Origin of the sequence: Flavobacterium adhaerens (assembly GCF_040045115.1) — a bacterium.
Taxonomy (GTDB): Bacteria; Bacteroidota; Bacteroidia; order Flavobacteriales; family Flavobacteriaceae; genus Flavobacterium; species Flavobacterium adhaerens.
In genome coordinates, this window is the sequence record NZ_JBDLZX010000008.1 from 173,015 (window position 1) to 230,685 (window position 57,671).

The 57,671-nt window shown below is 34.2% G+C and carries 33 protein-coding genes and 3 tRNA genes (1 of these 36 cut by a window edge); 20 read left to right on the plus strand and 16 right to left on the minus strand.

Annotated features, from left to right (window positions below):
• Positions 1-34: 34 nt before the first annotated feature.
• The 3 genes from ABEB18_RS12770 to rocD all read right to left on the minus strand — a co-directional run bounded on the left by ABEB18_RS12770 (position 35) and on the right by rocD (position 2,684).
• Positions 35-271 (minus strand): MoaD/ThiS family protein, encoded by a 237-nt coding sequence (locus ABEB18_RS12770; RefSeq protein ID WP_348799692.1) that lies wholly within the window; start codon positions 269-271, stop codon positions 35-37.
• Positions 268-1,080 (minus strand): uroporphyrinogen-III C-methyltransferase, encoded by an 813-nt coding sequence (cobA, locus tag ABEB18_RS12775; protein WP_348799693.1) that lies wholly within the window; start codon positions 1,078-1,080, stop codon positions 268-270. The genes ABEB18_RS12770 and cobA overlap by 4 nt, the downstream gene beginning before the upstream one ends.
• 353 nt (positions 1,081-1,433) lie before the next feature.
• Positions 1,434-2,684, minus strand: coding sequence for an ornithine--oxo-acid transaminase (rocD, locus tag ABEB18_RS12780; protein WP_348799694.1), 1,251 nt, complete (start codon positions 2,682-2,684; stop codon positions 1,434-1,436).
• A gap of 232 nt (positions 2,685-2,916) precedes the next feature.
• Between rocD and ABEB18_RS12785 the strand changes: the two genes are divergently transcribed.
• Both ABEB18_RS12785 and ABEB18_RS12790 read left to right on the plus strand, forming a co-directional pair.
• Positions 2,917-3,369, plus strand: coding sequence for an Lrp/AsnC family transcriptional regulator (locus ABEB18_RS12785; protein ID WP_348799695.1), 453 nt, complete (start codon positions 2,917-2,919; stop codon positions 3,367-3,369).
• A gap of 225 nt (positions 3,370-3,594) precedes the next feature.
• Positions 3,595-4,614: a M28 family peptidase gene (locus ABEB18_RS12790; RefSeq protein ID WP_348799696.1), complete on the plus strand. Its 1,020-nt coding sequence runs from the start codon at positions 3,595-3,597 to the stop codon at positions 4,612-4,614.
• A gap of 78 nt (positions 4,615-4,692) precedes the next feature.
• On the opposite strand, the gene ABEB18_RS12795 is transcribed toward ABEB18_RS12790, so the two are convergent.
• Together ABEB18_RS12795 and ABEB18_RS12800 are read right to left on the minus strand one after the other, a co-directional pair.
• Positions 4,693-6,120 (minus strand): rubredoxin, encoded by a 1,428-nt coding sequence (locus ABEB18_RS12795; RefSeq protein WP_348799697.1) that lies wholly within the window; start codon positions 6,118-6,120, stop codon positions 4,693-4,695.
• A gap of 31 nt (positions 6,121-6,151) precedes the next feature.
• Positions 6,152-9,667 (minus strand): molybdopterin-dependent oxidoreductase, encoded by a 3,516-nt coding sequence (locus ABEB18_RS12800; protein ID WP_348799698.1) that lies wholly within the window; start codon positions 9,665-9,667, stop codon positions 6,152-6,154.
• Positions 9,668-10,131: 464 nt separating this feature from the next.
• On the opposite strand from ABEB18_RS12800, the gene ABEB18_RS12805 reads away from it, so the two are divergent.
• Positions 10,132-10,371, plus strand: a complete 240-nt coding sequence (locus tag ABEB18_RS12805; RefSeq protein WP_348799699.1) for a hypothetical protein — start codon at positions 10,132-10,134, stop codon at positions 10,369-10,371.
• Positions 10,372-10,452: 81 nt separating this feature from the next.
• Here the strand turns inward: ABEB18_RS12805 and ABEB18_RS12810 are convergent, their stop codons facing one another.
• The 7 genes from ABEB18_RS12810 to ABEB18_RS17515 form a co-directional block, all read right to left on the minus strand.
• Positions 10,453-11,931 (minus strand): MFS transporter, encoded by a 1,479-nt coding sequence (locus ABEB18_RS12810; RefSeq protein ID WP_348799700.1) that lies wholly within the window; start codon positions 11,929-11,931, stop codon positions 10,453-10,455.
• A gap of 141 nt (positions 11,932-12,072) precedes the next feature.
• Positions 12,073-12,732 carry a response regulator gene (locus ABEB18_RS12815; RefSeq protein WP_348799701.1) on the minus strand — a complete coding sequence of 220 codons (660 nt, stop codon included), beginning with the start codon at positions 12,730-12,732 and terminating at the stop codon, positions 12,073-12,075.
• A gap of 276 nt (positions 12,733-13,008) precedes the next feature.
• Positions 13,009-14,760: a sensor histidine kinase gene (locus ABEB18_RS12820; RefSeq protein ID WP_348799702.1), complete on the minus strand. Its 1,752-nt coding sequence runs from the start codon at positions 14,758-14,760 to the stop codon at positions 13,009-13,011.
• Positions 14,761-14,926: 166 nt separating this feature from the next.
• A complete protein-coding gene (locus ABEB18_RS12825) occupies positions 14,927-15,514 on the minus strand; it encodes a DUF4202 domain-containing protein (RefSeq protein WP_348799703.1) in 588 nt (195 codons plus the stop codon).
• A gap of 116 nt (positions 15,515-15,630) precedes the next feature.
• On the minus strand, positions 15,631-16,011 hold the full coding sequence (gene nirD / locus ABEB18_RS12830) for a nitrite reductase small subunit NirD (RefSeq protein ID WP_348799704.1): 381 nt from the start codon (positions 16,009-16,011) through the stop codon (positions 15,631-15,633).
• A gap of 104 nt (positions 16,012-16,115) precedes the next feature.
• The gene (gene nirB, locus ABEB18_RS12835) at positions 16,116-18,623 is read right to left on the minus strand and encodes a nitrite reductase large subunit NirB (protein ID WP_348799705.1); all 2,508 of its coding nucleotides are present in this window, start codon (positions 18,621-18,623) and stop codon (positions 16,116-16,118) included.
• Positions 18,624-18,932: 309 nt separating this feature from the next.
• A complete protein-coding gene (locus ABEB18_RS17515; protein ID WP_498371373.1) occupies positions 18,933-19,187 on the minus strand; it encodes a T9SS type A sorting domain-containing protein in 255 nt (84 codons plus the stop codon).
• Between the two features lie 214 nt (positions 19,188-19,401).
• Here ABEB18_RS17515 and katG point away from each other — a divergent pair, with 214 nt between their 5' ends.
• The gene (katG, locus tag ABEB18_RS12845) at positions 19,402-21,621 is read left to right on the plus strand and encodes a catalase/peroxidase HPI (protein WP_348799707.1); all 2,220 of its coding nucleotides are present in this window, start codon (positions 19,402-19,404) and stop codon (positions 21,619-21,621) included.
• Positions 21,622-21,681: 60 nt separating this feature from the next.
• Here the strand turns inward: katG and ABEB18_RS12850 are convergent, their stop codons facing one another.
• Complete coding sequence (locus tag ABEB18_RS12850) at positions 21,682-22,071, minus strand: DUF1398 domain-containing protein (protein WP_348799708.1); 390 nt, start codon at positions 22,069-22,071, stop codon at positions 21,682-21,684.
• 21 nt (positions 22,072-22,092) lie between these two features.
• On the minus strand, positions 22,093-22,527 hold the full coding sequence (locus tag ABEB18_RS12855) for an acyl-CoA thioesterase (RefSeq protein WP_348799709.1): 435 nt from the start codon (positions 22,525-22,527) through the stop codon (positions 22,093-22,095).
• A 608-nt stretch (positions 22,528-23,135) separates the two neighbouring features.
• Between ABEB18_RS12855 and ABEB18_RS12860 the strand changes: the two genes are divergently transcribed.
• From ABEB18_RS12860 to ABEB18_RS12875, 4 genes are read left to right on the plus strand one after another with little or no spacing between them, the layout of a single operon-like run.
• On the plus strand, positions 23,136-41,513 hold the full coding sequence (locus ABEB18_RS12860; RefSeq protein ID WP_348799710.1) for a PKD domain-containing protein: 18,378 nt from the start codon (positions 23,136-23,138) through the stop codon (positions 41,511-41,513).
• Between the two features lie 46 nt (positions 41,514-41,559).
• Positions 41,560-42,477 carry a PorP/SprF family type IX secretion system membrane protein gene (locus tag ABEB18_RS12865; protein WP_348799711.1) on the plus strand — a complete coding sequence of 306 codons (918 nt, stop codon included), beginning with the start codon at positions 41,560-41,562 and terminating at the stop codon, positions 42,475-42,477.
• Between the two features lie 11 nt (positions 42,478-42,488).
• Positions 42,489-44,420, plus strand: a complete 1,932-nt coding sequence (locus ABEB18_RS12870) for an OmpA family protein (RefSeq protein WP_348799712.1) — start codon at positions 42,489-42,491, stop codon at positions 44,418-44,420.
• A 52-nt stretch (positions 44,421-44,472) separates the two neighbouring features.
• The gene (locus ABEB18_RS12875; protein ID WP_438861447.1) at positions 44,473-45,060 is read left to right on the plus strand and encodes a DUF6642 family protein; all 588 of its coding nucleotides are present in this window, start codon (positions 44,473-44,475) and stop codon (positions 45,058-45,060) included.
• A 21-nt stretch (positions 45,061-45,081) separates the two neighbouring features.
• On the opposite strand, the gene ABEB18_RS12880 is transcribed toward ABEB18_RS12875, so the two are convergent.
• Together ABEB18_RS12880 and ABEB18_RS12885 are read right to left on the minus strand one after the other, a co-directional pair.
• Entirely contained in the window at positions 45,082-45,843 is a 762-nt protein-coding gene (locus ABEB18_RS12880) for a C40 family peptidase (protein WP_348799713.1), read from the minus strand.
• A gap of 113 nt (positions 45,844-45,956) precedes the next feature.
• Positions 45,957-47,141 (minus strand): acetyl-CoA C-acyltransferase, encoded by a 1,185-nt coding sequence (locus tag ABEB18_RS12885; RefSeq protein ID WP_348799714.1) that lies wholly within the window; start codon positions 47,139-47,141, stop codon positions 45,957-45,959.
• 370 nt (positions 47,142-47,511) lie between these two features.
• Between ABEB18_RS12885 and ABEB18_RS12890 the strand changes: the two genes are divergently transcribed.
• The 12 genes from ABEB18_RS12890 to ABEB18_RS12945 form a co-directional block, all read left to right on the plus strand.
• A tRNA-Ser gene (locus ABEB18_RS12890) sits at positions 47,512-47,595 on the plus strand.
• A gap of 41 nt (positions 47,596-47,636) precedes the next feature.
• Positions 47,637-47,711 (plus strand) — tRNA-Pro (locus ABEB18_RS12895).
• Between the two features lie 11 nt (positions 47,712-47,722).
• A tRNA-Arg gene (locus ABEB18_RS12900) sits at positions 47,723-47,796 on the plus strand.
• Positions 47,797-48,222: 426 nt separating this feature from the next.
• The gene (locus ABEB18_RS12905) at positions 48,223-49,539 is read left to right on the plus strand and encodes a site-specific integrase (RefSeq protein WP_348799715.1); all 1,317 of its coding nucleotides are present in this window, start codon (positions 48,223-48,225) and stop codon (positions 49,537-49,539) included.
• Positions 49,540-50,047: 508 nt separating this feature from the next.
• Positions 50,048-50,455 carry a type IV pilin protein gene (locus ABEB18_RS12910; RefSeq protein ID WP_348799716.1) on the plus strand — a complete coding sequence of 136 codons (408 nt, stop codon included), beginning with the start codon at positions 50,048-50,050 and terminating at the stop codon, positions 50,453-50,455.
• Positions 50,456-50,460: 5 nt separating this feature from the next.
• Complete coding sequence (locus ABEB18_RS12915) at positions 50,461-50,931, plus strand: hypothetical protein (protein ID WP_348799717.1); 471 nt, start codon at positions 50,461-50,463, stop codon at positions 50,929-50,931.
• A gap of 3 nt (positions 50,932-50,934) precedes the next feature.
• Positions 50,935-52,338 (plus strand): GspE/PulE family protein, encoded by a 1,404-nt coding sequence (locus ABEB18_RS12920; RefSeq protein WP_348799718.1) that lies wholly within the window; start codon positions 50,935-50,937, stop codon positions 52,336-52,338.
• 31 nt (positions 52,339-52,369) lie between these two features.
• A complete protein-coding gene (locus ABEB18_RS12925) occupies positions 52,370-54,544 on the plus strand; it encodes a type II secretion system protein GspD (RefSeq protein WP_348799719.1) in 2,175 nt (724 codons plus the stop codon).
• Positions 54,544-55,740 (plus strand): hypothetical protein, encoded by a 1,197-nt coding sequence (locus tag ABEB18_RS12930; RefSeq protein WP_348799720.1) that lies wholly within the window; start codon positions 54,544-54,546, stop codon positions 55,738-55,740. The genes ABEB18_RS12925 and ABEB18_RS12930 overlap by 1 nt, the downstream gene beginning before the upstream one ends.
• A gap of 1 nt (position 55,741) precedes the next feature.
• Complete coding sequence (locus tag ABEB18_RS12935) at positions 55,742-56,263, plus strand: hypothetical protein (protein ID WP_348799721.1); 522 nt, start codon at positions 55,742-55,744, stop codon at positions 56,261-56,263.
• Entirely contained in the window at positions 56,250-56,432 is a 183-nt protein-coding gene (locus ABEB18_RS12940) for a hypothetical protein (RefSeq protein ID WP_348799722.1), read from the plus strand. Before ABEB18_RS12935 ends, ABEB18_RS12940 begins: the two co-directional genes overlap by 14 nt.
• Positions 56,433-56,761: 329 nt before the next feature.
• Positions 56,762-57,671 carry the 5' portion of a fibronectin type III domain-containing protein gene (locus ABEB18_RS12945; RefSeq protein ID WP_348799723.1) on the plus strand. Its footprint extends 3,818 nt past the window's final position, so only the first 910 of its 4,728 coding nucleotides appear in the window; it begins with the start codon at positions 56,762-56,764; its stop codon lies off the right edge, out of view.

Here is a 57,671-nt window from a genome sequence, read left to right on the forward strand (position 1 = left end):
GTTGTTTTTAAGAATTTTTCTAACAAAACCATAATTAACTTTCGATGTTAGCTGGTAATAAAGCCACAACGTCATTGTTTTTAAGAATCAAGTTCGAAAACCGATCCATTATTTTTTGGTTTACAGCAACACTAAAAGGGAATCCATTGAGTTTGTACTTTTGTTCTAATTCAATTAATAATTTGCTGAGTTTTAAATCTGAAAAATAGATTTTTTCGCCACGTCTTCTAGTGCGGGCTACTAAGGCTCCAAAATATTTAATCTTAATCATAACACTTCATTTAGATTTTGCAAAATAAATTCGTCTTCCCAAGTTGGGGTTAAAGCTAATTCTTCTTCGATATAGGAGGTTAGTCTTGAAATGTTTCGTACAACCTCACCAATAACTATTATTGCAGGCGAAGCCATTTGATGTTTTTCAACTAGTGTTTTTATGGTGCTAATTGTGCCAATCACTTTTTTTTGTGTTGCTTGAGTACCATTCTGAATAATTGCAATTGGTAAATCATCAGTTCTGTTTTTTTGGAACAATGTCACAATTTCATCCAGTTTATTCATTCCCATTAAGATAACAACTGTGGCCGATGATTGAGAAGCCAAATTGACATCTTTGGATAATTTATGATCGGAAGTAGTTCCAGTAATCACCCAGAAACTTTCCGAAACTTTTCTTTGTGTCAAACTTATACCGTTAGAAGCAGGTACTCCCAATGCGGATGATATGCCAGGGACAATTGCTGTTTCAATACCAAATTGGTGTGCAAAGTCTATTTCTTCACTACCTCTTCCAAAAACAAAGGGGTCACCTCCTTTTAGGCGTACCACATGACCATGTTTTTTAGCCATTACTACAATTAAATCATTTATTTGATCTTGACTGTAAGCGTGGCATCCTATCCTTTTACCTACAAAAATAATTTCGGCCTGCGGAGCATATTGCAGTAATTCTTCGTTTACTAAGGCATCGTATAATACAACATTTGCACTTTCCAATGCTTTAATTGCTTTCAAGGTAATCAATTCTGCATCACCTGGTCCAGCTCCTACTATTGTCAATTTTGGATTGTTTGTTGGTATCATTTTTCAGAGTTTTAAGGATTGAATTTTTAGATAACTAAGTATAAATACTTATACAAATATAAGTACTTATTTCAAAACTCAATCTCTAAACTTCAAAATAATTTTTAAAATAAATTATTTGGAAGAAAAGAATTGTTATATCGTGTAAATCAATCGTTTTCGGACTTTTGCAAGATTTAGAAATGAAAGTTTTTTTTGGGGCGTACCCCAACAAAAAGGGTGGGTCGGGCTTTACGTTCCCGCTTCCCGATAAAAAATCGGGACAATCTCTCACGCAAAAAGTAGCACAAAAAAAGCCTTAAAGTTGTAGAAATTTAAGGCTCTTGATGAAAAAGGTTGCTGTTAACATGAAATTATTTGAAGTCGTTTAATGCTTTTTCTATAATGATAAGACATTCCTGAATTTGCGATTCTGTAATTACCAATGGTGGCGCAAAACGAATTTTATTTCCGTGGGTGGGCTTGGCCAATAATCCGTAATCTCTGAAGCGAAGACAGATATTCCAAGCTAAATCCGATTCTTCATCACTGTTGATAACAATTGCATTAAGTAAACCTTTGCCTCGAACCAATTCGATTAAAGGGTTTCGTTTTGCGATTTCATTCAATCCGTTTCTTAAAATATTTCCTAGTTTCTCTGCATTTTCAGATAAGTTTTCTTCTCTTACCACTTCAAGCGCAGCAATAGCTACAGCAGCCGCAATGGGATTTCCACCAAAAGTAGATCCATGTTGCCCCGGTTTAATAACATTCATTATTTCGTTATTGGCCAAAACGGCTGATACAGGATATACTCCTCCAGAAATTGCTTTTCCTAAAATCAAAATGTCAGGTTGTACATTTTCATGATGTACCGCTAATAATTTACCTGTTCTTGCTATTCCTGTCTGGACTTCATCGGCGATGAATAATACATTATGAGCTTCGCAAAGTGCTTTGGCTTTTGCCAAAAAACCTTCGCTTGGTACATAAACTCCAGCTTCACCTTGAATGGGTTCTACTAAAAAACCCGCAATTTTGTTCGATGATTGTAAAGCTTTTTCCAGAGCTTCAATATTATCATAAGGTATTTTGATGAACCCTTCGGTAAATGGCCCAAAACTTTTCCTAGCACTTTCATCATTTGAAAATGAAATTATAGTAGTGGTTCTTCCGTGAAAATTATTTTCGCATACAATAATTTGGGCTTGATTTTCTGGAATTCCTTTTACTTCGTATGACCATTTTCGACATAATTTCAAAGCGGTTTCAACAGCTTCGGCACCTGTATTCATAGGTAGTACTTTATCGAAACCAAAATATTTTGTAACGTATTCCTCATAATTTCCCAATTGGTCATTATAAAACGCACGTGAAGTCAATGTAAGTTTTTGAGCTTGTTCGGTCATGGCACCAATAATTTTGGGGTGACAATGCCCTTGGTTTACGGCTGAATAAGCAGATAAAAAATCATAGTATTTTTTTCCGTCAACATCCCAAACAAAAACTCCTTCACCTTTTTCTAAAACTACGGGTAGCGGATGATAGTTATGAGCGCCGTATTGGTTCTCTTTTTCTATTAAAATTTCAGATTTTGAAGAAAGTTGTTGAGTTGAATGTGTCATAATGTATTTGGTTTTATATACTTACAAAAATAAGTAATGTTTTTTATTTTGCAAATAAAAAAGTAAATTTGACTTTTATAGATGTGTTTTAAGGAAATAATATATTTTTTTGTAACAAAAATAAGTCATATTGTTATTTTAATGCTTGATTAGGTAGAAAATCTTCAAAACAAATAAAAAACGATTACTTTTATTGCAAATAAAAGTGAATTTAACTTTAATAAAGCATAATATGGAAATATTAGATGAATTTGACATCAATATCATAAAAGAGTTAGAAAAAGACGGTAGGATGGCTTTTTCGGCTATAGCTAACAATTTAAAAATTTCAAATACAATGGTGCATCAACGCATCAACCGATTGATGGAGCAAGGAATAATTTCTGGAATTAAACCTGTTTTAGACGAAAAAAAAGTTGGCTATGATTGGGCTACTTTTACTGGTATTACATTAAAAAAAGATCAAGATTCTGAAAATGTTATCGAAGCTCTAAAATTGATTCCTGAAATAACTGAATGCTATTATATTACAGGTTCCTATACGTTATATATTCGAATGATTGCCAAGGATCACGAGCATATGAGACGTTTGCTTTATGAGAAAATCGATTCTATTCCTGGCATCTCTAAAACGGAATCTTTAATAGAGTTGGGCTGCGCTTTCAAACGAAATGTGACTTTATAAAATGTATTTCAATAGGTTGTTGAGATGAAAAACACAAAAAAACATTCTTTTGTGTTTTTTTTATATCAATTAATAGTTAGATATTTGTCAAGAAAAGGATGCGATTAGAGAAAGTTTACTGTATTTAGGCATAGAATTGTTGTTATTTTGTTTAATTTTTTTGCTTTTATAACTTTTAATAAAGTCCTTGGAATAAATAATTAATTCAATCCTCATAATTTTTACATGAAAAAAACACTTACACTTCTTGTGTTTATTACCGCACTAACTTCATTTGCACAAAAAAAGAGCAGTGACAATGTTGAGTTAGTCAAGTTTATGAAAACGATAACGGCCAAAGAACTAAAAACCAAGTTAACTATTGTGGCTTCTGATGAAATGGAAGGTAGGGACACTGGTTCTAAAGGTCAGAAAAAAGCGGGTAACTATCTTATTGAACAATATAAAAAAAGTAAAATATCATTTCCCAAAGGGGCAAGCAGTTATTATCAAGCTGTTCCAGCATCATATTTGAATGCCAAACGAAATCAAAATTTACCAGATTCAGAGAATATTTGGGCGTATATTGAAGGTTCTGAAAAACCTGAAGAAGTTTTGGTTGTTTCGGCACATTACGATCATGTTGGGGTAAAGGATGGTGAAGTTTATAATGGTGCTGATGATGATGGTTCTGGAACTGTTGCGATTCTTCAAATGGCTGAAGCTTTCCAAAAAGCTAAAAAAGCCGGTCATGGGCCTAAACGTTCTATTTTATTTTTGCACGTAACTGGTGAGGAGCATGGTTTGCACGGTTCCCGTTTTTATTCTGAAAATCCACTTTTCCCATTAGCAAATACAATCGCTGATATTAATATTGATATGATTGGTCGTCGTGATTTTGATCATCCAGATACTAATAATTATGTTTATGTTATTGGTGCCGATAGATTGTCTTCGGATTTGCACAACATTGCCGTTGCTCAAAATGAAAAGTTTACAAAGTTAGATTTAGATTTTAAGTTTAATGATCCAAAGGATCCTAACCATTTTTACGAGCGTTCAGATCATTATAACTTTGCAAAACATGGTATTCCTTCAATATTTTTATTCAATGGCGTTCATGCTGATTATCATGAAAAAACAGACGAAGTGGATAAAATTGAGTTTGATGCTTTAGAAAAAAGAACTCAATTTGCTTTTGCTATTGCTTGGGAATTAGCCAATAGACCTGATCGAATTGTGATAGATAAACCTATTAAAAAATAATTGAATTTACTTAAATAACTCTAAAAATGAGGTTGTCTCAAAGTTGATACAACCTCATTTCTATTTGGATTTAAGCAGTTAAACGCTTACTTCTACTAATGGAGTGAAATTACTTTTTGGAGCTTCGCATAAAGAACAGCAATAACTTTCGGGTAAATCTTTGAAGAGAGTACCTTTTGCTATCCCCTGAATGACATCTCCATATTCTGAATTGTAAACTGTTAAACATTCTTGACATTGGTGTATATCTAATGTTTTGGTTTCTTTTTTTGTTGTAGCATTTTGAAATTCGAGTACACTTGTGCCTAATTCATCAAAATATTTTTTACTTAATTCGATGAGGATATTGGGTAATTCTAGTTTGTCAACATCTTGAGCATGAACAATGTATTCTCGAGTATTTGGGTCGAAGTTTTTGGCATGTAAAACGTTGAAAGTGTCTCTTATCTTAAGCACTTCTAAGTCTTTTGGAGGTTCATTTTTTTCGATAACTACCGATGTGAAATAATGCCCATCTCTATTGTAATCAGATAACCCAAAAGTAAGTCCGTATGTACTAATGTCAAATTGGTCTAATGTTCTAACTAAAAAAGTTTTTAGATTCAATGCCCATTCCATTGCTACTGGCAAATGCCAATTAAGTTCTAGTAATGAATGTCGTACATTGATTCCTTTTTTGCCTAAAAATTTTTCCCAGTCTAGTTTGCGGTCTTTTGGAATTCCTTTTACAATAAAAGATTTCCAAGGAGTAATACAGATTTTTCCAATTTTACATTCAAAACACAAATCACACATTTCCTTTAGGAATTGTAAATCATAAAGATTGTTTCTCCAATAGAGTCCTAACCAGTACTGATCGATTCCAAGCTTGTTCATTCCTTCGTAATAAGGGAAAGGGTAGAACGGAATATTTAATGGTTTGTCAATGGTTCTGTTGTTTGTATCTAAATGACTTATAAGTTGAAAAAGCATATCAATAGAATCAGGTTCTTCTTGAAGACTTTTCTCGATTTCATAGTATATTTTGCCAATATCCCAACTATAAATTAAAACGGGGAAAAGTTCTTTCTTATCCCATTTTGGAAGGCGAACATATAAAAACCAATAATCTTCATGGTGCGATGCTATAAAGTTTATGTTTCCAGTAAATAAGGGTACAAGTTGTTGTAGTGGGTCAGTAATATTTACTTTTAGTTCGGGTTGTTCTTTAAATTGTTCTAAGATATAGAGGAATTTGTTTCCTGTTAACCAAGGTGTGTTTCTAAAAATATCTGTAGATACATATGAGGAGACAATGTTATTTCCGCTTTTCTCGTTTGGATAAACAAAATGGTATTTGCTTGTTTTGTCTGGATCATTTATTTTGAAATCTTTTGGGAATATAATATCCTGCCTTGAACCAAAAGAAATTGCTTTTAGGCCTTGCTCTAGTCCCATGTTTACAATATCACGTAATTCCCCTGGAGAAATTACACCGCCTTTTACTATGAGTCTTGTTAATTCCATATTTTTTTCTTTTAATTCATTTTAGTTTTATCTATCCGCACTTTGCCAAAATCTCTTTTACTTCAGTTTTACAACTACCACAACCCAATCCAGCTCCAGTAGTTTTACATAGTTCGGTGAAATTGGTTACACCACTTCTAATTGAGTCTTCAATATTTCCGCTTCCAACTTGACTGCAAGAACAAACAAGTTTCCCGATTACTGGTTTGGCTTCGGCAGAACTTCCTCTTAACAAGGTGTTTCTTTTATCTGCCAATTCGATTTTGCTTTCGATCATGGTTTTGAATTCGGCAAACTCATTTTTGTCTCCCATTAGGATTGCTCCAATTAGTAAGTCGTTTTTGACGATGCACTTTTTGTAATAGCGTTTTCCTAAATCAGCAAATACGATTTCTTCATATGAATCGTCATTTTCAGGAACCTCTATTTTGCCAATACTGCAAAGATTAATGTCTTCAAGTTTAAGGATATTCATTAGGATAGAACCTTTGTAATAACTACTAATATCTCCAGCTATAAAGTTGGCTAAAATATCTGCTTGTTCTTCTGCTGCTGAAGTTATTCCGAAGAGTTGATTGTTGAATTCGGCTATTTCGCCAATGGCAAAAATATCCGGATTAGAGGTTTGTAAATATTGATTTACTTTGACCCCGCGACCACAAACTAGTCCAGTTTCTTTGGCTAATTCTATATTAGGAATGGTTCCAATGGTGTAAACAATAGCGTTGGCCGTCAAGATTCGGCCACTTTTTAAGGCAATTTCTAGTTCGTTTTCATTTTCAGTTTCAAAAACAGTACTTACTTCGTTGTCAAAATAAATTTGAATATCTCTTAATTGTACTTCTTCGGATAATAATTTACTAGAAACCCTATCCAGCTGGCGTTCCATTAAGCGAGAAGCTCTTTGAATGATTGTTATCTTAACTTTTTTATGTTTTAAAGCCGCTGCAAGTTCTAGTCCTAATAAACCACCACCTACAATGACAACGTGTTGATCTTCGGCTGGAACGTTTGTGTTATCTAAATAATCTTTTAATCTATCGGCATCATTCTTTTTTCTAATGGTAAACCTTCCTGGTAAGTGTAATTGTGCATTTTCTGGTATAAAAGGACGACTTCCTGTAGCCATAATCAAAATATCAAATTGGTGTATTTTATTTTGACTATCAGTTATGGTTTTATTTGTGGAGTTTATGTTGTTGATTGCAACACCAGCTCTCAAGGTAATATTTAAATGGTTTAAGGCTTCGTTGTTTATTTTTTGAAGACTTTCCCATGTTAATTCGGCTGTGATGTATTCTGGTAATAGTACACGATTGTAGAACGGGTTTTCTTCATTAGAAAAAACTATAATTTCATCGGTAGTATTTAGCTCTCTGTAATTTTGAATGAAACGAAATGCAGCTGCTCCTGCGCCAATAACGGCAATTTTTTGAAAAGGTTTACTGTATTTTTTTACCGAAACGGTAGTGTATTTAAAATCAGGTTCTTTGGATACTGGATCTATAATCGTATTGGTTAGATTGTTGGTTCTGTTTAAGTCGTTGTCCAATTGTTTTCCCCAATGCATTGGCAAAAATAAAACTCCCTCTTTTATAGTTTCGGTAATGGTTGCTTTTACACGTACTTCGCCATTTTTACTACTCACCACAACAATATCACCGTTATTGATGTTGGATTTATATGCGTCTATTGGATTTATTTCTAGAACAGGACTAGGGGTATGTGTCATCAGTCTTGATACTTTACCTGTTTTAGTCATCGTATGCCACTGATCTCGAATACGCCCTGTAGTTAATATAAACGGAAATTCATTCGAAGGAGATTCCGAAGTGTTTTCAATTTGGGTTGGGATGTTGAAAATAGCTTTTTGAGAAGCAGTAAAGAATTTTTTATCCGAAAACAATCGTGGTGTTCCATTATGTCCGTAATCTGGAACTGGCCATTGAAAAGTTCCTTCGTTTTTTAGTCTTGAATAATTTAAATACGAAATATCGATGTTTGTGCCTTTGGTCATAAGGCAGTATTCCTTATAGATGGCTTCGGTATTATTGAAATTAAATCCAGAGAATTTCATTTTTTTGGCAAAATTCAGTAAAATTTCTACGTCTGATAAAGCTTCACCAGGAGGATTTATGGCTTTTGGGAGATATGAAATGCGACGTTCAGAATTGGTCATGGTTCCCTCTTTTTCCAGCCAACCTGCGGCGGGCAACAATAAATCGGCAAATTTTGCCGAATCTGAGCTGTGGGATATGTCTTGAACAACTACAAATTTTGCATTTTGTAAAGCTTTTTCAACTCTACGTGATTCTGGTAAACTTACCATTGGATTGGTACAAATAATCCAAATTGCTTTCATTTTTCCAGACTCTAAGGCGTCAAACATTTCTGTAGCTGTGAGACCTGGATTTTCAGAAATGGAATCAACTCCCCAAAAATCTGCTACTTCTTTTCTATGTGTTGGATTATTTAATTCTTTGTGAACTGCCAATAAGCTGGCCATTCCGCCTACTTCTCGACCGCCCATTGCATTTGGTTGTCCTGTTAAGGAGAAAGGTCCAGATCCAGGTTTTCCAATTTGCCCTGTTACAAGTGAAAGGTTTAATAATGCTGTATTTTTATCGACACCAATAGCACTTTGATTGAGTCCCATGGCCCACATTGATATAAATCCTTTGGCTTTGCCAATATATTCTGCCGCTAAATAAATGTCGTTTATGGATACACCACATACTTTTGAGGCTTTCTCGTAAGAACTATTTATAACTAAGTTTCTGTATAGTAGGTAGTTTTCGGTATGGTTTTTTACAAAATCAGAATCTACATAGCCTTTTTCGATAAGTCTTTTTCCTATAGCATGGTATAACACCACATCGGTTCCTGGAAAAATTTGTAAATGTAAATCTGCAGCTATGGCCGAATCGGTTCTTCTTGGATCGACAACGATAATTTTTGTTTTAGGATTTTTCTCTTTGTGTTGTTCCAATCTTCTAAAAAGAATTGGATGACAAAAAGCTGGATTTGCTCCAGTAATCAAGAAAGTGTCTGCCAATTCGATGTCGGCGTAAGCAATTGGAACAGAGTCTTCACCAAAAGTTTTTTTATATCCCACAACAGCAGAACTCATACAGAGTCTAGAGTTTGTGTCTATATTATTTGTTTTTAAAAAACCTTTCACTAGTTTGTTTACTAGATAATATTCCTCGGTAAGACATTGTCCTGATATGTAAAATCCAACACTATCCGGACCGTGTTTTTTTATGATAGATGTAAAAACTGCTGCAGCTCGCTCTAATGCGTCATCCCAACTTACTCTTTCTTTTGGGTGCGATTTGCTCCATCTCATTTCGGGATATAGTATTCGATCACTAGTATCGTTTACTACATAATGCAAATTCATCCCTTTTGAGCAAAGCATACCTCTGTTTACAGGGTGATCTTTGTCACCTGTAACCGTCACTCCATTTTTAGAATCATTTTTTACAATAATTCCGCATCCTACACCACAATAGGAACACGTAGTTTTGATTTCTGTATTTTGCATTATCTATATCTTTTTGAGGGTAGCTTAGTAATGGACTTTGTTTGTCAGTTGTAAGACAAAAATAAGTAATAATTAAGTATAAATACGTATAAAATTGATTTATTTTGCTTTTTCTATTTATTAAAATTAGAATGATAAAAATCAGTATTAATTTTTGAATTATCAAGAGAATTGGGGGTTTATATAGACAATAATATAGGTCTTTGTATAATTTTTATTTTGTGTTTTTGAATGAGTTTTTTTATTTAACATCAACTTGTTGTTTGTTTTGAGTAATGGTTTTAGTTTTTTTCTAATTTTAGAAAGTTAAATTGAAAATGATGTGTTATATAATAAAATAAATACTTACATCATTTTGTAATTGTTTTATTTATATATTTGTTTTTACCGTGTTTGGAATCAAAATTTTATTTTGGTTTCAAATTGTTAACTACCTGTTTTTTAACTAATTAAAAATATTTATTATGAAAAAGTATTATGGTTTATTTTTTGTTTTGTTGGCTTGTGTTTTAATGACTAGTTGTACCAATGATGATGATATGATTAGTACTCAAACCACAGCTGAAGAAGGAGATATACGTAAAGGAAAAATTGCTGCTGATGTTGTTGAGACGAGTGATGCTCAAGAAGATGAAGATGATGGGAGAAAAGGTAAAATTTCTGCAAAAGTTTCGGATTCTGATGAACAATTAACTAAAGAGTAATCTTTAGGGTAAAAACTAAAAACTGCTCTTCAAATCTTAAATTTGAAGAGCAGTACTATAAGTAATTAAAAAAAGAAAATATTATTTTCTGTCAATTTCTTTGGATAATACTGGTTGTCTTTCATTCATCATTTTGGTAACTGTTATGTGCATCCAAACTAGACAGATGATAGAAAACAATAAGATAAATATCCAGGAGCTAGACCAAAATCCGGTTGAGTTTAATAAGTATCCAAAAATAATTGGGCAAAAGAATCCTCCAAGTCCACCTATCATTCCAACCATTCCGCCAACTACGCCCACTTCGGTTGGAAAATATTCAGGGATATGTTTGTAAACAGCTGCTTTACCAATTCCCCATGAAATTCCAATTAGAATTACAAGAATCAGATATACCCACATATTGGCGCTAAAATGAATTGCAGTAACTCCTTTTGCAAGTAATTCTTTTTTGTTTATTTCTTGATTCTCGATAACAACAACCTCTTGCCAGCTATTGCGTGTAGGGAAAATACTGTTTTCGATGGTTTTTTCTACTTTCGTGATGATTGGATATTCTTTGTCGCCTACTTTTATAAGAGAATTGGAAACTGCTGTGATTGTCCCTTTTTTGGTAGCCATAATTCCGGGCCCAGCTGTTTTTATATCCATTTTAGGAATCATAAGCATTGCGCTTAAAATTACAGAGGAACCCAATACCCAATACATTACTTTTCTTGCGCCGTATTTATCGGATAGGTAACCACCAAAGGCACGGATTACACCAGATGGTAAACTAAACATGGTGGCAAACATTCCGCCCATAACCAAACTGGTTTGGTAAACATTCATAAAGTTTGGAAGTAACCATTGCGAGTAAGCTACAAAACACCCAAAGACCAAGAAATAATACGCTCCAAATCTCCAAACTCTAGTGCTTTTTAAAGAGGTTAGTCTTTCGGAAATACTTTTGGGTTGATTATCTGTTTTTTTATTTTTGGTGAATAGCAAAAAAACAATTCCGATGATTAACAATGCAATTCCGTACAAAATCGGAAGTGTTTTCCAGCCGTTTTGAGGATCATCTGCTGAAAACTGATTTAGTAATGATGGAGCAAGGAATGTTGTAATAGCAGCCCCTGCATTTCCCATTCCGAAGATTCCTAATGCTCTTCCTTGCCATTCTTTTGGATACCAAATAGAGGTAAAACCAATTCCAACTGCAAAACTAGTTCCTACCATTCCGAATAAAAAGCTTAATAAAGCAAACATAAAAAAGCTATCGGCAAATGGTAATAGGAATAATGGAATGGAACAAAGAAGAAGTAAAAGTGAGAAAACATATTTTCCTCCATATTTGTCGGTCAAGATTCCTAATGGCAAACGCATTACAGAACCAGTTAAGATTGGAATTCCTAATAGCCATCCAACTTGAACTACGTCCCATTTGAAGATTCCGTTATCTACTAAGTAAGTTACAAGAACTCCATTGAGAGTCCAACAGGCGAAACACACCGTGAATGCTAAAGTATTTAGAAATAAAATGCGGTGCGATAATGAAAGAGAATTTGTTGTTGACATAATACTTATTGTTTTTATACAAAACTAAGTAGTATGAAACGCAAAAAAGCTGCGTTTTCGCAGCTTTTTAAAAATAATTAAGTATTTGTACTTATTTTTTTAAATAAAAATACGTAGTTTGTATTGAGTTGTAGATAGGTATTACAAAAGAGAATATTCTGTAGCTTTATTAGAAAGTTCCATTAAGTTTTTTACTTTTAGTTTTTTCATCAAATTAAAACGATGTACTTCGGCAGTTCGTTTGCTGATGTCAAGAGCTTCGGCAATTTCTTTATTGCCTTTTCCGCTAAGTAAGAGTTTTAAAATTTCTTTTTCTCTTTTGGTAATTAGTTGTTCTTCGGCTAGCTGTTGTTTGGGTTCTGTATTTAGAGAAGGATTGGTTAATTGTCCAATTAAGATTGAAGAGATGTCTCCACTAAAATATTTTCCACCATTCGAAACAGTTTGAACGGCTTTTAGGAATTCTTCTTTACTTGAACCTTTAAGTAAATAACCATCGGCACCTGCTTGAATAGATTTTAATACGTATTCTTCAGATTCGTGCATGGAGAGCATAATAATTTTGACGTAATTGCCTTTGCTTCTCAATTGCTCGACTACTTCAATTCCAGTGAGATTTGGCATTCGTATATCTAGAATTAATAAGTCTGGTTTTATTTCTTCTACAATTTTCAATGCTTCAATGCCATCTGTAGCTTCCCCTACAACATTTATATTGGTTTCGTTTTCTAATAATGATTTTATACCGTCTCTTACAAAAACGTGATCGTCTGTAAGAACTACTTTAATTGTATCACTCATAATATACTTAATTAATCATTTCTACTCTTAAGTAGATTCATCTAATTTTGATGCTAATATACGTATTATTTTAAAAATTAAAATTTAAATGTGTTTTGTCTGCTTTTTGCGTGAAGGATAGAAGCAAACTACCAACGTAGTGCGGATAGCCTGACCCAGTTGCAAAAAGGGCTGTGTAGCCGGGCTGATTGGTAAGCACTTTTTGCAACTGGGGCACGCCCAAATTATATTTTTAATTTTTTTGTCGATACTGAAAATTGATTTCTAAGTATTTTTTTAAATGGGAATATTGAATGTGATTCTGGTTCCTTCATTTGGAATAGAATTGAAGAAAATTCGGCCATTGATATATTGGATTCGTTCTTTCATAAATAGAAGTCCCATTCCGGATTCGCTATTTCTTTTTTTCTCAACTGCATTAATATCAAATCCTTTACCGTTATCGTCTATGATGATGCTTAGTAGGGTTGTACTGTGCGAAAGTTGTACGATAATATGGGTCGAGTCGGCGTATTTTATGGCATTATTGATTGCTTCTTGTGTCAATCTATAAATATTAACTTCTATTAAGGAATCTAATCGGACATTAAAATCGGTTTTATTGTAAAATAATATGTTCTTGCCAGTAAGTTTGGAAAGTTCTTGTGTGAGTTTTGATAAGGCTGAACTGATTCCGTGATCGCTCAATTCAGGAGGCATTAGGTTGAAAGTTGCGGTTCGCACTCCTTTTATAATATCTAGGGATAATTTTTTTAGATAGTCTATTTTTATGGCTGCTTTTTCGGGATCTTCTAAGTTTATGCTTTCGAGGCTAAATTTTAGTCCAGTTAGCATTTGTCCGATGCCGTCGTGGATTTCGCGGGCAATTCTGTTTTGTTCGTTTTCTTGGTTTTCAACAATTTTGCTAGAAATTATTTTTTGTTGGTTTAATTTGTTTGTAATGTTGATTGTGTTTAATCGTTCTACTTCTTGTAGAGCTTTTTTGCGTTCTGTGATTTCGAAACAAATGATTAAAAGTTCGGATTCGTCTTTTTTTATAGTAACGGGAATCATAGATAAATCTAACCAAATAGATTGCTCTGAACGGGTTGTGATGTTTAATTCTCCTTGCCAGCCTCTTCGGTGATTTTCTTGTATGATGCGATCGATAGATTGTTGCTCGTTTTCGATGGCTGTCATTACGGCGCTAAATTTTGATTCTGATTGAAAGGGGTTGTATTGTAGCAGTTTTGAAAATTTTTCTCCGATATGAATGATTGTTCCATCGGGTGCAATACGGCAATAGAGTAGGGTGTTTTCCATTGCGTAGTTTAGCGATTTTAATTCTTTGACAGAGTTTTCTTTGGCTTCGCTAATGATTTCGGTGTTTTGGGCAAGTTTTAATGCTTTTTTTTCAGAAGATAATAAAGTATGAATAAGAGCTTCAATTTTTCGGGTGGTTGGTTTAAAAATGAATACAAACTCCATTAGTAAAACCAATAGGGTAAAGCCGAGTAAGAGGTACTCGGTTAGTCTTTGTTGTGTTACTTTTTCTAGTGCCTCGTCATCGTACTCGCTAACAATCTGATTCATTTCGGCTAGAAAAAGAGCTTCATTGTCGAGTAAGGATTGAATTAGTTTTAGGTAGTTTTCTTCGTTTTTATTTTGACTTTTATTCTCTAAAAAAGTATTGGTAACCTTGATGATGGTGTCAAAGTTTGGTTCGATTTTCTCAAAATATTGTTCGAGAATTTTGTTTTTTTCTTTTGGAAAACCTAGTTGTTCATTACCATTTACTAATAGATTATGGTTGGATTTCCATAAAGAAATTGTTTTTTTTATTTTATCGATTTGTTCTTTTTTTTGAAGAGTATCTGTTATATAAGTAAGTACCAGGATTTCTTTTGTCAATTTTTGGCTCAACATTCTTTGCTTACCAGATGTATTGATGATTTTAGAATCGCCAAGTTGTCTGTAAAGATTATATTGGATAAGGAATTGACTTAAGACTACTGTTATTGCAATAGTAACTAAGGCGAACAGATACATTCGCCTTAATTTGTTAAATGAAATTTTATCAAATGAAATTTTGGATTTTTTTTTCATATACTAAAAGTAACATCAATTAATCGGATTGTTTAGTGTTATCAAAACTAACGATTTTTTGTTGTTAATTTTTTAGTTAAACTATAAATGCAAATCGTAGAATTGATTTTTATAATGCTAAAGCGTCTTTTATCAATTGGAGATTTTCTGGAGTATAGTTTATTTTTAGAGCTTCTTGATGCCCTTTTTCGGACATTTTATTCCAAGTTTTCAGAATGATGTTTTTTAGTTTCTCTTCATCGTGTTTGTGTACGAATGGTTCCAAATAGAATTCTAAGAAAACAAGGCAGATGACATCCTCTAATAGTTGTGTTTCTTCGTCTTTTTTGAGTAATTTTTTTTCAATCAAAAAAGAAACTCGGTCGATGAATGTATCATCATAACCAGCTTTTTTTAAGATTTCGGCTGTGGTTTTGGAGTGGAATTTTTTTAGATCTTCTCTCCATTTTAAATAGCCAACACGATCCATTGGATAGGATTCTCTAGCTACTTTCCAACGGCAAATATGTTGGGCTTTGGCGGCAATTTGGACAGCTTCGGAGGCATTTGGTTCGAAGTTCATCAGTCTTTCATACATTCTGTCTGAATATAATAACTCTTTTGGATAGGTTATTTCTTGGTAAACTTCGTTATTTGGATCGGCTTCATTTTCGGCATCAATCCATGCGCTGGCATTTAAAAAAGGGATAGTTTTCATTTGAAAAAGTATAAATTCATGGGTATTTACTAATTTAGTATTAGGTTGTGAGTTGAGTAAATCCCAATACTAAACTAGTATTTCATATTGATATGCTTATTTCAAAGATACGTACATTAATCTAGAAACCCAACGAATACTTCGTCGCCTTCAATTTTTACGGGATAAGTTGCAATTTTTAAATGATCGTCTCCATTTAAATTGGTTCCGTCAACCAATGAAAATGTTTTTTTGTGCATCGGACAGGCGATTTTTGGAACTCCGTCTGTAGATCCAGTCATTCCTCTAGATAATACCATTTCCATTTTGTGAGGACAGGCATTTTGACAAGCGTACCATTCATTTCTTCGTTCAAAGTTAAAAATGGCAATTTGCTTGTTTTTGTATTTGATGCAACCGCCTCTGTTACTTGGGAAGTCTTTGATGTTACCCGCTTTGAACCAGGTTTTTACGGCACTTACATTTACGGTTTCATATCGGCTTAATAATTCTTCCATGACGTTTAGTTTTGTTTTCAGATCTCAGCCCCACCATGAGGATTGGCAGAGCCAAGATGCGGAAAAGTTGTTTTTATATTTTTTTATCTAATAGGAAATTGATTTTACCAAGGTCTAGGCATTTTTTGATCTCTCATTTCTACATATTCAAGATTGTCATCTCTTTCGTCAGTATTGACGAAGTGATTGAAACGTTTCATTAATCTTGGTTTTTCAAGCACTTGATTCCATTCGCATTCATAACTGTTGATGAGTGCAGCCATTTCAGAATCTAATGTTTCGCAAATTCCGATTCGGTCAAAAATGATAACTTCTTTTAGGTAATCCAGACCACCTTCTAGTTTTTCTAACCAAGTTGAGGTACGTACCAAAGGACCAGCAGTTCTGATGTAATACATTAAGAAACGATCCATATATTTAAGTACAGTTTCTTTGTTTATAGCTTCTGCTAACAGAACTGCATGCTTAGGATTTGCTCCGCCATTTCCGCAGATGTAAAGATTCCATCCACCTTCTACAGCTATCAATCCGAAATCTTTTCCTCTAGCTTCGGCACATTCTCTGATACAAGCCGAAACTCCTCCTTTAATTTTATGAGGTGCACGAATTCCTTTGTAACGGTTTTCTAATTCGATAGCAAAACCAACGCTATCATCCATACCGTAACGGCACCATGCGTTACCAACACAGCTTTTTACAGCTCTTAGTGATTTTCCGTAAGCGTGACCAGTTTCAAAACCATTCTCGATTAATATTTTCCAAATGGCTGGTAAATCGTTTAATTGAGCTCCGAATAGGTCAAGGCGTTGTGCTCCAGTTATTTTGGTGTATAAGTCAAATTGTTTGGCTACTTCTCCAATAACGATCAGTTTTTCTGGAGTAATCTCTCCACCAGCCATTCTAGGTACTACAGAATAAGTTCCGTTTCTTTGAATGTTTCCTAAAAATCTGTCGTTTGTGTCTTGTGTGGTAACATGTTTGTTGGCAGTATCATTATAGATACTTGAGAAAATAGAAGCTACTACTGGTTTGCAAACTTCACATCCATCGCCATTACCGTGGTGATCTATTACTTCGTAATAATTAGTGTATTTGTTGATTTTTACAATATCAAATAACTCTTGTCTGGTATAGTTAAAATGTTCGCAAATACTTTCTTTAACTTCTTTTCCTAAAGATTTTTGGGTAGCTTTTACAATATCGCTGACCATTGGTTTACATCCGCCACAACCCGTTGTTGCTTTGGTTAATTTTACAACATCATCAAAGGTGTTTGCGGTTCCGTCAATTAATGAACAACAAATAGAACCTTTGGTTACATTTTCACAAGAACAGATTACGGCAGTATCTGGTAAATCAGAGGCACTTCCTAATGGAGACCCTTCACCACCTCTTGAACCTAAAATTAAATCCTCTGGGTTTTCTGGTAATGCCATCGAGTTGATGTAAATTTGGAATAACCCATTGTAGTCTGATGAGTCACCAACAAGAATTCCTCCTAAAAGTTGTTTGCCATCTTTGGTAACATTGATTCTTTTATAGATACCGCTGAATTTATTTTCGTAAACGATAGCAGTAACATTTTCATTTTCAATAAATGGATCACCAAAACTCGCAACTTCAACTCCAATTAATTTTAATTGAGTGGACATATCGATGGTTTCTCTCATCGTTTTATCTCCTTTAAGGATTTGTTCTGCAGCAACATCGGCCATTTCGTAACCTGGAGCTACTAGACCGTATATCATTCCGTTGTATAAAGCTGCTTCACCAATTGCGTATATATAAGGGTCAGATGTTAGCATTTGATTGTTTACTACAATCCCGCCTCTTACGCCAACTTCAAGTCCTGCAACTCTAGCTAGTTCATCTCGAGGTTTGATTCCTGCAGATATAACCAACATATCAACCTTTAACAACTCATCATTGGCAAACATCATTCCCTTTATGCTTTCTTCACCATCAATATATTGTGTGGCTTTGTTTAGATGGATTCCGATATTGAGCTCCTCGATTTTGGATTGAAGCATATTACTTGCACTTTGATCTAATTGTCTTGGCATTAAGCGTGGAGCAAATTCTACCACATGTGCATTTAGACCTAGGTCGCGAACAGCTTTGGCAGCCTCTAGACCTAATAATCCACCACCTAATACGGCAGCTTCTGTTGAACCGTTTGATTTGATTTTCTTTGCGTAAGCCATGATCGCATCGAGATCTTCTATGGTTCTGTACACAAATACACCTTCTTTTTCTACCCCTTGGATTGGAGGAACGAAGGCAGCTGAACCTGTTGCTAAAACTAAGTAATCATACTGATATGATTTGCCTAAGTGTGTGCTTATTGTTTTTTCTTCTTTGTTGATGTTTACGATTAACTCCGAAGTGTTTAATTTAATATTGTTTTCTTGATACCATTCTGTCGTTGATAATGACAGATCATCAGCGCTTTTACCTGCAAAGTATTCACTAAGGTGAACTCTATCGTAAGCGCGTCTAGATTCTTCTCCAAATACTGTAATTTGATAATTTTCTTGCCCAGATTTCGAAACGAATTTCTCGCAAAATTTATAACCTACCATGCCGTTTCCGACTACTATTACATTGATCATAATCTGTTAATTAAGTATTACTACGCAAACATACGTATAAATACTTAATTTTAATACTTAATTTTGTTTTTTTTTCTTAAATAGAATGATTATTAATAATAATAGATGTGAATTGTAATAATTGTATGAATAATTGTTTTTGTAACCCTTTAATAATGAATAAACCTACTTATTATATGGATGAGTGGGCTTTTGTTTTATAGCGTTTCAAACGGTCTGTGTTGCTTACGGATTTTGCTCAAATAACCTGAAATGTTACTATCTAATTGTCTTTGAAAGGGAAATAAATAGAAGTACTACTTATTTTTTTTAAATTATTTTATAAGTATGTAGTTTTTCATTGTTGATTTTTTTTAAATAGATTCCTTCGAATAATTTTGAAATATCTACTACAGCTGTTTCACTTGATAATTGACCTGATAAAACGCTTTTTCCTGATTGATCTAAAACAAGATAGGGTATTATTTTATTCATATTAGTAGTCAATTTTACTTTTATGAAGTCGCTTGAAAGATTTGAGTTTCTTCTGGAAAGTTTGCGATATAATCCTTTACCTATCTCAATTGATTATTCATTAAGATTTATGTTTAAAAAAGATGAATTTCGAATCTTTTGTTTAACTTAGTGTGGTTAAGGATTTTTTCGATTTGGTTTATCGAAATTATTAATTCGATTAAAGTTTTTTTAATTTTAAGTATAGTTTTTATCTATCGAAAAAGATATTTGGATAAGATGTATTTTAATAAATTCGTGTCAATACTTTAAAAATCAAAATTTTATGGAAAATAACACAAATCACAATGGAGCAACAAGTGGGACAGGTAAATGTCCGTTTTCAGGAGCGAATGCAAAACAAAGTGCAGGTTCGGGTACGAGAAACAATGACTGGTGGCCCAATCAGTTAAAATTAGGGATTCTAAGACAAAACTCTTCTTTGTCTAATCCTATGGGTGAAGATTTTAATTATTCTGAAGCTTTCAAAAGCCTTGATTTGGCTGCACTCAAAAAAGATCTTTACGATTTAATGACCGACTCCCAAGATTGGTGGCCAGCAGATTACGGTCATTACGGCCCTTTCTTTATACGAATGGCATGGCACAGTGCAGGAACGTACCGTATTGCAGACGGTCGTGGAGGTGCTGGTTTTGGTACACAAAGGTTTGCACCACTTAATAGTTGGCCTGATAATGTGAATCTTGATAAGGCTCGTTTGTTGTTATGGCCAATTAAGCAAAAGTATGGTAATAAAATTTCGTGGGCTGATTTGATGATACTTACCGGAAATTGTGCATTAGAATCAATGGGATTTAAAACTTTTGGATTTGCAGGAGGTCGTACCGATGTTTGGGAGCCTGCAGAAGATATTTATTGGGGATCCGAAGGAAAATGGTTAGACGATAATCGTTATTCAGGAGATCGTGAATTGGAAAATCCGTTGGCGGCTGTTCAAATGGGTTTGATTTACGTAAACCCAGAAGGGCCAAATGGGAATCCTGATCCGCTTGCCTCTGCGCGTGATATCAGAGAAACTTTTGGTCGTATGGCGATGAATGATGAAGAAACTGTTGCTTTGATTGCGGGAGGGCATACTTTTGGTAAAACTCACGGTGCTGCCGACCCTAATGAATATGTTGGCGCTGAACCAGCAGCAGCAGGTATAGAAGAGCAAGGTTTGGGTTGGAAAAATACTTTTGGAACAGGTAACGGTGAATATACTATTAGTAGTGGACTTGAAGGTGCTTGGACAACTACACCTGCTAAATGGAGTAATAATTATTTTTGGAATCTTTTTGGTTATGATTGGGAATTGACCAAAAGTCCTGCTGGAGCACATCAATGGAAACCCAAACATGGAATGGGAGCAGATTCTGTTCCAGATGCACATAATCCTTCTAAACGTCATGCGCCAACTATGCTTACTTCGGATCTCGCTTTGAAGGTAGATCCTATTTATGAGCCAATAGCTAGAAAGTTTCATGAAAATCCAGATGCTTTTGCTGATGCTTTTGCTCGTGCTTGGTTTAAATTGACACATCGTGATATGGGACCAATTGTTCGCTATCTTGGTTCAGAAGTGCCAAAAGAAGAATTGATTTGGCAAGATCCAATTCCGAAGCCTGATTATACATTGATTGATGATCAAGATATTACCATTTTAAAAAATAAAATTGCAGCTTCTGGACTGTCAATATCACAATTAGTTTCGACTGCTTGGGCATCGGCATCTACTTTTAGAGGTTCAGATAAACGTGGTGGAGCCAATGGTGCTCGTATTCGTTTAGCTCCTCAAAAAGATTGGGCTGTTAATAATCCAACTCAATTAGCTTCTGTTTTAAGCGTTCTTGAAGGAATTCAAGCTGAATTTAATCAAGGAGGAAAACAAGTTTCGCTTGCTGATTTAATTGTTTTGGCTGGAAATGTAGGTATTGAAATAGCAGCTGACAAAGCTGGACATAAAGTGAATGTTCCTTTTGCTCCAGGCAGAGGAGATGCGTCAGCAGAGCAAACAGATGTTGATTCTTTTGCAGTACTTGAACCTGAAGCAGATGGATTTAGAAATTATATGAAGACTCAATATACGATTTCAGCTGAAGAAATGTTAATTGATAAAGCGCAACTATTAACTCTGACAGCACCTGAATTGACTGTTCTTGTTGGTGGTTTACGTGTTTTGAATATAAATGCTGACCAGTCTAAAAATGGTATCTTTACAGCAACACCAGAGGTACTAACAAATGATTTCTTTGTGAATTTACTTGATTTTGGTACTACTTGGAAGGCTTCTGCTTATTCAAATGAGGTATTTGAAGGAACAGATAGGAAAACAGGAGAATTGAAATGGACTGGAACTCGTGTAGATCTTATTTTTGGTTCGAATTCTGAATTACGTGCGCTTGCCGAAGTGTACGGTAGTTATGATGCAAAAAATAAATTCATTGAAGATTTCGTTGCTGCATGGACAAAAGTTATGAATTTGGATCGATTCGATTTGGTTTAATTCAGATAAATTGAGAGTAAACAAAAGGTGGTCACAACGACCACCTTTTATTTTTTAATTTTAAACGGGTATTTTTTCAATTAAAATTTCATTTTCTGCTGTATCAAAATAGGTACAGGTCATTTCGATTATGTCAACACGCCATTTTGCAATTCCACATTGCCCAGAATGATTACAAAAGGTTAGATAATCAGTTTGTCCCTCTTGATGCATTACTAAAAATTCTATAAATCGTTCTTTATTGGCGGTGGGAGCAATTTCTATAGTATTGTATTTTTCATCAGAAGTAACACTATAATTATTAACCCCATAATATTGTACGTGCCCATCATTTACAAAAGTATCATATCCTTTTACTCCTAAAATGACTAAGTTTTGGATATAGTTTGGGAAATCTGCTCCAGACTTAACTTTAGAATGCACTTCTTTTATTTGCTCAATTGTAAACATAGAATTGTTTTTTAAAATTAATTATAAAGATATAAAATCAGTTGTTTTTGGGAAACTGCTTAAAGCATTAATTACTATTTGTGGAGTTGGAGTAGCTAATTTTCTAAGTTTCGTATCCATCCAAGCACCATCCACGATAATTATGGCGCATAAAACCTCTTCTCTGTAAAATTCATGTACAATTGACCAACGAGAAGCGTCAGATTTCATTTTTGCCATTTTTGTTTGCATGATGATTATGTCAGAAAGTTTTATTTCTTTTCTGAAAACGCATTCTTCTCTGAATAAGACTGGTCCAATGTGCTCTTTTTGCATTACGAGTAATGTTAATCCTAATTCTTCTAGAATTTCAATTCGATGCTGTGCTCCAAAATCATAATAAGCACTATGGCGTAAGTGAAAATTAGGGTCTAAATCGGACCATCTAAAAGATAATTGTTTACTAAATGTTGTCATTTGTCTGAATAGATTTTATGCTAAGATACCAATCTATCTTATAAATTGGATAAAAGTAGTCTTTTAAATAAAAGTTAGAATATGTGTTATAAAAGTAGTTTTTTGTTGTTTTTATGTTTTTTTTTAGAAGAAAACTAAAGGACTTAAAAAAAAATAAAGTACTTTTATACTACATAAAAAGTGTTAAATTGTTTATATTACTAGTAAAATCATCACCTACAATGAGTTACTAGTTGCTTTGGTTTGTTTAAAGTTTTGTGATTTTCTAAGTAAATAAAAAAAAGTTAATGTTTACTTTAAAAAATAAAACTACTCTATTTAATTAGATTAAACTTTAAGAAAAGCCCCTATATTTTTTTAAAGTAAAATCTGAGTTAAATTATATGTGCCAAATGCGCTTAATTTTCTAGAAACGTTATTTTTAATTTCTAGAAATCTAATTTCTTAATTCATTATCGATTTAAGAAATTTTTATTACATACTAATTTGAATTCAGATTTCTTATAGTCATTGTTTGATAGTTTATTTCAATAAAAGTCATTGTATGTTTTTCCTTGATAACTAACATTCAATGAACAAAAAAGTTTTTCATTTAAAAAGTATATTTTATGCGACAATATTACCTGGCCTTTTTTATAGGATTTAAAACGACAAGTAAAAAAGCTTTTTTTTGGTTCTTTTTTTTATTTTTTGGTACTTTTTTTAGTTTAAAAGCACAAAACTGTGTTGTCAATGCAGGGATTCTTAATGAAACAATTTGTGCAAATGATCCCATGTTGCTTCAAGGAAATATTCCTTCTCCAATTATTGGACCAGCATTGTGGAAACAAATTAGCGGACCATCTGTTACTATTACATCTCCAAATTCTCCAACAACTACAGTTACAGGATACACAGGAGGAAATACTTATGTTTTTAGATATTCAGCTACGTGTGGAGATGGAGTTTCAACTTATCAAGATAAAACGGTTGTGGTAATGCCTATTACTATAGCAAATGCAGGTGCTGATATAGCTTCTTGTCCTAATTCTTCAGGTTCGATTTCAGTTAGTGGAAATGCTCCTCAAAATTCTGGTGAAACAGGACATTGGGAAATTACAGGTAATAATGATGCAGGAATAGTAATTAATTTTCCAAATTCAGCTACAACTACTTTAACATTACCAACAACTAGTTGTGGCGTAACGACATTAACTTGGGTTATCGAAGGAACAGAATATGCACCAGGTCAAAAATGTACTTCATCTGATTCGATAACAGTAACAAACTATGGAGGAGTAACTCCTGTCAGTGCAGGAGCAGACATTACTTTGGGCAATTGTTATACTACTACACAAAATGTAGATTTAAATGGTTCGTTTGGTGGCTGTGGATTAAATGGTCAAAATGGAACCTGGACTTTTGTGAGTGGTCCTAGTACACCAACGATTGCTAATCCAAATTCTAATGATACGAATATTTCCAATTTACAAGAAGGGACTTATGTCTTTAGATGGACTGTAGTAGGACCTTGTGCCTCTGGATCAGATGAGGTAAGTATTACTGTTCCAGCAGCTACTCAGGATGTTACTAATTTAGGAGGAGGGACAGAATATACTTATTTATGTGATAATACAGTTACTCAAGCTACATTAGTAGGGCAGTCTCCATCTTATGCAAACGAAACCGTATTGTGGACACAAACGGGAGGTGGAGCATGTACAATACAATCACCAACAAGTCCAACTACTTTAATTACTGGTATTTCTGATGCTGGCGATCCTTATACTTTTCGTTATACTTTAACTAATAGCCTTACTGGATGTACCTCTTATAAAGATTATGTTATTGAGTATAAAGCTTCAGATAGGACAATCTCTGCAGGAGATAATATTTTTGGAGAATGTGATCAAACAGATTTTTCAATTCCGCTTACTGTAACAGGATCAGGGGTTAATAAATATAGAATTTTGAGTGGTCCTGCTACTTCACCTTTAGCGCCTTTTCCAACATCACCTAAAAATGTTGGAAATCAGTTGAATATAAGTTTAACGGAATCTGGGAATTATATTTTACAGTTTGTAAGATCTGAGACAGGAGAATTACCTATAGGTTGTGATTATGGATTTGATAATTTGGCAATTGTGGTTTCTGCAAATGCGATTCCTTCGAATGCTGGATCTGATGTTGTATTGGCCTGTGGTGTTACAGAAGCACCATTAGCGGGGGTAGGTATTTCAGGTGCTGGGAATCATTATTGGACACAAGTAAGCGGTCCTAATACAGCAACAATAGTTGATAAATTAGAGCAAAATACTACTGCAACTGGTCTTATTGCTGGGACTTATGAGTTTCAATATATAACAAAAGGAGGAGGAACAAGATGTCCTTTATCTATTGACAATGTAACTGTGTATGTTTCTGATTCAACGCTTTCGGCGGTTGATGCTGGAGATAATGCTGTTATATGTACGAATTCGGAACTCACTTTAAATGGAAGTATTCCTGCAGCTGGTGAATTTGGGATTTGGACCCAGGATTCAGGTCCTGATACTATTACATTTTCAGATTCAGGAGATCCGAAAGCTGTTGCAACTGGATTTACAACAAATGGAGTGGCTAATGTATTACGATGGACAATAGGATATACGAATCCTGGACCAACAGGTTGTAGTGATCCTGTTTCGGATACTATGACTGTAAATACGGTTGCGGGATTAGCAACCACTATTGCACAAGCAGGACCTGATACTTGTTATCCGGGTGCTACCACAACAATTGTATTGGCAGGAAACGATGCTGGTATTGGCGAACAAGGAACATGGACAGTAACACCTACAACAGGCGTTAGTTTTGTCGATATTCATGATTCTAAAACGATAGTTACAATTCCATCTAATGGGACTTATACTTTTACTTGGTCAATTGAACCAACGATAGGCACTTGTCAAGGTTCTTCGGATAATGTTGTTGTAACAGTTGCCGATGATGTGACAACTGCAGTTGCAGGGCCTGATCAAAGTCTTTGTGGAGCTACAGTAACAATGGATGCTACTTTACCTAGTGGAGCAACTGGTTTGTGGACAAAAGTTTCGGGACTAGATAATTTTACAATAAGTGATGCAACTGATCCTAAAGCTGTATTTACATTCCAAAATACAGGACCATATGTTTTTCGTTGGACGATAAAAGCGGGTAATTGTTCTACAGGTTCAGATGATGTAAAAATTACAATAGGAATTCCTCCAACAACTGCTAATGCAGGACCAGATCAAACGATTTGTAATAATAACACAACTACTTTAGCAGGAAATGCTTATGATACTTTTTTTGAATTAGGGGCCTGGACACTTTTAGCCGGTGCACCTAATACACCTGATCTTGCTGATGCAACCAGTCCTACAACAACTGTTAGTAATCTTGTTCAAGGAACTTATACCTTTAGATGGACAGTAGGTAGTAAAGGAAATTTTTTATGTCCTGTGACATTTGATGATGTAGTGATAGAGGTGGCGCCATTAGCCAATGCTGGTTCTGATCAAACGTATTGCGATGTGACTACCGTACAGTTAGTAGGAACTCAAGATTCAAAAGGAACTTGGACACAAACTGGAGGAAATACTGCAGGGGTTGTAATTACACAAACACCATCTGATAGTTTTGTTGCTAATGTAACTGTAGTTCCAGGAAATGCTTATCAATTTACATATACTACTACTAGTTATAATTTTGCTTCTGGTGCAAGTTGTCCAGGAAGTTCAGATAGTGTAAATATAATTGTAAATAGTGGTGCAAGCGTACCACCAAATGCTGGTCCAGATCAAACAATATGTATTCAAGATGTTGGAGGCACAATTACTTTAAATGGTAATACTCCACCTGCGGATGTAAGTGTTGCCCAATGGGAATGGGTATTACAACCTTCAGGAAGTGTAGCTTCTATTACTAATGTAAATAGTCCGACTTCGCAAGTAACTAACTTAACAGTTCCAGGTTTGTATATTTTACAATGGAAATTTGAAAGTGATAGTTGTGCGGATTTGTCGGATATTGTACGTATTACAGTATTCCAAGCGCCAAGTCAAGCAAATGCAGGTCCAGATGATACAGTTGCCTGTCAGCAAACTTATACTACAAATGCAGTAGCACCAACAGCAGGAATAGGAAGATGGTCTTTCCAATCTCAACCTTCTGGAGCAAATGCTACTATTGACAGTCCAAATAATCCAAAAACAACTTTATCCAATGTTACCGTATTAGGAACTTATATTTTGAATTGGACAGTTACTAATGGACCGTTTACAAGCCCTTCTTTATGTGCTCCATCTGTAGATCAAGTTTCTATTACTTTCAATGATGTACCACCTAGTGTTGCAAATGCAGGGCCTGATCAAAACTTATGTTCTGTAACACAGACTAATTTGGCAGCTACTGCAGTTACCAATGGTAAAGGAACTTGGACACAAACATCAGGAGCAGCAGCAAATATTGCATCGCCTAATGATCCAGCTTCACTAGTTTTTGGATTAACAACTGGTGTATATGAATTTACTTGGACGGCAACGACTTTAAATGAAGATGGTTGCTTTTCTGAAGATACGGTGCAGATTGAAATTTATGCACAACCCATAAATGTAAATGCAGGTCCAGATCAAACATTGCCAGAATTCTCTCCAGTTGTAATGGCTGCCACTGCACCTACAGTTGGACAAGGAGAATGGGTTAAAGTTTCAGGACCACCTTCAACAGTAGTATTTGTAGATCCAAATTCACCAACAACGAATGTTTCAGGATTGTCTGTTGGTACTACTGTTTTAGAATGGAGGGTGACTAATGGTCCTTGTGCAGTTGCAACAGACCAAGTAAGCATAACAATATTAGCGCAAACAGATTTAGAACTTACCAAATTAGTTACACCAACATCTGCAAAAGTAGGTGATGAAGTAACTTTTACAATAAATGTGTATAATAACAATGCTATTGGAGGTACCACTGATGCTACTGGAGTTGCGGTAAGAGATGTTATACCAGACGGATATACTTTAGTGCCAGGTTCTGTTAATAATGGGGGAATTTATAATGCAGGAACTTTTTCTATAGTTTGGGCTAATTTAAGTATTCCTTTAGGAGCGACCACTCAACTGAATTTTAGAGCCAAAGTAAATGCTACAGGAAATTATGTGAATACCGCACAAGTTATTGCTTGTAATGAATTTGATATTGATAGTACACCTAATAATAATATAGCTACTGAAGATGATCAATCATCGGTCTCAGTAACAATTGTACCAACTTCGGTAGATTTATCATTAACTAAAACAGTTGTAAATGATAATCTTACTCCTTTAGTAAATACTCCAATAGCCTTTGAAGTTAGAATTAAAAACTCAAGTTTAGACAATGCGACAGGAGTTCAAGTTAGAGATTTACTTCCATCAGGATATAGCTATCAACTTTATAATTCTACAAAAGGAACTTATGATCCAATTACAGGTATATGGAATGTTGGTGCAGTTGAAGCGGGTGTAGAAGAGGTTTTAACACTTACAGTAAATGTTAATACAACAGGTGATTATCTTAATATCGCCGAAGTTACGGCTTGCGATCAACCGGATATTGATTCAACACCAAACAATGGAGTTCCAACAGAAGATGATTATGCCAGTGTATTGACAACTCCGGTTCCATTGGAAGCTGATTTATCATTGACAAAAACAGTAGATCAAGGTAACTTGAATCGCTTAGTTGGTTCTCAGGTTATTTTTAAAGTGGTAGTTAGTAATGCTGGAAGTCAAACAGCATCAGGAGTTACTGTCACTGATTTATTACCAAATGGGTTTACTTTTGTTTCTTCAAGTGTAACTTCAGGGGCCTATGATGAAATTTCAGGAATTTGGACAGTTGGGGCTTTAGCCAAAGACGCAGCCGAAACTTTATTAGTTACCGCTACTGTTAATGCTGCTGGAGATTATAAAAATAATGCAGAAGTAACTGCAAGTAGCTTACCTGATCCAGACTCAACTCCAAATAATGGTGAAAATGCTGAGGATGATTTCGCTACAATAACAATTATTCCTGTCCCTGCAGTAGCAGATTTATCTTTGACAAAAATAATTGTGGGTGGTAATACCAGTCCTTTGGTTGGTACTTCTGTTTCATTTCAAATTGTAGCGACTAATAATGGTCCCGAAAATGTAACTGGAGTTCAAGTTACAGATTTGCTTCCTTCTGGATATACTTATGTAATTTCAACACCTTCAGCTGGAACTTATGATCCAAATACTGGTGTGTGGAGTATTGGAGCAATGGTTAATGGAGCATCAGAAACTTTAACAGTAAATGCAACGGTAAATTCGACAGGTGATTATACCAACATCGCTGAAATCAGCACTAGTAGTTTGCCAGATTTAGATTCAACACCTAACAATGGTATAGATACAGAGGATGATTATGCAAGTGTAATTGTTACTCCAATCAAACAAGAAGCTGATTTATCATTAACAAAAACTATTGTTGGTGGAAATACAAATCGTTTAGTTGATTCTCAAGTTACCTTTAATGTAGTGATTAATAATTCAGGACCTCAAACAGTTTCTGGAGTAACAGTAACCGATTTGTTGCCAAACGGATTTACTTTTGTTTCTTCTAGTGTTACCACTGGAGCCTATAATAATGTATCGGGCTTATGGACAGTAGGAAGCTTAGCAAATGGTGCTTCTGAAACATTAATTGTTACAGCTACGGTAAATGGAACAGGAAATTATACCAATATCGCCGAAATTACTACAAGTAGTTTATCAGATCCTGATTCAACACCAAATAATGCAGTTACTACAGAAGATGATTATGGAAGTATTACTGTTGTTCCAGTTACAGCAGTTGCAGATTTATCCTTGACAAAAACTATTTTTGGAGGAAATTCGAGTCCAGCTGTTGGTGCTCCAATTTCATTCCAAATTATAACAACTAATGATGGACCACAAGATGCTACTGGTGTTCAAGTCACAGATTTACTTCCAACGGGTTATACCTATGTAGGGTCTATAGCATCTGTAGGAACATATAATCCTACTACAGGAATTTGGAATATTGGAACTTTAAATAATGGGGGGGCAGGGACACTGACCGTAAACGCTACCGTAAATGCTACTGGTGAATATACGAATATCGCCGAAGTATCGGCAAGTAGTATAGCCGATTTAGATTCTACTCCAAACAATGGTATAGATACAGAAGATGATTATGCAAGTGTGATCGTTACTCCTATAAAACAAGAGGCTGATTTGTCATTAACTAAAACGATTGTTGGTGGCAATACAAATCGTTTAATTGGTGATGCAATTACTTTCAATGTAGTAGTAAATAATTTAGGGCCACAAGCAACTTCGGGAGTAACTGTAACTGATTTATTGCCTTCTGGATTTACTTACACTTCTTCGAACGTTACAGCAGGATCTTATGATAATGTTTCAGGATTATGGACGATTGGTAGTATAGCAAATGGTGGGTCAGCAACTTTAATTGTTAATGCAACCGTAAATGCAACTGGAGATTATACTAATATTGCAGAAGTTACTACTAGTAGTTTGACAGATCCAGATTCGACACCAGGAAATGGAATTACAACAGAAGATGATTATGGAACAGTAACTGTTGTTCCTGTGACCGCAGTAGCAGACTTATCATTGACCAAAACAATTGTTGGAGGAAATGCAAGTCCATTGGTTGGTGCGGCAATTTCTTTCCAAGTTGTAGCTACAAATGCTGGACCTCAAAATGCGACAGGAGTTAGAGTAAGAGATTTACTTCCTTCAGGATATACTTATGTAGTTTCAACTGCTACCTCAGGAACTTATAATCCTACAACAGGAGTTTGGAATATTGGATCTTTAAATAATGGTGTGTCAGAAACTTTGACAGTAAATGCAACCGTTAAAGCGACAGGAAACTATATTAATGTTGCTGAAGTAACCGCTAGTAGTCTTCCGGACTTGGATTCTACACCAAACAATGGTATTGATACAGAAGATGATTATGCTAGTGTAATTGTTACTCCAATTAAACAAGAAGCTGATTTGTCATTAACCAAAACAATTGTTGGCGGTAATACAAATCGTTTAATAGGATCCGAAGTTACTTTTAACGTTGTTGTGAATAATGCTGGACCTCAAGCTGCATCGGGAGTAACAGTAAATGATTTATTACCAAATGGATTTACATTTGTTTCATCAAGCATTACAACAGGAAGCTATAATGAAACTACAGGAATTTGGGCTATTGGAACATTAGCTAATGGTGCATCAGAAACTTTAATCGTAACAGCTACTGTAACAGCTACAGGAAATCATACTAACGAAGCCGAAATTTCAGCGAGTAGTATTGCCGATCCAGATTCAACTCCTAATAATGGAGTAGTTACAGAAGATGATTACGGTGCTATAACAGTTGTTCCTGTTACAGCAGTTGCTGATTTATCATTAACCAAAACAATCGTAGGTGGCAATGCAAGTCCATTAGTTGGAACTCCAATTTCGTTCCAAATCATCACAACCAATGATGGACCTCAAAATGTTACTGGTGTTCAAGTTAAAGATTTGTTGCCATCAGGTTATACTTATGTAGGTTCAATACCTTCTGCAGGAACATATAATGCAGCTACAGGAATTTGGAATATTAATGCTTTGGCCAATGGTGCATCAGCAACTTTAACAGTAAATGCTACAGTAAACACAACTGGCGATTATAATAATATTGCTGAAATTACCGCTAGTAGTTTACCAGATTTGGATAGTGCTGTAAATAACGGAATTACTACAGAAGATGATTATGCAAGCGTAATTGTTACTCCCGTTAAACAAGAAGCTGATTTATCATTAACAAAAACAATTGTAGGTGGAAATACCAATCGTTTGATAGGTTCTCAAGTAACTTTTAATGTTGTAGTAAACAATGTGGGTAGTCAAGATACCTCTGGGGTTACTATAACAGATTTATTGCCAGATGGATTTACGTTTGTTTCTTCAAATGTAACTGCAGGTGCCTACAATAGTACTACGGGATTATGGACTATTGGGAATTTAGCTAATGGAGCATCAGAAACTTTGATTGTAAATGCTACTGTAAATGCATCAGGAGATTATACTAATATTGCAGAAGTTACTACGAGTACTGTTGCAGATCCAGATTCTACTCCAGGAAATGGAGATACGACTGAGGATGACTATGCAAGTATAACAATTGTACCTGTTACTGCAGTAGCTGATTTATCATTAAATAAATCAATAATAGGTGGAAATAATAGACCGCTTGTTGGGGCTCCAATTTCGTTTCAAATAGCTGTTACAAATAGTGGTCCTCAAGGGGCTACTGGTGTTCAAATTACCGATTTACTTCCAACAGGATATACTTATGTTGGTTCAGCTCCTTCTTTGGGAACTTATAACCCAACAACAGGAGTATGGAATATAGGAGCTTTAGCTAATGGAGCATCAGTAACCTTAACGGTTAATGCCACTGTAAATGCTACTGGAGTTTATACTAATATTGCTGAGATAACGGCAAGTGATTTAGCCGATTTAGATAGTACGCCAAATAATGGTGTTATCACAGAAGATGATTATGCAGCAGTAATTGTTCTTCCAATTAAACAAGAGGCTGATTTAGCATTAACTAAAACTATCGATGGCGGAAATACCAATCGTCTAATTGGTTCACAAGTTGCTTTTAGTGTTGTGGTGACCAATTCAGGTCCTCAAAATGCTTCATTAGTATCTGTTACAGATTTATTGCCAAGCGGATTTACTTTTGTTTCCTCAAGCATTACAACTGGTACTTATAATTCAACTACTGGTGTTTGGAATATTGGAACATTAGTTAATGGAGCATCAGAAACGTTAACAGTGACAGCCACGGTAAATGCTACAGGAAATCACACCAACAAAGTTGAAGTGACAGCCAGTGGTATTGCAGATCCTGATTCAACACCAAATAACGGAAATACTACAGAGGATGATTATAGTGCTATCACAGTTGTTCCAGTTACTTCTGTAGCTGATTTGTCATTGACAAAAACAATCATAGGAGGTAATGCAAGTCCATTAGTTGGAACACCTATTTCATTTCAAATTATTGCAACCAACGATGGACCTCAAAATGCCACAGGAGTACAAGTTAAAGACTTCCTTCCTTCGGGTTATACTTATGTAATTTCAACTGTTACAGCTGGTACTTATAATCCAGCAACAGGAATTTGGAATATTAACAATTTAGAAATGGGAGTTTCTGAAACTTTGGTTGTAAATGCTACTGTGAATGCAACAGGAACTTATACGAATATTGCCGAAGTGTCAGCTAGTAATTTACCAGATTTAGATTCTACACCAAATAATGGAGTTGAAACAGAAGATGATTATGCAAGTGTTATAGTTACTCCAGTTCAATTAGATGCTGATTTGTCTTTAAGTAAAACTATTGTTGGAGGGAATGCAAATCGCTTAATTGGTTCTCAAGTAACTTTTAATATAGCTGTAAATAATGCGGGTAGCCAACCTACTTCAGGAGTTACAATAAGAGACTTACTACCAGGTGGATTTACATTTGTTTCTTCAAGTGTTACGACTGGAGCTTATAATCAGACAACAGGAATTTGGAATATTGGAGCATTAACCAATGGTGCAACAGAGACTTTGATTGTTACTGCTACGGTAAATGCTTCAGGTGATTATGTGAATGAAGCTGAAGTTATGACTAGCGCTATTGCTGATCCAGATTCTATGCCAGGAAATGGAGTTACAACAGAGGATGATTATGCAAGAATTGAAGTTATACCTGTAACTGCTATAGCTGACTTATCATTGACAAAAGCTATTATTGGAGGTAATGCAAGTCCACTTGTGGGAGCATCGATTTCTTTCCAAGTTATTGCAACAAATAATGGGCCTCAAAATGCTACAGGTGTTCAGGTTACCGATTTACTTCCAACAGGATATACCTATGTTGGTTCAGCTCCTTCAACAGGCACTTATAATGCCACAACAGGGGTTTGGAATATAGGGGCTTTAGCAAGTGGTGTTTCTACAACTTTAACGGTAAATGCTACTGTAAATGCTACAGGAGTTTATACAAATATTGCAGAAGTAACCGCAAGTAGTTTACCTGATTTAGACTCAACTCCAAATAATGGAGACACGACAGAAGATGATTATGCCAGTGTAATTGTTACTCCTGTTAAGCAAGAAGCCGATTTATCATTAAGCAAAACGATTGCTGATGGAAACATAAATCGTTTAGTAGGATCTGAAGTGACTTTTAATGTAGTAATCAATAATGCAGGTCCTCGAACCGCTACTGGAGTTGCAGTAACTGATTTATTACCAAACGGATTTACTTTTGTTTCTGCTAATGCTACGACAGGAACTTATAATTCTACTACTGGATTATGGAGTGTAGGAGCCTTGGTTACTGGTGCATCTGAGACTTTGATTGTTAAGGGGACTGTAAATGCTTCTGGAAATCATACGAATAAAGCAGAAGTAACAGCTAGTAGTATTTCAGATCCAGATTCAACACCAAATAACGGAGTAGTTACCGAGGATGATTATGCTAGTGTGACAATTATTCCAGTTACGGCTGTGGCCGATTTATCATTAACAAAAACTATTGTTAGTGGTAATCCAAATCCGCTAGTTGGTTCTTCAATTTCATTTCAAGTTGTAGCAACCAACAGTGGGCCTCAAACAGCAACTGCTATTCAAGTCAAAGATTTACTCCCTTCAGGTTATACTTATGTAATTTCTACTACTACTTCAGGAACTTATAATCCTGTAACAGGAGTATGGAATATAGCATCTTTGCCAAATGGTATTTCAGAAACTTTAACGGTAAACGCAACTGTAAATGCGACAGGAGTTTATACTAATATTGCTGAAGTAATAGCTAGTAGTTTACCTGATTTAGATTCTACCCCAGATAATGGAATAGAAACTGAAGACGATTATGCTAGTGTGATTGTTACTCCAATCAAACAAGAAGCCGATTTGTCATTGACTAAAATTATTGTAGGAGGAGATTTGAATCGCTTAGTAGGTTCGCAAGTTACCTTTAATGTGGTTGTGAATAATGCAGGAGGTCAAGATGCTACAGGGGTTGCAGTAACTGATTTACTACCGAGTGGATTTACTTATGTATCTTCGAATGTAACGGCTGGATCTTATAATGCAACAACTGGAGTTTGGAATGTTGGAGCTCTTGCTAATGGTGTTTCAGAAACTTTGATAGTAAATGCAACTGTGAATTCAACAGGAAATCACACAAACAAAGCTGAAGTGACTTCTAGTAGTTTGGCAGACCCAGATTCTACTCCAAATAATGGAATTGAAACTGAAGATGATTATGCAAGTGTAACTATTGTTCCAATTACTTCTGTAGCCGATTTATCATTGACGAAAACAATAGTAGGGGGTAATGCAAGTCCACTAGTTGGTTCTTCGATATCTTTCCAAATTGTAGTTTCTAATGCAGGACCTCAAAATGCAACAGGTGTTCAAGTTAAAGATTTACTTCCTACAGGTTATACATATGTAATTTCAACTCCTTCTTCAGGAACTTATAATCCTACAACAGGAGTATGGAATATTAGTAACTTATCAAATAATTCAGCCGAAACGTTAACAATAAATGCTACAGTGAATGCAACTGGTATTTATACAAATATTGCTGAAGTTATTGCAAGTAGTTTACCTGATACGGATAGTACTCCAAATAATGGAGTGGTTACAGAGGATGATTATGCTAGTGTAATTGTGACCCCAATTAAACAAGAAGCTGATTTATCATTAACTAAAACAATAGTTGGAGGTAATGTTAATCGTTTGATAGGTTCTCAGGTTACTTTTAATGTAGTTGTTAATAATGCAGGACCTCAAACGGCTCAAGCGGTTGCAGTAACAGATTTATTACCAAATGGATTTACTTTTGAATCTTCAAGTGTTACAACAGGATCTTATGATGCAACTACTGGTTTATGGACTATTGGTACATTAATTAATGGAGCATCAGAAACTTTGACAGTAAATGTAACAGTAAATGCGACAGGTAATTATAATAATATTGCAGAGATAACTGCAAGTAGTATTTCAGATCCAGATTCAACACCAAATAATGGAGTAGTAACTGAAGATGATTATGGTAACTTAACTATTGTTCCAGTTACAGCAGTTGCTGATTTATCATTGACAAAAGCTATAGTTGGAGGTAATGCAAGTCCACTTGTAGGTTCGACTATTTCATTCAGAATTGTTGCAACTAATGATGGTCCTCAAACAGCATCTGGAGTTGAAATTAAAGATTTGTTGCCATCTGGTTTTACTTACGTAAATTCGACTGCTACAGCAGGAACTTATAATGAAACCACAGGAATTTGGGCTATTGCTAGTTTGGTTAATGGTGTTTCTGAAACATTGACAGTAAACGCTACAGTAAATGCTACAGGAGATTATATCAATGTAGCAGAAATTTCAGCTAGTAGTTTACCAGATTTAGATTCAACTCCAAACAATGGAATTGCTACTGAAGATGATTATGCAAGTGTAGTTGTAACTCCAGTTACATTAGAGGCTGATTTATCATTGACTAAAACAATTGTTGGAGGTAATACGAATCGTTTGATAGGTTCACAAATTACTTTTAATGTGGTAGTCAATAATGCAGGAAGTCAACCTACTTCAGGTGTACTAGTTAGAGATTTATTACCAAGCGGATTTACTTTTGTTTCTTCAAGTGTAACTACAGGCGTATATAATGAAACTACTGGAGTTTGGAATATTGGTAATTTAGCTAATGGAGCATCAGAAACTTTAATCGTAAATGCTACTGTAAATGCTACAGGGATTTATACAAACAATGCTGAGGTAACTGCAAGTGCTATTGCTGATCCAGATTCAACACCAAATAACGGAATTACAACTGAGGATGATTATGCTACTATAACAATAGTTCCAGTTACAGCTGTAGCTGATTTATCAGTAACTAAAACCATAGTAGGAGGAAATGCAAGTCCACTAGTTGGTTCATCTATTTCATTTGAAGTAGTTGTTTCTAATAGTGGTCCACAAAATGCCACAAATGTTGAAGTTAAAGACTTATTACCTTCGGGTTATACCTATGTAATTTCTACTACAACGGCAGGTACGTATGTTCCAACTACAGGAATTTGGACTATCAACATTTTAGCAAATGGTATTTCAGAAACCTTAACAATAAATGCAGTAGTAAATGATACAGGAATTTACAATAATATTGCTGAGGTTACAGCAAGTAGTTTACCAGATTTAGATTCAACTCCAAATAATGGAATTACTACAGAAGATGATTACGCTAGTGTTATTGTTACTCCAATCAAACAAGAAGCTGATTTAGCATTGACTAAAACTATTTTAGGAGGAAATCCTAATCGTTTAATAGGTTCTCAAGTTACTTTTAATGTAGTAGTTAATAATGCTGGTCCACAAACAGCTAATGGAGTAACCGTGACAGATTTATTACCAAACGGATTTAGTTTTATTTCTTCTAATGTAACTGCAGGATCTTATAATGAAATTACAGGAGTTTGGAGTATTAATGCTTTGGCTAATGGTGCATCAGAAACATTAATTATAAATGCTATTGTAAACGCTAATGGTAATCATACTAATAGTGCTGAAGTAACAGCGAGCAGTATTGCTGATTCAGATTCTACACCAAATAATGGAATTACTACAGAAGATGATTATGCTAGTGTAACGGTTATACCAGTTACATCGGTTGCTGATTTATCATTAACCAAAACAATTGTAAATGGTAATGCTACCCCATTGGTGGGAGACGCAATTTCTTTTCAAGTGGTTGCAACCAACGATGGTCCTCAAACAGCAACAGGTATTCAAGTTAAAGATTTATTACCATCGGGTTATACTTATGTGATTTCAACTACTACATCAGGAACTTATAACCCAACTACTGGAGTATGGAATATTACTAGTTTAGCAAGTGGTGTGTCAGAAACTTTGACTGTAAATGCAACAGTGAATGCAACGGGAATCTATACAAACATTGCTGAAATTACTGCTAGTAGTTTACCTGATTTGGATTCAACTCCAAATAACGGAATTACTACTGAAGATGATTATGCAAGTGTGGTTGTTACACCAATCAAACAACAAGCCGATTTATCATTGACTAAAATTATTGTAGGAGGAAACCCAAATCGTTTAGTAGGTTCACAAGTTACTTTTAATATAGTAGTAAATAATGCAGGGGCACAAGATGCTACTGGTGTTCAAGTAACTGATTTGTTACCAAGTGGATTTACTTATGTTTCTTCAAATGTAACAGCAGGATCTTATAACACAACTTCGGGAGTTTGGAATATTGGAACATTAGCTAACGGAGCATCAGAAACTTTGATAGTAAATGCTACAGTAAATGCTAGTGGTAATCATACAAACGTTGCGGAAGTAACCGCTAGTAATTTATCTGATCCAGATTCTGCACCAAATAATGGAGTAGTAACTGAAGATGATTATGCTAGCATTATGGTTGTTCCAGTTACTTCAGTAGCTGACTTAGCATTAACCAAAACTATTGTTGGAGGTAATGCAAGTCCACTTGTTGGAACACCAATTTCTTTCCAAATTATTGTTACAAATAGTGGTCCTCAAACAACAACAGGAATTCAAATTACAGATTTATTGCCGTCTGGATTTACGTATGTAATTTCTACAGCTACAAGAGGAATTTATAATCCAGTTACAGGTATTTGGGATATTTCGAGCTTGGCTAGTGGCACAGCAGAAACTTTAACAGTAAATGCTACAGTAAACTCAACAGGGGATTACATTAATGTTGCAGAAATTACAGCTAGTAGTTTACCGGATTTAGATTCCACTCCAAATAACGGAGTTATAACAGAAGATGATTATGCGAGTGTAGTGGTTACACCAACCATTCCTCAAGCTAATTTATCATTAACAAAAACCGCAGTGAGAAATAATACAAATCCATTGGTTGGAGGTTCCATTTCTTTTGAAATTGTTATCACTAATAATGGACCTCAAGATGCAACTGGGGTTCAAGTTAAAGACCTGCTTCCTTCTGGTTTCAGTTATGTAATTTCAACTACTTCATTAGGAATGTACAATGTTGCAACTGGAATTTGGAATATTGGTAATTTACCAAACGGTATTTCCGAAACTTTAACAGTAAACGCTACCGTAAATGCTACAGGAGATTATACTAATATAGCAGAAATTATAGCAAGTTCATTACCTGATCCTAATTCTACTCCAAATAACGGAGACATTTCAGAAGATGATTATGCAGAAGTTATTGTAACCCCAGTAGTTCCAACAGCAGATTTATCACTGACCAAAACTGTAAATAATGCAATGCCGTTGGTGGGATCGGTAGTTTTGTTTGAACTTACAGCAACCAATAATGGTCCAGAGAATGTAACTGGAGTTCAGGTCAGGGATATGTTACCATCGGGTTATACTTATGTAGGCGCATCAGCTTCTGCAGGAGTTTATACATTGGGAACAGGAGTTTGGAATATTGGAGCTTTATTAGACGGACAATCAGAGACCTTGGTTATCACTGCAACGGTTAATGATACAGGAGCTTATTTGAATACAGCAGAAGTAATATCAAGTAGTTTGGCAGATTCTGATTCTACACCAGATAATGGAGTTATAACAGAAGACGATTATGCAAGCGTTGCAGTAAATCCAGTTGCTACTGCCGCAGATTTATCATTGACTAAAACAATAGTAGGAGGGAATACTAGTCCAGCATACGGAGCAACAGTAACATTCCAAGTAACTGTTACCAATAATGGGCCTCAAGCAACTACAAATGTAAGAGTAAGAGATATTTTGCCTAATGGATATACCTTTAGTGTGTATAGCTCAACAGCAGGAGTTTATGATGAAGTAACAGGAATTTGGAATATTGGAGCTATGCCAAATAGTGCTGTAGAAAACCTATTGGTTTCTGCGATAGTTCAAAGAACAGGCGATTATCAAAATATAGCTGAAATTATTGATTCAAGTTTACAAGACCCAGATAGTACTCCAAACAACGGAATCGTAACTGAGGATGACTATGCTTCAATTACATTGACTCCAGTAAATGAAATAGCTGATTTATCTATAAGTAAATTGGTTGTAAATAATAATATTACGCCATTAGTTGGGGAGCAAATTTCTTTCCAAATAACAGTAACAAATTCAGGACCTAGCATAGCAACGGGTGTAGAAGTAAAAGATATTTTGCCTTCTGGATACCAGTATGTGTTTTATAATGCAAGTTCTGGCTCTTATGATAGTATTACTGGAATATGGCGACCAGGGCTAATATCACCAAACAGTACGCAAACATTGTTAATTAATGCATTGGTTAAAACTCCAACAGGCACAACTGATGAATATTTGAATGTAGCAGAAATTACAGCTAGTAATCAATTTGATCCTGATAGTACACCAAATAATGGTTTGGTTACTGAAGATGATTATGATAGTGTTTTTGTGACGCCAGTTATAGTTACTGCGGATCTTTCAGTTGAAAAAACAATTATTAATAATCAAAATCCAAATGTTGGCGATATTATTACTTTCCAAATAAAAGTAAATAATGCTGGACCAGGAAACGCAACTGGTGTTGAAGTAAAAGATTTACTTCCTTCTGGATTTGAATACGTTTCGCATAATGCAACAAGTGGTAATTATACATTCGTTGATGGAAAATGGTTATTAGGTGCTATTATTAATGGAGGCGAACAAACTTTATTGGTTTATGCAAGAGTAAAACCTGTTGCGGGTACAATAAATGAGTTTTTAAATATTGCTGAAATTACAGCTAGTAACTTGCCAGACCCTGATAGTACACCAAATAATGGAGTTACAACAGAAGATGATTATGATAGTATTAATGTAGCAGTACAATATGCTGACTTGAGTTTAGATAAATCAGTGAGTAATCCAAATGCGAATGTTAATGAAGTAGTAACTTTTACAATCCAAATCAATAATTTAGGTTCATCTATCGCGACAGGTGTTTCTATTGAAGATTTATTACCAATAGGCTATAGTAAAATTACTAATGTTACTAACGGTGGTATTTATAGAAACTATAGAATTGTATGGACTAATTTGACTATTCCTCTTGATGGGTTAACTGTAACTTATCAAGCAACAGTAGAATCTCCAATTGGATTAACAGATTTAGACTACGTTAATGTGGCTCAGATAACAGCTAGTAATCAATTTGATCCTAATAGTACACCAAATAATGATGATGGAGACCAAAGTGAAGATGATGAAGACAGTGCGTTTGTCGAAGTTCCAAAAACCGATATAGCGATCATAAAAAGCGTAGATTCTCAGGATCCAAGCATTGGTAAGCAAATTAACTTTACTGTTACAGCAGATAATGTTGGAAGTTTGAACGCTACAAATGTTGAAGTAGAGGATGTTTTACCAGCTGGATATCAATTTATTTCTACTACATCTACTTCTGGAGTTTACGATGCTGCTAATGGTGTATGGAGAATACCTGCCATCGAATTTAATTCGGCTCAAACACTAACAATTACGGTAAAAGTTTTGGATAATAAAGATTATTTGAATATTGCAAAACTAGTAGCTTTAGATCAAATTGATACAAATGCTTCTAACAATGAAAGTAGTGCCACAATTGAGCCAACTTGTTTGAAAATATATAATGAGTTTTCACCTAATAATGATGGAGTAAATGAAGTGTTTTATATTGATTGTATTGCTAATTATCCAAAAAATAAACTCGATATCTTTAATAGATGGGGTGATTTAGTATACACTCAGAATGCTTATAAAAACACTTGGGATGGAACATCAAATGGTTCTAATAAAGTCTTGCCCGTTGGAACTTATTTCTATGTTTTAGATCTAGGCGATGGATCTCCAAAAACATCAGGTTGGTTGTATTTAAAACGATAATCAATGCAATAAGAAAAGAATTGTAAAATAGTTAACTACATCAAAAATGATCAAAAGATATAATCAAATAATTGCTTTGTTAATGTTGCTGGTATTTAATGTCTTTTATGGGCAACAAGATCCACAATATACCCAATACATGTATAATACAATGACTGTAAATTCTGCTTACGCTGGATCTGCAGGACATTTGACTATTACGGGTTTATATAGAACACAATGGGTAGGTTTTGAAGGGGCTCCAAACACACAAACTTTAACAATAGATTCTCCAGTTGGTAAAAACGTTGGGTTAGGTTTGTCTATTGTAAATGATGAAATTGGACCTTCACAAGAACAATATATTGATGCGAATTTTTCATACACTATCAAGACTTCAGAAACTTATAAACTTTCTTTTGGTATAAAAGGAGGAGGGAGAGTATTAAATATTGACTGGTCAAAGGGATCTTATAGAGATAATGATACCCAATTTCAACAAAATATTCAGAACGAGTTTTTACCTGTTGTCGGAGCAGGCCTTTTTTTACATAGCGAAAAAAGTTATCTAGGTTTATCAGTTCCTAATTTTATGACCGATAAACGTTATGACGAAGTACAGGAAGGTTTAGCTGATGAGAGATTACACGCTTATCTAATTGGAGGATGGGTTTTTGATATTGGAGTAAGTACTAAATTCAAACCAGCTTTTTTGTTGAAGTATGCCGATGGAGCTCCAATGACTGTTGACTTATCAGCCAATTTTATGTTTAATGAAGTCTTTACTTTGGGAGCTGCATATCGTTCAGGAGATGCTATAAGTGCTTTAGCAGGAATACAAATTGCACCTCAATTTTTACTAGGATATTCTTATGATTATACAACTTCAGATATTCAAAATTTTTCATCGGGTACTCACGAAATTGTATTGCGATTTGAGTTAAAATCTAAAGATAAAGGGTTAAAATCACCAAGGTTTTTTTAATATAGAGAATTATGAGAAAAATATTTACTGTACTAGGATTACTTATAGCATTGGTGGGTTTCTCACAAACCAAAAACAAGACTGCTGATGCTTTATTTGATAAGATGTGGTATATAGAAGCAGCAAAAGCTTATGAAAGAGCTATTGAAGGTGGTGATAATTCTAAAGAAACTTTGCAACGTGCGGGAGATTGTTATTACTTTAACACTAATATGGAAAAGGCTAACGAATGGTATCAAAAATTGGTTTCGCAATATCCTAATGATGTTTCTGCTGAATACTTGTTTCGCTATGCACAAACTTTAGAAGGACTTAAAAATTATGATTTAGCCAAAAAGTGGATGAAAAACTTTAGTAAAAAAGCTGAAGCTACAGATGATAGATCTGATAATTTTTCTTTTAAAGAACAAACGATAAACAAAATTTTAAAAAGAGAACCACAATTTACACTTCAAAATTTGTCTATAAATTCAGCTTATTCCGATTTTGGGCCAATGTTTTATAAAGGACAACTTTTATACGCAACAACGATAGACTCTTCTTATGCATCGACTAATAGATATGCGTGGAATGATCAACCCTATTTAAATTTGCAATTAGGAAAAATAAGCGCATCACAAACAGATGTAACAATTGGTGAGCGATTTTCAAATGAGATTAACACTAAGTATCATGAAGCTTGTGTGGCTTTTTCGCCAGATGAAAATACCATTTATTTCACCCGAAATAATTATAACGGAAAACTAAAGCGAGATGGAAAAGGGGTAAATAATCTTAAATTGTATTCGGCTACAGCTACTGATAAAAACGGAAAAGCAACTTGGGGAAATGTACAAGAACTACCCTTTAATAGCGAAGAATATTCTGTTGGACAACCAACAGTAAGTAAAGATGGGAAAAAGCTTTATTTTGTTTCGGATATGCCTGGATCTATTGGTGCTACTGATATTTTTGTAGTTGATATTTTAGGTGATAATAATTTTTCTCAGCCAAGAAATTTAGGTGAAAACATCAATACAAAAGGAAGAGAGATGTTTCCTTTTGTAACAGATAATGGAATATATTTTGCTAGCGATGGACATTTAGGATTAGGAGGATTAGATGTTTTTGAAAGTGTTTTGACAAATGATGTATTTGGAACACCTGAAAATCTTGGGCCTCCACTAAATAGTAATATGGACGATTTTGCTTATATCGTTAATGAAGAAACCAATTTAGGTTTTGTGTCATCGAATAGAAAATCTGGTAAAGGCGATGACGATATTTATTCTTTCGAAAGAACTCCACTTTGTAAACAATTAATTAAAGGGTGTATTTATAATGAATTAACAGAAATGTCTTTAAAAGAAGCTACTGTAACTTTATTTTCATCTGAAGGAGAAAAATTAGAAGAAGTAACTACAAATCAAAATGGGGATTATGAATTTGTTACTCCTGTTACATGTACTGAAAAATATACTCTTCAAGTTTCCAAACAAGGATTTAGTACAGTTACTTCGCCAGTTACGATAGCAAGTATTTCTGGGAAAACGATTATTGATTTAGGTATTAAATCAAATTTAATCGTAAGAGAAAATGGTGTTTTAAAAATAAAAATTGGCATTATTTTCTTTGATTTAGATAAATCGGATATTCGAAATGATGCCGCTATTGAGTTGAATAAAGTGGTTTTATTGATGAATGAGTATCCAGAAATGAATATTAAAATAGAATCGCATACAGATTCTAGAGCCAATGATAACTATAATCTGGAGCTATCTGATAAAAGAGCAAAAGCTTCTAGAGATTATATAATTTCACAAGGTGTTTTTCCTGAACGAATAGAAAGTGCCATAGGTTATGGTGAAACTCAATTAATAAATGATTGTAAAAACGGAGTTCCATGTACCGAAGAACAGCATCAACAAAATAGAAGATCTGAATTTTTAATACTTAAGATGTAATTTTTAATTCTTACCTTCAATTTTTAATTGCATAACTATTAAAACAGGTATTTTGGATTTACAAATCAAAGATGATTCTAAGGATATTGATAAATTTATTTTTTGTCTAGAAGGTGTTCTTGATATAGAAACAAGTGCTGTTACCGAAGTAGTTAGATCTTTAGAGGATCTCGCTTTGAAGCATGGTATTGCTAGTATTTATAAAACGTGTGATACAATTGAGGGGTTAGAAGAAAGCTTGAATGCCTTACTATATGATGATCATAATTTTAAAGATTATGAAATTATTTATCTGGTAATGCAAGGCAAAGAGAATACAATCTGCCTTAATAATTATTATTATAGTGTCGAAGAAATTGCGGAGCTTTTTGAAGGGAAAATGAAAGGAAAAATTGTTCATTTTGCCAATGCAAAAGTACTGGATTTAGAAGAGGAAGAAGCACAGTATTTTTTAGATATTACTGGAGCTCGTGCTATTTCTGGTTATGGAGTAATTAATAGAAATGTAAAAAGTAATACGTTGGACAAAGCTTTTTTTAGCATGTGTCAAGAATTAGATGACGTGGTAGAAATAGTAGAAGAGTTGCATCAAAAGCATTATGCTCTTTGTAAGTTGCTTGATTTTAGATTGTATTATTGAAAATATATACTAAAAAGCTACTTAAATTATTTTTTTGATAACTCTAAGTTTGTGTGTATGCTTGTTGGTTTCACTATTGTAAATTCCCAAATGATCTAGTCGATCAATTCGGACTTTGCCACTTGCATGAATGATATAGTTATTTTCCATAATAATTCCAACATGTATAATGTTTCCTTCATCATTATCAAAAAAAGCTAAATCTCCGGGTTCACTTTCTTCAATAAAACTTAAAGCTTCTCCTTGCGTGGCTTGTTGCGAAGCATCTCTGAGTAATTTGTAGCCATTAAGTTTGTAAACCATTTGTGTAAAACCAGAACAATCGATCCCGAATGGAGTTTTGCCTCCCCATAAATAAGGAGCATTCAAATACATAAATGAAGTAGTAATGATGTTGTTTTTTGGTTTGATACCACTTGTTTTAGTGCCTTCAAAGTCAAATAAACTAGTATTTATTTCAGGGTAATTTAAAAATGACAGTGAAGCTCCTAATGGAACAGGTATTAATAAGTTAGAGGGGGCTAGGATGTATTCTATCAAATCCGCATTAAGAATTATAGCATCTGAAGAGAGTTGATTATAATTTGATTCTGAAATTACCTGATATTGTTTGATGTCTATCCAACCTTGATATTGATCGTATTGCAGTTTGATGTGAGACCATTGTTTATATTGTTCTAAAACTTCGAAATGTTCACCAAATAAAACTTGAGAGACAATTTCGCTTTTATCACTGGCTTCAGCACGAAGAGGAATCATGGCTAGATTACAAATTCCAAACATTTATATAGATTAGATATTAAAAAATAATACGAATTTAAAGAACCGTAAAAATAGTAATTTTCAATTCGTATTATTTAATTAATTTGTGTTTTTATTTACGGATAAAAAGGGATTTAAACAATATAACGTTCAATTATCATTGCCGATGCTCCACCACCGCCATTACAAATTGCAGCTGCTCCATATTTTGCATTGTTTTGTTCTAGTACGTTTAGTAAAGTTACAATAATGCGTGCGCCTGAACATCCAAGAGGATGACCTAATGAAACCGCTCCTCCATTGACGTTTACTTTTTCTGAATTTAATTCGAGAATTTTAGAATTGGCCAATCCTACTACTGAGAAAGCTTCGTTAAATTCGAAATAATCAATTTCATCTAATGTTAATCCAGCTTTCACTAATGCTTTAGGTAATGCCTTGGCGGGACTTGTAGTGAACCATTTTGGTTCTTGAGCAGCATCGGCGTACCCTTTTATAAATGCTAAAGGTTGTAATCCTAACGAAATTGCTTTTTCTTCACTCATCAAAATTACTGCTGCTGCACCATCGTTTATTGTTGAGGCATTTGCTGCGGTTACTGTTCCGTCTTTGGTGAAAACAGGATTCAATGTTGGGATTTTTTCCAAAGAAACGTTTGTGTATTCCTCGTCTCTTGAAATCATGAGAGGTTCGCCTTTTCTTTGAGGAACGGCAACAGGAGTTATTTCGTTATCAAATTTTCCTTCATTCCAAGCTTTTGCAGAACGACTATACGATTGAATTGCAAAATTATCTTGTTCTTCTCTGGAGATTTGATATTCTGTAGCGCATAAATCGGCTGCGACTCCCATTGCATTATTATCGTAAGCATCTGTGAGGCCATCTTTTTGCAAGCCATCAATCATAGTGTTAGGACCAAACTTAGTTCCGTTTCTCAAATGCATATAATGTGGAATTAAACTCATGTTTTCCATGCCACCCGCAATTACAATTTCGGCATCTCCACATTGAATGGCTTGAGCCCCTAACATGATCGATTTCATTCCCGAAGCGCAAACTTTATTTACTGTGGTACAAGCAACATCGTTTGAAAGACCTGCGTAAAGAGCAGCTTGTCTTGCAGGAGCTTGTCCAATTCCGGCCTGAATAACGTTTCCCATGAAAACTTCGTCAATCAAATCAGGATTTAATTGTATTTTATCTATCACACCTTTTATCGCAGCAGCTCCTAATTTTGGAGCAGTTATTGTGGATAATCCTCCCATAAAACTGCCAATAGGAGTTCTAGAGGCAGAAACAATAACAACTTTTTTATTCATGTTTAATGGTTATGTTGGTTTATATAGCAAATTTATACTTTATTTTATAAGATTGAAGTTCTGAGGAGGTTCAAATTGCGATATATTTAAGGAATCTCAATTTGAGATTGTTTTTTTGTGTAAAATAGAATAGCGAATCAATAAGTCTGAATGCAATTATTGTCAAATTTATTGTTTGAATATTAGTTTTTATAGGATAGACTTGAAAATGGTTATTTGTGAAAAAATAACCGAAAGCTATATCTTTGATTGTGAAGTATTTTTGATTAAACAATAAAAAAAATCAAAAAAAAGTACTGAAATAGTTGTGAGAAACGTAAACATGTCTTAAGTTTGCAACCGCAAAACAGGACACGTTTCCTGAAGGATTGGAGAGGTGCCAGAGCGGTAATGGAGCAGATTGCTAATCTGTCGACGGGTAACCGTCGCCAGGGTTCGAGTCCCTGTCTCTCCGCAATTTTTTTGCAATGAATAGCTTTTTAGCTATTCAGTTTTCGGGGTGTAGCGTAGCCCGGTTATCGCGCCTGCTTTGGGAGCAGGAGGTCGCAGGTTCGAATCCTGCCACCCCGACAACAAAATACGGACGCATAGCTCAGCTGGATAGAGCACCTGCCTTCTAAGCAGGCGGTCGAAGGTTCGAATCCTTCTGCGTTCACAGAAGACCCACTCATACCGAGTGGGTCTTTTTGTTTTCTACAATTTTTTAGTTTTTAAAATCGATGAAAAAACCGTGGCAAAACCGTAGTAAATGGTTTTTGAAATAATGAAAACATAGAATTGAAGCGGGTTTGTAACCTATAGTTGCAATTCTTCTGGATCACTTAAACTGATTTTTTAAAATCAGTTTAAACGTTGAAAACCCATATCATTATACGATGTGTTTTTTTTTATTTCTCATCTTGTTTTCAAAAACGCTCAAAAGTGACCTAATTTTTGTGGATTATTTGTGGCATTTTACCTTTTGAAAAAAGCTGCCACAAAAACTCATTTAACTTTCTGTTAATCAACATGTAAAGCTGGTTAACGACTTGATTTAGAGATATTATAATTCGACCTTTATTAACTTTTAAATAGTTGAATTATGTTAGAAAACAGTTTTGGAATTATCTTCTTTTTGAAGAGCTCAGCAAAAAGCACAAATGAAAGATATATTTATATCAGGATTACTGTTAGTGGTGTCCCTAAAGAAACCTCCACGAAACGAAAATGGAATGTAAACCGCTGGGAGCAGAAAACAGGACGTGCAATAGGAAATAAAGAAGATGCTAAAGCTTTAAATTTCTTTTTGTACTCACTGGAAGTTAAAGTCAGAAAGCATGCAGATTATCTTGTAGAAAAACAGGAATCTCTGAATAGCGTAAAGCTGATTAATTTTATTTTAGGTAAAACCAGACTGAAAACTACGGTTCTTCAGGAATTTCAGCTTCATAATGATCAGATGCTTGCTTTAGTGGAAAAGGGTGAATATGCTATTGGCACGCATGTGCGTTTTGAAATATCAAAAAAGCATATCAAAGATTTCATGATCTATAAATACGGAGTGGAGGATATGGAGTTTAATGAACTTAACTTTGAATTTATAAAAGATTATGAGTTTTATCTCAAGACGGTAAAGAACAACGCTAATAATACTGCACTTAAATATATCACTAATTTTAAGAAAATTGTCTTGATAGCGATGGATAAAGAACTTTTAACTATAGATCCTTTTAAGCGTTTTAAAGGTAAAAAGATTAGAGTGCCGAAAAAGCCGCTGACAGGTCTTGAATTATCGCTTTTAGAGAAGCATAAATTTTCTACCGCCCGCCTTGGAGTAGTAAGAGATATTTTTGTCTTTCAATGTTACACAGGTTTAGCCTATATTGATGTGTTTAATTTGAAACAATCGGATATTAAAGAAGGTATTGACGGAGAGCAATGGATTTTGACTGAAAGACAGAAAACAGGAAGTCCCATTAATATTCCTCTGCTTCCAAAGGCAGCGGAAATTGTCAATAGATATAGAGATCATTCTATTTGTGTTGAAAGAAATTCAGTACTTCCTGTGAGTTCAAATCAAAAAATGAATGAGTATCTTAAAGAAATAGCTGATTTATGCGGTATTACAAGTGCTTTAAACACTCACAAGGCAAGAAGAACATTTGGAAGTACGATAACTTTAAATAATAATGTGCCAATCCATGTGGTTAAGGAAATGCTTGGGCATCAGTCTGTTATTCAGACGGAAGAGTATGCGTTGACGGAACAGATTTCTATTGGTCGTGAAATGCAGGGATTAAAGCAGAGATTGGCAGATAAGGAAGATGTTTCGGCTGAATCAACTTTGAAGACAATTGAGAAAATGGAGAAGGAGCTGATGGAAATGAAAAAGAAGCTTAATCTATTAAACAAGAGGTGAAAGGGAGAACTAGTAATTAAAATGTTTATGACTTAACTAACTTTTATATTTGTATTGCTCCGCTATTCGAACCAGTGTTTAAAACCATCCTAGTGGAGTTGCCAGGAATCGAACCTGGACTAAAAAAAACTTTATATTACCTGTTTTTTGTTTTTGAAAAATCTAATATGCCACGATTTTGAACAAATTTAAAAAGTCTTTGAAATTTTGAAGATTTAACTTTCCTGCATTAAGTTGATTGATTTAAAAAGAACGATATAATTCATTAATGAAATTTCGCCTTAGCTTTCTGTGGAAAAAAAGGTATCAATTCCATTGTTTAAATGGTTGTTTATTGTTTTGATTTTGGATGAAATATTTTTTTAACAATGATATTTATGATTTGTAAATTTTAAATTTATTTAGTTGTTGTGAAATTGTTTTATTAGGAGTTGTTTCTCACAATATTTCATTTTGTTTTTTCAATAAAAAAGATATATTTGTAAAAATTTAGTTATATTTTATTTTGATGAAAAAACTACTTAAAAGACTGCCTTCTTTCAATTTACAGGAAATGTTGATTGTATTGGCTATTATTGGAATATTGCTTTTAATAGCATTACCTAATCTGATGCCATTAATCACAAAAGCTAAGAGTGTTGAGGCGCAGGTACAATTAAAAGCAATATACAATGCGGAAAAGCAATACTTTTTTATGTATTCTAAATACAGTCCCGATTTTACCGAAATAGATTTTGAAGCTCCTAAAACGACAAAAGATAATGGCAGTGCCAATTATACTTATGAAATTGTGCAGTCTAACAATAACGAGTTTAAGGTAAAAGCGACAGCTATTACCGATTTCAACGGTAATGGTGTTTTTAATGTTTGGGAAATTGACCAGAATGGTGTTCCAAAACAAATAGTTGCCGACTGATGTGGATGTTTAAAGTAATCCTTATTAGTTTGCTATTTACTGTTTTATATCAGGATTATAAAGACAGGCTAGTTCATTGGTTTTTGTTTCCTCTGATAGGGGTTTTTGCTTTTGCTATTCAATATCTTTTATTGCCTTTACATTTAATATTGCTGAATGTGGGAACAAACCTAATATTGGTCTTGTTTTTATTACTGGTTTGCTATGCCTATACAAAACTTAGGAAGATTGAGTTTAGAAATTCATTCGGATTGGGAGATGTTTTATTCTTTATTTTTATTTCATTTACTTTTTCAACGATTTCTTTTTTGGTGCTTTTTATATTTTCGTTGTGTTTTTCACTTCTACTGCATTTGGTTTTGTCTCAAAAGAGCAAAGAAAAAACAGTACCGTTGGCAGGTTATATGGCATTGTTTTTTGGAGTTGTTTATGGATTCACTTTCTTCTGCGAAAGCAACTTTTTATATGCCTGCTAACAAATGATGAATTTTGATATCCCAATAGAATTTCAGCAGCTCGTTAAATCGGAACAAGCTTATCATTACCGAATTATTCCATTTGGAAAAAGTCAACAGTTGGTATTGTTAAAAACAGATGCTGTTGATATACTGGGACTGCAAAACGAGTTATCTGTTTTATTTCCTTATTCGGTTCAGTTGGAATCCGAAACAACAGAAAACATAAATAGATATTTAAGTACCAATTATCGCAAAACAAATTCCAATGCAGTTTCTGACATTCATTATACTTCTGATTTTCTTGAAAAAATTGTAGTTAACGCTAAAGAAATAGGAAGCAGTGATATTCATTTTGAACCTTATGAAAAAAAAGCGAGGGTACGTTTTCGGTTAGACGGAAAGCTGAAAGAGCAATTTCATATTTCAGCTGAAGAGTATCCGATTATCATAAATAAAATTAAAATTCGGGCCCAACTAGATATATCCGAAAAGCGTTTACCTCAGGATGGTCGTATTGCAATTGTAACCGATTATCAGGATTTTGATATTCGTGTTTCAATTTTACCAACCTTGCACGGAGAAAAAGTTGTGCTTCGTATTTTAAGTAAAGATACCAGTCATATCGATATTAATTCTCTTGGGTTTACCGAAAAAGAATTATCGGCTTATCTTGAGAACATAAAACGTCCCAACGGTATAATCCTTATTTCCGGTCCGACAGGATCGGGAAAAACAACCACTTTGTATGCTACTTTAAAAAAACTTAATTTACCCAATACCAATATTTTAACAGTTGAAGACCCTATCGAATACACTCTAGAAGGAATAAATCAGGTACAATTAAAAGAAAACATAGGACTTGATTTTGCAACCACTTTAAGGACATTTTTAAGGCAAGACCCTGATATCATAATGGTTGGGGAAATTCGGGATGTTAATACGGCAAATATGGCAATCAGGGCAGCTTTGACAGGTCATCTCGTATTGTCAACAATTCATACTAATTCAGCATGGGCAACCATTTCAAGATTGATTGACATGGGAGTTCCGTCTTTTTTAATAGCGAGTACCCTCAATATTAGTGTAGCACAGCGACTTGTTCGTAAATTATGTCAGTTTTGCAAAACGGAAGAAGATATTAAAACAGAGCTGTTTCCGACAGGGTTTGCTATACCAGAAAACCTTAAAAATCATTATGTTGCTGTAGGCTGTGAGCAATGTTATCATACAGGATATTCAGGGCGAAAAGCGATTTATGAGCTTTTACCGATTGAAAGTGAGCTCTCTGCACTAATTAAAAATAATCAATTGGACATCAATAATTATCTTGAAGAAAACGAAATCTTCACGTTGAAGAAAAATGCTTTGTCCTTAATTAAAAACGGAACAACTTCAATTGATGAAGTTTTTTCTTTATTACTGTAAAAAAAAATAAAAGAATATAGCTCAAACATTAATGAAACAAACAATTACATTTTTATTATTGCTGATTTTTCAAATTGCATTTTCGCAAGAGGATAGAATTTTACAACTCAAAAATAATATAGAAGCAATAAGTGCTGATGCTCCAGGACTTACCGAAAAAATTAATATTAGTATAAAGGAATCATCGCTTTCCAGTTTTTTGATGGCAATTTCTGAAGTACATAAAATTAATATTAGTATGGCTCCAAATTTAAGTCAGATCAACATAGTAAATAATTTTACGGATGTTTCAGTTGGCGATATTTTATTGTTTTTGTGCAAAGAATATAACTTAACTATCGATTTTACTGGAAATATACTTTCTGTAAAATCGTATGAAAAACCAGCAGAAAAAACAATAGAAAAAGAGGTTGATGTTTCTTATGATTTGCCTAATAATTTACTGTCTTTGAATTTAAAAGATGACCAATTGTATGGTGTCTTTAAAAAAATAATGGATGTAAGTGGTAAAAATCTTGTTTTTGCTCCTGGACTAGAAAATCAATTATTGACAGTATATATTAAAAGCATGCCTTTTGATGCAGCATTGAATAAACTTGCATTTGCTAATAATTTATCCGTATCAAAATCAAGGGATAATTTTTACATTTTTGATCAGTTAGAAGGTGATTATTCCAAAGAAACCAGTACGGATGTAAATACTGTTCGTCAAAACAAACCGCTGCGCTCTCGAAAATCAAATTTCTTTTTTACAGTTTTGGATACAGAAAAGAAATTATTGGATGTTGATTTTGAAAACACTCCAATTTCAAGTATTATTTATGATATTGGGCATGAACTGGATATTGATATGTTTGTTTCAAGTCCACTTGACAATGCTGGAACAGCGACTGTAAAAGCAAAAAATATTTCATTTGATGCTTTATTGAATAAATTATTTGAGATAAAACAAGAAAGTGTTAATTCAGGAGGATCAGCTGCAAACTTTTCACAACAATCACAATACAGTAACGGTACTAATAATGCCTCATCTTCAAATGTGGTATCTGGAATTGGATTGTTTACCTATATGAAAAGCGGAACTATTTATTATTTCGGAACAAAAGATCAATTGGTAGTTAGGAATATAAAAGCGATTCCATTAATGTATCGTTCTATTGATATTTTAAGTGATCCATCTAAAGAAGGAAGAAGTGCAGGAAGATTAAACAATAATATAAATAACACTACTTATACTAATTATAATAGTGATAATAATAACAGAACAAATAATTTCAATGCAGCAAACCACAATGCTTCAACTTCAAGCAATCCATCAGAATCTATTCTCAGCATTATTCCAGATGAAATAAAAAAAGACCTGGATATAAAAATTGATAAAGAATTGAACAGTTTTTTAGTAAATGGCCCTGCAACAAATATAGAACGTTTAGAATCATTTGTTAAATATATTGATAAACCAGTACCAGTCATATTGATAGAAGTTATGTTGTTGGAAATCAATAAAAGTGCTACGGTTGAAACGGGAATTAAAGCTACTTTAGGTGATAAACCAGTGACTACATCGGGAACTGTATTTCCTAATGCTAATATTACTATTGGAGCCGAAACAATAAACGGTATTATTGATAGCTTTAGTGGATTTGGCTCATTAAATATTGGTAAAGTGGTTCCGAATTTTTATCTGAGCCTTAAAGCAATGGAAACCAACGGGAATTTAAAAATTAGGTCTTCCCCAAAATTATCTACATTAAATGGACATAAGGCCTATTTGTCTATTGGTGAAACAACCTATTATGTGGTAACCAATCAGAATTATTACGGTTCGCAAATACCCCAGGCATCTGAAATTAAAAATTATCAGCCTATTGATGCTGAACTTTCTGTAACAATTATGCCACTGGTTTCGGGTGATGGGCAGATTACAATGGATATCAAAGTGATTCAGTCCAGTTTTAACGGTCAAAAAGTGGATGAAGATGCACCTCCAGGCATAAATTCAAGAGAGTTTACTTCTATTATTCGTGTCAAAGATCAGGATATAATTGTTTTGGGAGGTCTAGAAGAATCGGTAAAAAATGATTCAGGAACGGGTGTGCCTTTATTGTCAAGAATTCCAATTGTTAAATGGTTTTTTAGTTCCAGAAGCCGAGAAGATTCTAAGAAGAAATTATCAGTATTAATTAAACCTACAGTTATTTACTAATGAGCATTTTGTCGTTAAATAACTTTTTACTTGGTAACAACTATGTTGGTATCGAACATTTTTCTGTAAACAATGAAGATAAAATTTCTTTGTTGCTAGTCGAAAAGAAAAAAGAAGGTTTAGTTATTGCAAAAAAAGACAGTGTTACTTATACTGGAACGATTGCAGAAAAATGGGATTCAAGATTTCCTTTTTTCTTAGTAATAAATACCAATCATGTTATTCAGAAAGAAGTTCCAACTATTGATGCTTCTGATGAGAAATTGTTGCATAAGGCATTTCCTAATACGAATTGGGAAGATTTTTATTTTGAAATCTGGCGATTACAAACAAAGTCCGTAATAGCTATTACAAGAAAATCGTATTTGAATGCCCTAGTAGCAAACTATGAAAAACAAAAAATTACAATTGCCGGTATCAGCCTTGGCATTTGTTCTATGGTTGAGATTATCAATTATACAGAGGAAACAGCTTTGCAGACCAATCATCAGTCCGTTTCAAAGCTGGAAGACCAACAGCTGCTTACTGTAGCTGTCAAAGATGCGACCATAGAATACAATATCAATGAGCTACAGGTATCGAATAGGCAATTATTGGCTTTTGCGGGGATACTTCGATTGGTTATGAACACCACTATAAATACAGGTTCAGTTATTGGTTATAGTGAAATATTTTATGATGATTTTAATCAGAAAACATTTTTTGCTAAAGGTTTGAAAATTGCGGTGGGAGCGTTGTTTGTCCTTTTGCTAGTCAATTTTATATTTTTTAATCATTATTATAAATTGGCTCAAGAAGCTGGAGAGACTTTATTGGTAAACCAATCATCTATAGCAGATGTAAAAAGCATAAAACAAAGGATCATAATTAAAGAAGAAAAAGTAAAAAATATTATCGGGAAAACATCTTCTCAGAGCTCCTTGATCATAAATGAGATAGCCAATAAAATTTCACCTTCTATTTTGTTGACAGAATTGGTTTTTAATCCGTTAGAGAAAAAAGTCAAGTTAGAGGAACCAATACTTACACACGATAAAACAATCATCATTTCAGGTACAACAATAGCCAATGACGCATTTACCAACTGGATTGAAAAAATAGAAAAGCTGAATTGGATTGATACGGTTGTCATAACCCATTTTGGAAAAAGCGAAACTAATGAAACGGTATTTTCAATTACAATAAACCTGAATTAATATGAAGCTAAACAATAAAAACAAAATGCTTTTAGCAGGGTTTATAGTAGTGCTTTACTTGTGTTATTCTTTTGCTATAACAAATACTATAAGTTATTATGAAGAATATATGGTCAAACAGGAAGCAATTATTGCAGACAATGATATGCCGGAACTGATTGCCAGGCTCATTCAAAAAGAAAAGCAATTGGATCAGGTAATAGCTCATTATGATATCAAAACTTCTGAATCGTTTCAGAATGATTTATTAAAACAGCTTACATCCTATAGTGATACTTACCATTTGAAAGTTGTTGATTTTCAAGAACCGCATATTATATCTGAAAAAGGGTTTATTACCACGAGTTATATTTTTTCTATAGAAGGGTCATTTAACGGTTGTTTAGCTGTTCTTAATAAAATTGAAAATAATCCTGTTTTGGGAACTATCAGGCACTTAAATTTCATAAAAAAGAAAAACTATAAAACCAATTCAGATCAATTGTTTGTAGAGGTTATCATGCAGAAGAATGAACAAGTTTGATATAAGTGATATTTTATATAATTGGTGTTTTAGATTGGTAAGAAACATCAAAAGTAAACTCCATATTAACAAAATGACCATATTCGATCACACTTATATCAAAGTAAAACTGGAAGGCAAGAGAATTGGTATCCAGAGTGTAGATAAAAATGAATCCGAAATGGTCTAAAAAATCGAAGGCATGTTTAGACTTATAGAAACTAAAAAAAAATCGTAAAAGAATTGTTCTCAGAAAAAGTTCAGTATTAAAAAAAATCTAAAAAAAAAGTGTATTGCCTTGTTAAATTAATTGTAATTTCAATTTAGTAAAGATAATCTAAAAATACACGTTTCAAAAAATTAACTAACAATAGTGAAATTTATAAAAAATTACTGACTCTTTTTTATCGCTTATATTATATTTGAAGAACATAAAATTTTCATTATAAGGAGGACATTATTTAATAATACAAAACCAATTTTAATTTAAACAATTAATCATTATCAATACGTTTTAATATGCAAAATAATACACTTCATTCATACATTAAAATTCTGACAATCCTTCGAAATCAATATGTGCATTTTCGATTAGTAAGTATTTTACTGATTTTATTGATTATATTTTTGAAGAGCGAAAAGTGTTTTGCGCAGTATGCTGGACACGAGCAGTTTCAAATATATTCACCAAATACCTATTCTTTAGGTCAATATGGTGATATTCCCGTTAATTTATCTTTAGGTATTCCTCAAATTGATGTACCTATAATTAATTTTTCAGATAAAGATGTCAACCTTAATATATCAATATCGTATCATGCATCTGGCATTAAGGTAGATGAGGAAGCTTCTTGGGTAGGATTGGGCTGGGTATTAAACGCAGGAGGGGTAATTACAAGGGAAATCAGAGGGCTTCCAGATGGCTTTAAATATAATGGGAATTTACAAGAAAGAAGTTCTATTTCGGACTGCAATAACTGTTATGATGCTACTTCTACACAGAATTATATTAATCAAATTAAACAAAATGTAAGGGATGGTGCCTTAAACATAACCGATAATGGCTCTGATATATTTTACTATAATTTTAACGGTAATGCTGGTAAATTTTTTTTGGATGAGGCTGCTAATGCAACCTTAACCCAATATGAAGATTTTAAAATTCAGTTTGTATCTGATGGAGCTACAAATGATCCACTATATACTGGGGGAGATTTTATAATTACAGATGAAAAAGGTTTTGTTTATGAATTTAAAACTCATGAGAAGATATATGCGATTTCTGGGGGGGAATCGTATATAGGCGCATGGTATATTTCCAAGATTACAAGCCCTTCTGGCGGGCAGCTTATATTCCAATATAGACCAGGGGGAAAAATATCATCAGTTTATACCAAAAGATGCTATAGCGAGGTATATTTTGCAGTCG

What these genes read in the sequence shown, in the direction of transcription:
- ABEB18_RS12770 (WP_348799692.1), bottom strand. Translation starts at nt 271, where the DNA reads ATGATTAAGATTAAATATTTTGGAGCCTTAGTAGCCCGCACTAGAAGA.
- cobA (WP_348799693.1), bottom strand. Translation starts at nt 1,080, where the DNA reads ATGATACCAACAAACAATCCAAAATTGACAATAGTAGGAGCTGGACCA.
- rocD (WP_348799694.1), bottom strand. Translation starts at nt 2,684, where the DNA reads ATGACACATTCAACTCAACAACTTTCTTCAAAATCTGAAATTTTAATA.
- ABEB18_RS12785 (WP_348799695.1), top strand. Translation starts at nt 2,917, where the DNA reads ATGGAAATATTAGATGAATTTGACATCAATATCATAAAAGAGTTAGAA.
- ABEB18_RS12790 (WP_348799696.1), top strand. Translation starts at nt 3,595, where the DNA reads ATGAAAAAAACACTTACACTTCTTGTGTTTATTACCGCACTAACTTCA.
- ABEB18_RS12795 (WP_348799697.1), bottom strand. Translation starts at nt 6,120, where the DNA reads ATGGAATTAACAAGACTCATAGTAAAAGGCGGTGTAATTTCTCCAGGG.
- ABEB18_RS12800 (WP_348799698.1), bottom strand. Translation starts at nt 9,667, where the DNA reads ATGCAAAATACAGAAATCAAAACTACGTGTTCCTATTGTGGTGTAGGA.
- ABEB18_RS12805 (WP_348799699.1), top strand. Translation starts at nt 10,132, where the DNA reads ATGAAAAAGTATTATGGTTTATTTTTTGTTTTGTTGGCTTGTGTTTTA.
- ABEB18_RS12810 (WP_348799700.1), bottom strand. Translation starts at nt 11,931, where the DNA reads ATGTCAACAACAAATTCTCTTTCATTATCGCACCGCATTTTATTTCTA.
- ABEB18_RS12815 (WP_348799701.1), bottom strand. Translation starts at nt 12,732, where the DNA reads ATGAGTGATACAATTAAAGTAGTTCTTACAGACGATCACGTTTTTGTA.
- ABEB18_RS12820 (WP_348799702.1), bottom strand. Translation starts at nt 14,760, where the DNA reads ATGTATCTGTTCGCCTTAGTTACTATTGCAATAACAGTAGTCTTAAGT.
- ABEB18_RS12825 (WP_348799703.1), bottom strand. Translation starts at nt 15,514, where the DNA reads ATGAAAACTATCCCTTTTTTAAATGCCAGCGCATGGATTGATGCCGAA.
- nirD (WP_348799704.1), bottom strand. Translation starts at nt 16,011, where the DNA reads ATGGAAGAATTATTAAGCCGATATGAAACCGTAAATGTAAGTGCCGTA.
- nirB (WP_348799705.1), bottom strand. Translation starts at nt 18,623, where the DNA reads ATGATCAATGTAATAGTAGTCGGAAACGGCATGGTAGGTTATAAATTT.
- katG (WP_348799707.1), top strand. Translation starts at nt 19,402, where the DNA reads ATGGAAAATAACACAAATCACAATGGAGCAACAAGTGGGACAGGTAAA.
- ABEB18_RS12850 (WP_348799708.1), bottom strand. Translation starts at nt 22,071, where the DNA reads ATGTTTACAATTGAGCAAATAAAAGAAGTGCATTCTAAAGTTAAGTCT.
- ABEB18_RS12855 (WP_348799709.1), bottom strand. Translation starts at nt 22,527, where the DNA reads ATGACAACATTTAGTAAACAATTATCTTTTAGATGGTCCGATTTAGAC.
- ABEB18_RS12860 (WP_348799710.1), top strand. Translation starts at nt 23,136, where the DNA reads ATGCGACAATATTACCTGGCCTTTTTTATAGGATTTAAAACGACAAGT.
- ABEB18_RS12865 (WP_348799711.1), top strand. Translation starts at nt 41,560, where the DNA reads ATGATCAAAAGATATAATCAAATAATTGCTTTGTTAATGTTGCTGGTA.
- ABEB18_RS12870 (WP_348799712.1), top strand. Translation starts at nt 42,489, where the DNA reads ATGAGAAAAATATTTACTGTACTAGGATTACTTATAGCATTGGTGGGT.
- ABEB18_RS12880 (WP_348799713.1), bottom strand. Translation starts at nt 45,843, where the DNA reads ATGTTTGGAATTTGTAATCTAGCCATGATTCCTCTTCGTGCTGAAGCC.
- ABEB18_RS12885 (WP_348799714.1), bottom strand. Translation starts at nt 47,141, where the DNA reads ATGAATAAAAAAGTTGTTATTGTTTCTGCCTCTAGAACTCCTATTGGC.
- ABEB18_RS12905 (WP_348799715.1), top strand. Translation starts at nt 48,223, where the DNA reads ATGTTAGAAAACAGTTTTGGAATTATCTTCTTTTTGAAGAGCTCAGCA.
- ABEB18_RS12910 (WP_348799716.1), top strand. Translation starts at nt 50,048, where the DNA reads ATGAAAAAACTACTTAAAAGACTGCCTTCTTTCAATTTACAGGAAATG.
- ABEB18_RS12915 (WP_348799717.1), top strand. Translation starts at nt 50,461, where the DNA reads ATGTTTAAAGTAATCCTTATTAGTTTGCTATTTACTGTTTTATATCAG.
- ABEB18_RS12920 (WP_348799718.1), top strand. Translation starts at nt 50,935, where the DNA reads ATGATGAATTTTGATATCCCAATAGAATTTCAGCAGCTCGTTAAATCG.
- ABEB18_RS12925 (WP_348799719.1), top strand. Translation starts at nt 52,370, where the DNA reads ATGAAACAAACAATTACATTTTTATTATTGCTGATTTTTCAAATTGCA.
- ABEB18_RS12930 (WP_348799720.1), top strand. Translation starts at nt 54,544, where the DNA reads ATGAGCATTTTGTCGTTAAATAACTTTTTACTTGGTAACAACTATGTT.
- ABEB18_RS12935 (WP_348799721.1), top strand. Translation starts at nt 55,742, where the DNA reads ATGAAGCTAAACAATAAAAACAAAATGCTTTTAGCAGGGTTTATAGTA.
- ABEB18_RS12940 (WP_348799722.1), top strand. Translation starts at nt 56,250, where the DNA reads ATGAACAAGTTTGATATAAGTGATATTTTATATAATTGGTGTTTTAGA.